Origin of the sequence: Segatella cerevisiae (genome assembly GCF_024054555.1) — a bacterium.
Lineage (GTDB): Bacteria > Bacteroidota > Bacteroidia > Bacteroidales > Bacteroidaceae > Prevotella > Prevotella cerevisiae.
Window position 1 is genome coordinate 1 of sequence record NZ_JAMXLY010000003.1, and the last position, 57,671, is coordinate 57,671.

The following is a 57,671-nucleotide window of genomic DNA, read 5'->3' on the forward strand; positions in this document are numbered from 1 at the left end:
CAATGCAAAGCTAAAGAGTTTTAGGACTACTTTCAGGGGAGTGGAAGATGTGAAGTTCTTCTTATACAGAGTTGCACAATTATATGCATAGGCAAATTGTTAAATCCCCAAGATTAATAACTGTGCCCTCTCCTCTTACAAACTATCGTGAGACCGTTTGTAAACGGATCCACCTATTTTAATTGGGATGTAAAAGCTAACACTACAAGTACAGAGTTAGGCTGCTCCTTCCCTCTCCCTCTCATTCTATGATCGGAAAAACGGAAAGAACAGCCTGATTTTCGTAAAGCGGATATACCTTACATCAATTTATTCAGAGCCTGGCGATAATTCTGCCAATAAGTGATCTTGTCCTGAACCTTTTGCTTGTCAATAAAGCGATTGAGACGGGAATCAGAGAGTTGAGTACTCAGCAGGAAGATGTAATGGTCCACCAGATTTGCCTTTTCCTGAACGGTTTTCTTCTTAGGATAGCCCCGCTTAGCAGTTTCCTGTTCCCAAACTTCAGCATTCTCATTGATTTTCTGGCCCGTAGCCTGCAAATCAGCGACAAATTTATCCCGATAGGCTTTCTCCTCAGGGGTCATACCTGCTGCGGATTCCAATTCTGATGCACTGACAGTAGCGGTGGAAGAATCGGTAGTTGCCTGTTGTTGGGTATTGATGTTCTCATAAGTTGACTGTGCAAAGGCGCTCATAGGGAGCACTGCCAGTCCAAGTAAAACTAACTTGATTTTATTGTTCATAACTTTCTCCTTTATTTATAATTGAATATAAACGATGCGGTTCTCCAGGCCTAAAGCCTCTGACCGCTGATTATTTTTTCTTATGCAGGAAGAACATCGAATCTCTTCCTTTCGACAAGTCCAGAGCTTCCGGATGTTCCTTGATATAACTGTTGATATGCCTTACCCGCTTCTCCTGCAGAATCTCATTGACGGCGATAAGGATTCCCGTTTCTTCCACCTCTCCAAATTCATGGTTGATGGCTGTTCCGAAGACTTTCATCGTCGGACTCAACCCCATATAAGCATTGACCAAAGGTGGAATATTGTACCCCAACTCACGCACGGTATGATTGAGATTACGATAATCGTCCTTGAAGTTATCGGCTGTCAGTACAGACTTCAACTCACTTTCCGAGGTAACGCTTTTCAAAGGTGTATAGGGAACGATCAACTTATCCTTGTCTTCAAAATGCTTTTTCAGAAAATAGAGTATCAGGTCACGCCCTTTCTTGCTGAAAGACGGATACATCGTCATCTTTCCGAAGAAATACTTCAGATCAGGAATAATGACAGTCAGTGCGCCAAGACCATCCCAGAGGTTGTCGAGGGCAAAAATGCTCTTCGTATTCTTCCGGATATTCTGATAATCCAAGGAGACAAATGAACGTCCCAGTTCTACCGTACACGGCATGTATTCATCCAGGAACTTCTGAGAGAAATGGAACATATGGCTCGTTGCCAATTTAGGCTGTCCCTTGTCATCCAACTTCCAGTTTTTCCCTGCCAGGTAACGATAGCCTCCTATTATTTCATTAGATTTCGGATTCCAGACAATCAGTTGCTTATAGCAATTATCTCCTAGATCATATTCATCGATATCCATTGACTTCCCCGTTCCACCACCAGCAGTACGAAAAGCAATTTCCCTCAGTCTTCCGATTTCTTGCATGACATGAGGAGAGTCATTCGCCGTGATAATATAGATATCATTATGGCTTTTATTTGTCGTACGAAGTTTTTTCTCCGGCGTCAGTTCACTCTTAAGTACTTCTCTACTGATCGGTTGAATAATCTGTTCTTCCATTATTGGTTATGATTTAAAGATTTCCCGGAGCTCAAGGATTGTAAGCCTTTGTGACGGTACTATTATACTTCCACTGAAGAAATGGGCCTCAGAGTCGATAGACGATATCTTCCACATACTTGGCCCACTGTTTAGGAGTCTTGCTCTTATCAAACGTCTGCCACGGTATCGGCTTCCCTATTGATATTCGAAAAGTCTTACCCACATTTTTATACATCTCATCTACCAAAAACAACATGGCGAAATTAAACTTCAAATGCAGAAAACTGCATACTTCTGCTATCCGGTAGAATTTCTCCGAATTCTGCCCGCTGAAGTGAACAGGCACTACGTCACGATGGTATTCCACACTCTTTGAAATAAATGTTTTTTTCCACGGGATATCATGAACGACACCCTTGATCTTTCTAGAACAAAGTCCTGCCGGGAACATCAACATATGATAATTGCTCTGAAATCCTTTCTCCACCATAGCCGGGAAACTTCTCCCTTGAGATCCGGTCTTGTTGATACCGATACAGACGGGTCTCAAACCTGGCAGAAACAAAAGCAGGTCATTGACCAAATAGCGGAAAGCTCCGTCATAATGGTCGCCGATAATTGAGCCCAGAGCTACACCATCAGCGCCTCCCAAAGGGTGATTGGACACGAAAGTATAGACTTTGCCGTCATTCTTGTCAGGGAGATTCTCTTCGCCTCGTATTTCCAAGGTCATCCCCAAATAACGGACACAGGCCTTCAACCAAGGTGTCCCTGTCTTGTCCCGGCTCTCCCAGAGAAACCGATTCACTTCATCCAAATGAACAATATGCTTGAGCCACGATACGACGAACCGGGGAACATATTTAGATTTTCTCCCCATCTTCTGCTTGATGATCTTATCTAAGTCTATCGTTTTCTCAACCGCCTCACTCATATTTCTTTATACACTAATACTGTGCAAAAGTAGCACATGTTTTTTAAATACGTAACTTTTTACTTTAAAAAAGTGCTAAAATAATCATCTTTATCGGAAAGATTTCGCTTTGTTCAGGGCAAAAGGCTGGAAATAATAAAAGAGGTAACTTCCTGAAGGCTCGTTCAGAAACCTGTTGAAGACTTCGCAATACTGTTTTTAAGTTGTAAGGCCAAATATACCTTTAACCCAATCGTGCATGAAGGTCAAGTGTGTGTCCCCCTAGGTTTCCATAGGCAGTGAGACGCCTGATGGGCATTTCAAGTCCTGCACTTCTCTACCTATTCTATCCTTTTAGGGATGACTTGGGGAAACTCTGATACCTAGTCTTAATCATTTATATTAAGTTTTATAAAATTTGTGGTGGAAAGTGGAGGATTGTGGGGAAAATTATGTAACTTTGAACCCTGATATCATATAAAGAGGTAAGGATGAGGTTTTTAGGTCATCTTGAAGCAAAGACCGACAAGAAAGGACGGGTCTTTCTGCCTGCCGTTTTTCGTAGAGAAATGCAGACAGCAGGAGAGGAACGTCTGGTATTGCGCAAGGATATCTTTCAGCCTTGTCTGGTGCTCTACCCTGAATCAGTGTGGAACAATCAGTTGGATGCACTTCGCAGCAAACTTAACCGCTGGAACAAAAAGCACCAACAGATTTTCCGGATGTTTGTTTCTGATGTCGAACTCATCACTCTTGACGGAAACGGAAGATTCCTCATTCCCAAACGCTATCTGAAAATGGCAAACATTCAGGAGGAGGTACGCTTTATCGGTATGGATGATACCATTGAGATCTGGTGCCATTCTAAAGAGGATTCTCCATTCATGGACACCGGGGAATTTGTCAAAGACTTGCAGGACATTATGTCCACAGACACTTCTCATGAAGAAAACATGGGAAATGGGACAAAGATAGATGAAGAAGGAGAACCGTCTGCTCTCCCACAGAATAAGGATGACCAGCCCCTTTCAAAATAGAACGCTATAGTTCGTGAAAGTTTAAAACATGCAAGAATCAACTCCGTATCATATACCTGTCCTTCTGGAAGAAAGCGTAGATGGTCTCAATATCCATAGAGACGGTATCTATGTGGATGCCACCTTCGGCGGCGGCGGCCATAGTAGAAAGATACTCTCAAAGCTTGAAGGCAAGGGACATCTCTATAGCTTTGATCAGGATGAGGATGCTGAAGCCAATATCCACGGAGACTGCACTGTCGACGGGGACAAAGAAACCGAACATTTCACCTTCATCCACTCGAATTTTAGATACTTGAAGAACTGGATGCGCTACTATCATGTAGAGGCCATTGACGGACTTTTAGCTGATCTGGGTGTCTCCAGTCACCTTTTCGACGATCAAAGCAGAGGTTTTTCCTTCCGCTTCAACGGGCCTTTGGACATGAGAATGAATACGAAGTCGGAGACGACTGCCGCAGACATCATCAATAATTATGATGAGGAACGGTTGTCGGATGTTCTCTACCTCTATGGAGAACTGAAGAATGCGCGCCGGATCGCCTCCGTTCTGGTCAAGGCTCGTGCACAGAAACGAATTGTCACGACCCAAGACTTGCTCGACAAAGTAGAGCCGCTCTTTAAAAAAGACCGAGAAAAGAAAGACATGGCAAAACTCTTCCAGGCTCTTCGGATAGAAGTCAACCACGAGATGGCAGCCTTGACTGAACTGTTGCTCTCTGCCGAAAAACTACTCCGGCCCGGAGGGCGGTTGGTGGTCATCACCTACCAGTCTCTCGAAGACCGGATCGTCAAAGACATTATGAAATCCGGCAATATCAAAGGTAAAATTACTTCTGATTTCTACGGACAGATCAATACGCCCTTCAAACTGATAAACAATAAAGTGATCACTCCAGACAAAGAGGAACTGGAAAGAAACCCCAGAAGCCGAAGTGCAAAACTCAGAATTGCAGAAAAGAAATGAAAGGAATTTCAAACAGCAATCAGAACAAAGATAAGGATGAAGGCCTGAAAAAGACAACACCCTTAGATGCCACAGCTCAACCGAAAACTGCGAAGAAGGAGGCTGAAGCCCAATCGGCTGCAAAGGGGCAGGAAACTGCCTCAACTGATTTGAATGATGGAAAGACATTTCAGGAAACTATCGCTCAGGAAGCAACAGAATATGAAGCCCCGCACTCCTCCAATTTCACGCTGAAGAAAATTCTCGGTGGAGATATTCTCAATGCCACATTCATCCGCAACCAAATGGGATTGATCTTGCTGATCGTCGCTTTCACCATCATCTATATCTCTAACCGCTACGGCATTCAGAAAGACCTCATCGAAATCAACAACCTGCAGACAGAATTGCAGAACGCTAAATACCAAGCTCTGTCCAGCAGTAGCCAACTGACTGAAAGAAGCCGCGAAAGCCAGGTTCTGAATCTTTTGAAAAATAATAAGGACAGCGATCTGCATATCGCTAACCAACCTCCTTATATCATCAACGTTCCTGATAAAGATGAATAATTTCGAATCCAAGAAAGTTATGCCCCGTTACAGGGCCATTGCTATTCTATTGGCACTGACAGCCCTTGTCATCTTAGGCAAGACCATCTATATCATGACCGCAAAACATGATTACTGGATGAAGGTGGCAGACCGAGTCAAACGCGACTCTGTCTGTGTCAGGCCAAATCGAGGGAATATCCTCAGTTGCGACGGCCAACTGCTCGCAAGCAGTCTGCCGGAATTCAAGATATATATGGACTTCGTCGCCTTGCACCAAGCACATAATGATTCGCTTTGGAATGCAAAAGAAGATGCAATCTGCAGGGACCTCCATAAAGTGTTCCCTGAAAAAGGCGTGGGTTACTTCAAACTCCATCTCGAAGAAGGACGGGCCAAAAAAAGCAGGCACTGGCCGATCTGGGGAAAACGGATAGACTATACGACCTTTACCCATATCGCAAGTTTCCCGGTCTTCCGTCTGTCACCTGACAAGAGCGGATTCCATTGGGAAGAGTTTGACGCCAGGAAACGATCTTACGGTTCTCTTGCCAGTCGTACGATCGGGGCAATGTTCGGAGCAAAAGACACAGCTAGATTCGGTCTGGAACTGTCCTACGACTCTATCTTGAGAGGACAAAATGGAATCGTACATCGCCGGAAGATCAGGAATAAGTTCCTGAACATTACTGACACGCCTCCTATAGATGGGGCTGACATTGTCACTACACTAGATGTCAATATGCAGGACATTGCGGAAAGAGCTGTTGTCAACGAACTGAAACAGGTCAACGGGAACGTCGGTGTAGCCATCGTCATGGAAGTCAAGACCGGAGACATCAAAGCCATCGTCAATATGGAGAAATGCTTTGACGGAAAATATAGAGAGCTCAGGAATCATGCCGTGAGCGACTTGCTCGAACCTGGGTCTGTATTCAAACCTGCCAGTATTATGGTCGCTTTGGATGACGGTGTCGTCGACACCACTTATCGCGTCAATACCGGTAACGGCGTCTGGAATATGTACGGAAGACAGATGAAGGACTTTAACTGGAGACGTGGCGGATTCGGCGTTCTGACTCTTCCCCAAACACTATGGTACAGTTCCAATGTGGGAGTCAGCCGGATTATCGATGACCATTACCGGAATGACCCTGAGAAATATGTCAGAGGTATTTACAGGACCGGTATTGCAGACAATTTGGGAATCCCGCTTATCGGTGCTACACCGGCCCGGATACGTATGCCGCACAAGAATCACCACGGGCAATATGACAACTGGAGTCGTACGGCACTGCCTTGGATGAGTATCGGTTACGAATCTCAAGTGCCGCCGATCTCGACCCTGACCTTTTACAATACTATCGCCAATAATGGTGTCATGATGCGTCCGAGATTTGTACAACGTGTTGTCAAGGATGGTAAAACCATTATGGAATTTCCACCGGAAGTCATGAGACAACATATCTGCAAGGAGAGCACACTTCGCAAGATTCAGACCATCTTAAGACAGGTCGTCAGCGTAGGCCTCGGAAAGAAAGCGGGATCCAAATCCTTCGAAGTTTCAGGCAAGACCGGTACGGCCCAGATATCCAAAGGTTCAGGAGGTTATAAAGTGGGAGGTATCAACTACCTGTTGAGTTTTGCAGGCTATTTTCCTTCCAATGATCCGAAATACAGTTGTATCGTCTGCATCCAGAAAACCGGTTTACCGGCATCAGGAGGCGGAATGAGCGGAGTCATCTTCCACGACATCGCAGAGGGTATCATGGCACAGAACCTGAAACTGGATGTGAGCGCAGCACGGGATTCCTCGTCTGTCCTCATACCGGACGTAAAGGCAGGCAATATTCTGTCTGCAGACTATGTCCTCTCCCATCTCGGCATCGCTGTCAACTCTGACTGGAGCGGAAGTTATGCTGACGGGAATCCGGTCTGGGGGAAGACCAAGAACATCAACAACCACAAACTTGCCCTCTACAAGACCCCACTTTACAGTAAGTCACAGATTCCGGATGTTCTCAATATGGGCGCCCGGGATGCCGTCTACCTGATCGAGAGCAGAGGTGTAAAGGTTCGCCTGCACGGCACCGGAAAAGTAGTACGGCAGAGTCTGCCTGCAGGACACAAGATTCGCAAAGGCGAGAGTTGTGACTTGACATTGGAGAACAAATAAGACTTATCACAATAATCAGGAAAATAATACAGCATCATAATTATGAAATTATCAGAATTATTAAAGAACATCAAACCGATTCAAATTATCGGTGATGCAAACATTGAAATCAAAGGTGTCCAGATAGATTCCAGGAAGGTGCAGAATGGATTCTTGTTTATCGCAGAAAGAGGCACCCAGGTAGATGGTCATCTTTTCATCTCTAAGGCCATTGCCTCCGGAGCCACAGCAGTACTCTGCATTGATCTGCCGAAGCAACTCCCTACCGGCGTCACATTCGTACAAGTCGCAGATACAGAAGATGCAGTAGGCAAGGTGACCACCTTATTTTATGGTGACCCTTCCAGACACCTCACCCTCGTAGGGGTTACAGGTACGAATGGAAAAACGACCATTGCCACCTTATTATATCATTTGTTCCGTAAATTCGGTTACAAATGCGGACTGATGTCAACCGTCATCAATTATGTAGACGACACGCCCTATCCGGCTGACCACACGACACCAGATCCCATAGAACTCAATCAACTCCTCGCGAAAATGGTTGAGGCTGGGTGCCAGTATGCCTTCATGGAATGCTCTTCGCACGCTATCCATCAGAAAAGGATCGGCGGCCTGAAATTCAAAGGCGCACTCTTCACCAACCTTACCCGTGACCATCTGGACTACCATAAAACTTTCGAGAACTACCGTAATGCCAAGAAGGCGTTCTTCGACGGACTGACCAAGGATGCTTTTGCCATCACCAATGCTGATGACAAGAACGGTATGATCATGGTTCAGAACACGAAGGCTACGATCAAGACCTATTCCATCAACAAGATGGCAGATTTCCGGGCTCGGATACTGGAGTTTCATTTTGAAGGAATGCTTCTCGAAATCAATGGAAAGGAAGTAGCCGTACAGTTCATAGGCAAGTTTAATGTCAGCAACCTTCTTGCCGTTTACGGTGCAGCAGTCATGCTGGGCAAGAAACCGGAAGACGTTCTCGTGGCCATGAGCACGCTCCACAGTGTCCGCGGGCGTCTCGAACCTGTCCATTCACCGGAAGGGTATACAGCCATCGTCGATTATGCTCATACGCCTGATGCCATCGAAAATGTTCTGAATGCCATCCATGAAGTGCTGAACGGAAAGGGAAGGATCATTACCGTTTGCGGCGCAGGAGGCAACCGGGATAAGGGCAAGCGTCCGCTGATGGCCCAAGAGGCTGTCAGACAGAGTGATCAGGTCATTATCACTACAGACAATCCCCGATTTGAAGAGCCGCAAGCTATCATCAATGATATGATGGTAGGACTGAATGACCAGCAAAAGAAGAAGGTCATCACCATCGTCGACCGCAAAGAAGCAATCAAAGCGGCCTGTGCGATGGCCAAAAAGGGAGATGTTGTCCTCGTCGCAGGAAAAGGTCATGAGACCTACCAGGATGTCAAGGGTGTCAAGCATCACTTCGATGACCGGGAAGTACTGAGAAACATCTTTGGTATTCCTAATAAATAATTCCTAACAAAGAAAACATGTTATATTATCTATTCAGATTCCTGGACCAATTTGGAATTTCCGGCTCACGCCTGTGGGGCTACATCTCATTCAGAGCCTTACTGGCACTGATCTTGTCATTGGTCATCTCAGCGTGGTTCGGAGAGAAATTCATCAAATTTCTGAAACGCAAGCAGATCACAGAGACTCAGCGTGACGCCAGCATTGACCCATTCGGTGTCAAGAAGGTCGGTGTCCCGTCTATGGGAGGAATCATTATCATCGTCGCTGTCCTGATACCTGTTTTGCTTTTAGGGCGTTTACGGAACACCTATCTGCTACTGATGATCATCACAACAATATGGCTGGGATTTCTGGGTGGCATGGATGATTTCATCAAGATCTTCAGGAAGAATAAGGAAGGTCTGAAAGGAAAATATAAAATCTTCGGGCAGTTCAGTATCGGACTGATTGTAGGACTGGTGCTCTGGGCCTCTCCTGATGTCAAAATCAACGAGAACCTTGCCGTCGAAAAGCAAAACGGACAGGAAGTCGTCATCAAGCACCGGATGCAGGCGCGGAAATCACTGAAGACAACCATCCCATTTGTCAAAGGCCATAACCTCGACTATTCCAGGGTCATGAGTTTTTGCGGCAAACATAAGGTTGCAGCAGGTTGGATACTCTTTGTCGCCGTCACGATCTTTATCGTCACAGCCGTTTCCAATGGAGCCAACCTGAATGACGGCATGGACGGGATGTGTGCCGGCAACTCGGCCATCATCGGCGTGACACTCGGCATCCTCGCTTATGTCAGTTCGCACATCAACTTGGCAGCATACCTCAATATCATGTATATCCCGGGGGCGCAAGAACTGGTCGTGTTCTTCTGCGCGTTCGTCGGTGCCCTTATCGGATTCTTATGGTATAATGCCTATCCGGCACAGATATTCATGGGAGATACGGGGTCTCTGACGATCGGAGGTATCATCGGTGTCGGCGCCGTCCTCATCAAGAAGGAACTCTTACTCCCTATCCTATGTGGTATCTTCCTCGTAGAAAGTCTGAGCGTCATCGTGCAGGTCTACTATGCCAAAGCAGGTACCCGCAAAGGTATCAAGCAAAGGATTCTGAAACGTGCCCCACTCCACGATCATTACAGGACACAACTCAATCAACTCGATGCCAACACGCACTATCTGATTAAAAATCCGAAGACGGTGTATCACGAGTCTAAAATTACGGTCAGATTCTGGATTATCTCCATTATTCTCGCCGCATTGACAATCATCACCCTTAAAATAAGGTAAGGAATCTATAAGATAGTTCTAGACCGGAACCAATGAAGGGAGAATCCCCCGATCAGGACACTCACAAAACTTATCCTGGCATTCCAAATTCCGGTCTGTCGATTTTATTATAAAGTATAAACTTTGCAGTTATGAGTAGAATTGTTATATTAGGTGCAGGAGAAAGCGGCAGTGGCGCTGCTGTCCTGGCCAAGAAAGAAGGTTTTGACACGTTCGTCTCAGACAGTGGAAAAATCAAAGACAAATATAAGAAACTCATGAATGACCACGGCATCGTCTGGGAAGAAGGGCAGAACTCGGAAGACAAGGTCCTCAATGCCGATGAAGTCATCAAGAGTCCGGGTATTCCGAAGGAAGCCCCAATCGTGCAGAAACTGATGAAACAAGGTACACATATCATCAGCGAAATCGAATTTGCCGGCAGATACACCCACTCCAAGATGATTTGCATCACCGGGAGCAACGGCAAGACCACAACGACCTCTCTGATCTACCATATCTTCAAGAAAGCGGGATATGATGCAGGGCTGGCAGGCAATATCGGAAGGAGCCTTGCCTTGCAAGTCGCTGAGGATCCGCATGAATACTATATCATCGAACTCAGCAGTTTCCAGTTGGACAACATGTATGATTTCCATGCCAACATAGCCATCCTCCTGAATATTACGCCAGACCACCTCGACCGGTATGACTATAAATTCGAGAACTATGCCGCAGCCAAGATGCGCATCACCCAGAATCAGACCAAGGACGATCATTTCATTTATTGGAATGATGATCCTGTCATTGCAAGGGAACTGAAGAAATATGACATCAAAGCCATCCAATGCCCATTCTCAGAGTTGAAGGAGAAAGGCTCCATCGGTTATATCGAAGACGGACAATACCATTTGGAATATCCTACTCCATTCAATATGGAACAGGAAGAACTGAGTTTGACAGGCAAGCATAACATCTACAACAGTCTGGCTGCCGGACTCGCCTCTAATATTACAGGGATAAAGAAAGAGGTCATCCGCAAGAGCCTGAGTGATTTCCCGGGAGTCCCGCATCGCTTGGAAAAAGTGTGCAAGGTAGGCGGAGTAGAATACATCAACGACTCAAAAGCTACGAATGTGGATGCCTGTTGGTATGCACTGGAGAGCATGAAGACACCTACCATCCTCATCCTCGGCGGGAAGGACAAAGGCAATGACTACGGCCATATCATGGAGCTGGTCAAACAGAAATGTGTAGGACTGGTCTACCTGGGGAAAGACAATACGAAACTGCACAAGAATTTCGACTCACTGGGACTGCCTGTCCGTGACACTCATAGCATGAAAGACTGTGTGCAAGCTTGTTATGAAATGGCTAAGCCCGGAGAGACTGTTCTGCTGAGTCCCTGCTGCGCCAGTTTTGACCTTTTTACGTGTATGGAAGACCGCGGAGACCAATTCAAGGCTCTAGTCAGAAATCTGTAAAGGTTAGCCCCTTCCCTCTGCCGGTATAGGTTAAAGGGGAAACGGGGCAAAGTGAAAAATATTTCAATCCACATGACAACCAACACAAAAAACATAAGAAAGGATATAAACAATATCTTCAAAGGCGATAAGGTAATCTGGATGGTATTCTTCTTCATCTGCCTCATCAGTATAACCGAAGTCTATTCGGCTTCGAGTTCCCTGAGTTATAAAGGAGGAAACTACTGGAGCCCTGTCTTGAAACATGTTGGAACACTCATCATAGGATTGTTCTTTATGGTGGTCACACTCAATATCCCGTGTAAATACTTTAAGATTTTCACGCCCTTCCTGCTCATCATTTCTTTCCTCACACTGATATGGGTGCTCTTTACCGGACAATCGACCAACGGGGCACAGCGCTGGATGAATTTCATAGGAATCGAATTCCAACCCTCCGAAGTTGCGAAGGGGACTATGGTGCTGGCTGTCGCGCAAATTCTCAGCGCCATGCAGACAGACAAGGGGGCAGACCGAAGGGCTTTAAGGTATATACTGATTGTCAGTTTGTTCATCATCCTGCCCATCATGATGGAGAACCTGTCTACGGCAGTACTCCTGTCAGCCACGATTTTCTGTATGATGTTCATCGGTCGCATCCCCGGTTATCAGTTAGGAAAGTTAATCGGTGTCGTCATGCTGGTCTTCTTTATACTTTTCAGTTCTATCATGATTCTGGGGAACGACAAGACTCCGCCAAAGAACAAGACCTTGACGGAAGCAGTATCCAAGAAGCAAGAGAAACCAGGGTTCTTCGGAAAAGTTTTCCACCGTGCTGACACTTGGAAATCGCGTATCAACGGTTTCTTCAACAGCAAGGAAGTGCCCCCTGAGAAAGTTGATCTAGACAAAGACGGGCAGAAGGCACATGCCAATATTGCCATTGCGTCCTCCAACGTTATCGGAAAAGGACCGGGAAACTCTGTGGAAAGGGACTTCCTGTCACAAGCCTTCTCCGACTTCATCTTTGCGATTATCATCGAGGAAATGGGCATAGAAGGAGCCGTATTCGTCGTACTCCTCTACCTGATACTGCTCTTCAGGACTGCGAAGATCGCTAACCGTTGCGAACACAACTTCCCCGCATTTCTGGCTATGGGACTGGCCTTGCTCCTCGTCATACAAGCCATATTCAACATGCTCGTAGCCGTAGGACTGGCACCTGTTACCGGGCAACCTCTGCCCCTCATCAGTAAAGGCGGTACATCAACGGTGATCAACTGCGTCTATGTGGGAGTCATCCTGAGTGTCAGCAGGTTTGCAAAGAAAAAGAAAGAGACTCTCGAGGAAGGGAATCTGAATCTCCAGAAAGGAATGAACACAAACCTGTCTGCATCGCATGTTTAAGTAGCCAAGGTACAAGAAATCAGATTAGAAGATACAAAATATACCATTACAGGGAATTCCGGCAATCGGTTAAGTCAAAGAAATACACTCGAAACAGGGTTGTCCGAAAAGTAAGGAAGGGGAGGACAAAAACTCTCTATCACCTGCAAGGGACTGAAATAAATGCACAAAAATTACCAAAACAATTTTTTTTTGCTTAATTTTGCGAAATAAACAACACGAAACAATGGACAAAGAACTCAGGATTATCATCAGCGGTGGCGGAACGGGAGGTCATATTTTCCCGGCCATTTCTATTGCTAATGCAATAAAATCCAAACGCCCCGATGCAAAGATACTCTTCGTGGGCGCTCAGGGACGGATGGAAATGCAACGTGTCCCCGCAGCCGGATATGAGATCAAGGGACTTCCGATCTGCGGGTTTGACCGCAAACATTTGTTAAAGAACATTATTGTTCTTTTCAAGATCTTCAGAAGCGAGCAAATGGCCAAGCGCATCATCAGGAAATTCAAACCTATGGTGGCTGTAGGTGTTGGTGGCTATGCCAGCGGTCCTACGTTGAACGTATGTGCTGAAAAGGGTATTCCTTGCCTAATTCAGGAGCAAAACTCCTACGCAGGAGTGACCAACAAACTCCTCGCCAAGAAAGCAACTAGAATATGTGTAGCTTATGAGGGAATGGAACGCTTCTTCCCTAAAGACAAAATTATAATGACAGGAAACCCTGTCCGGCAAAATGTCATCAATACTGACCTGACTCAGGCAGAAGCACGCAAGGAATTCAAATTGGATCCGAATAAAAAGACCATTCTGCTGGTAGGGGGAAGTTTGGGCGCAAGAACCATCAATGAGAGTGTGAGCCAACACCTGGACATGGTGAAGAATGCCAATGCACAACTCATCTGGCAGACCGGGAAATATTATTTCAAAGATATGCAGGCTACCGTAAAGGCATTTGGGCAACCGGACAACTTGTTCGTAAGTGATTTCATCAGCGATATGGGTGCAGCATACAAGGCTGCAGATCTGATCATCAGTCGTGCCGGAGCCAGCAGTATCAGTGAATTCTGTCTGATCGGTAAACCGGTTATCCTCGTCCCCAGTCCGAACGTTGCAGAAGACCACCAGACGAAGAATGCCATGGCACTTGTCAATAAAGACGCTGCCGTCTATGTCAAGGATGCCGAAGCACCTGAGGTATTACTGAAGGAAGCGCTCGAACTGGTCCAGAATGACGAGAAACTCCACTCCCTAAGTGAGAACATCAAAAAACTGGGACTGAAAGACTCTGCAAATGTCATTGCCGATCATGTCATTCAACTGGCATTGGGGAAATAACCTGTCACTTTCAGAGAACTAAGAGAAATAACGAAGAATAAGTAAAATATTTATAAGAACATGGAGCTGAAAGATATTAAAGCTGTATATTTCATAGGTGCTGGCGGCATCGGGATGAGTGCCATTGCACGATTCTTCATTTACAGAGGTTTGGTCGTTGCCGGGTATGACCGGACACCATCCATCCTCACCCGCCAGTTGGAAAAGGAAGGTATGCTCATCCACTATGAGGTCAATACAGAAGACATTCCACATGCTTGCAGGGATCCGAAATCTACACTCGTGGTCTATACGCCGGCTATCCCTGCTACGCAGGCAGAGCTGGTCTATTTCCGGGAGAATCATTTCGAAGTACAGAAGCGTGCCCAAGTCCTTGGCATACTCACAAGGTCCCATAAGGGATTATGTGTTGCAGGGACTCACGGGAAGACGACGACCTCAACGATGTGTGCCCATATCATGCACCAAAGTCATATCGATTGTAATGCTTTTCTCGGGGGTATTTCCAAGAATTACGGCACCAATTATATCCTTTCAGATAAGAGTGATTTCGTGGTCATCGAAGCTGATGAATTCGATCGCTCTTTCCACTGGCTTCGTCCCTGGATGAGCGTCATCACCGCAACTGACCCAGATCATCTAGATATCTATGGCACGAAAGAAGCCTATCTGGAGAGTTTCCGCCACTATACAGAACTCATCCAACCGGGAGGTGCACTGATCATCCATACCGGTTTGGAACTTAAGCCCCATGTGCAGACAGGCGTGACAACTTACACCTACAGCCGCGACGAAGGTGATTTCCATGCTGAAAACATCGAAATAGAAAACGGGAATATTTCCTTTGACTTCGTTTCTCCTGTCGAGAATGTCCCCAATATCGTCTTGGGACAACCCGTGCCCATCAACATCGAGAACAGTGTCGCAGCTATGGCTATGGCACAACTCAACGGGTGTACGCCTGACGAACTCCGTTATGGTATGAAGACCTATAGCGGTGTTGAGCGGCGCTTTGATTTCAAGATCAAGAACGATCACCTCGTTTTCCTATCTGACTACGGTCATCATCCCAAAGAAATACTGCAGTGTGCAAAAAGCCTTAGGGAACTGTTCAAGGGGCGCAAGATATCAGTGATCTTCCAGCCTCATCTGTACACACGTACCCAGGATTTCTACAAAGACTTTGCGGACTCCCTGAGTCATTTCGACGAAGTAATCCTCACCGAAATCTATCCGGCACGTGAGAAACCCATTCCGGGCGTAACCAGCCAACTCATCTATGACAACCTGAAAGCAGGCATAGAGAAAACGATGATCAAGAAGGAAGACGTACTGGATTTTGTCAAGAACCATCAGTTTGATGTACTGGTCGTTCTGGGCGCTGGAGATCTGGACAATTATTGCCCACAGATTAAGAAAATCCTTGAAGAAAGATAATGCGACGCATCAATTGGAAGAAAACAATTATTGTCGTACTGGATGTCATACTGGGTGTATATCTTCTGTTCGCTTTCGCAGACTTTCATCTGTCTGATGAGACCAACAGAATATGCACGAAAGTTCAAATCAACATTCAGGATGAGATGACCAACGGCTTCCTGGATGCGAAAGAGATCAAGAAACGTCTGGTAGACCATCAGTTGTATCCCTTGGGGAAACCGATGCAGATCGTCAATACCAGACAGATAGAGGACATGCTGAAGAAAAGTGCGTTCGTCAAGACCGCACAATGCTATAAGACCGTAGAAGGTGAACTGTACATCAACATCACCCAACGCATGCCCCTCATCAGAATAAAGAGTGACAATGGAGATGATTACTATCTGGATGACAATAATGCGGTCATGCCGAACACGAAATATGTCAGCAACCTCATCATTGTGACAGGTCATATCTCCAAATGGTTTGCCGAAAGATACCTCTCCATCCTGGGCAAGACGATCATGTCAGATGATTTGTGGAAGAATCAGATCGAACAGATCAACGTGCTCCCCGGGAAAGGCATAGAACTGGTACCGCGAGTGGGTGACCATATTGTTTATATCGGCAATCTCCCTGAAAGCAACAACCCTGCCGAACGACAGGAAATGGTAGCCGCCTACGTGCAAAAGAACCTGAAGCGCTTGAAGGAGTTCTATATGTATGGGCTCTCACAGGCAGGATGGAACAAATATTCCTACATCAATCTGGAATTTGACAATCAGATCATCTGCAAGAAGCGCAAGGACAAAGGCGAGAGTGAGAGTATATAGGCCATCCGTTACAGATGGATAATACCAGCCAAGAAGAGAGGTAAACAGTCGAAGAAGCCTGACCATTCCGGCTTGCCATAAAAATTATAAATCAACGTAGATACATATGCCAAAAGAATTTATCGTAGCCATTGAATTGGGCTCATCAAAGATGACCGGTATAGCGGGACAAAAGAATCTCGACGGCAGCATTACGGTGCTCTCTGTTGTCGAGGAGAAGTCCGAGTCCTGCATTCGTAAAGGTGTGGTCTATAATATGGAGAAAACCGGTCAAGCCCTGACTAATATCATCAAGAGCCTAAGGTCTAATCTCAAACAGGAAATTACACATGTCTATGTCGGTGTAGGTGGACAATCCATCCACAGTGAAAAGAATGTCATCATCAAAGAATTGCCTGACAACACTCAGGTGACTCAGGAGATGATCAATGAGAAAATGGACGAGAACAGGAACATGTCCTATACTGAACAGGATATCCTGGATGCGGTCACTCAGGAATATAAGGTCGATAACCAATATCAACTTGACCCTGTCGGCATCCAGTGCAATCGTCTGGAAGGCAATTTCCTCAATATCCTTTGGCGGAAGAAATTCTACAACAGTCTGAATACTTGTTTCGACAATGCCGGCATTGCCATAGCAGAAATGTACCTCGCCCCTCTCGCTCTGGCCGACAATGTGCTGACAGAAACCGAGAGACGTTCCGGTTGTCTGCTTGTTGATCTCGGGGCTGAGACGACAACGGTGTCGATCTATTACAAAGGCCTGCTCCGCTTTCTCACCGTCATCCCTCTTGGCAGCAACAATATCACCAAAGACCTCACCTCACTTCAGATCGAGGAATCAGTGGCTGAAAGGTTGAAATTGAAATATGCCAGCGCTTATACTGACAATAAAGATATTAAGGACGGGATATCCTACCAGATCGATAAAGACCGGAAAGTAGACTGTCGTAAATTCATTGAGATCGTGGAGGCACGGGTAGAGGAAATCATCGAAAATGTATGGTTCCAGATTCCAAATGAATACACAGACAAACTCCTAGGCGGCATCATTCTGACCGGCGGCGGAAGCAACATGCCGAATATTGACACGGCATTCCGTCAATACACTCATATTGAGAAGATCCGCATTGCCAAATTTGTCATACCGACCATTCACTCCAACGATCCCAAGATCAATGTCCATGACGGTACGATGAATACCATCCTCAGTCTGTTGGCAAAAGGTGACATGAATTGTGCCGGCGAGGAAATCAGAAACGACCTCTTCAAGAATGCAGCTGCCGCAGAAGGCAGACCGGGAACAGTGGCTGATCGCCGTCAGAAAATCCGGGATCCGAAAGTCACGACAGGTTCCGGCATCGTACTCACTGCAGCAGAAAAACAGGAACTGGAGGATGCACGCAAGAAAAGGGAAGCAGAAGAGGAAGAGGCCCGTATAGCAGCAGAAGAACTGGAAAGGAAAAAGGCTGAAGAGAAAAAGGAAAACAGTTGGGGACATAAATTCCTCAACAAACTAAAGAAATTCGGTCAGAACATCATTTCCGAAGACGAATAACTTTCCGACATATCAACCAGATTCTATTGTAGACCATAATATAACTCGACGAACATGGCAGATACAGACACAAAAACAAATATACTAGATTTCGACGAACCCGAGCCACATAAGAGCATTATCAAGGTGATCGGTGTAGGTGGCGGGGGCGGAAACGCCGTCAACCACATGTATCGTGAAGGCATCCATGATGTTAACTTCGTGGTATGCAACACTGATAATCAGGCGTTGAATGATTCTCCTGTGCCCGTCCATCTTCAATTAGGCAAGGAGGGACTTGGCGCAGGCAACAAACCTGCAAAGGCTCACCAGGCTGCCGAAGACTCCATCAAAGACATCAAGGATATGCTCAGTGATGGTACCAGAATGGCTTTCATTACTGCCGGTATGGGTGGAGGTACGGGAACAGGTGCTGCTCCTGTCATCGCGCAGGTCAGCAAAGAACTGGGAATCCTGACTGTAGGAATCGTCACGATCCCCTTCAGTTTTGAGGGCGACCGGAAGATAGATCAGGCTCTCGACGGCGTCGAAGAAATGTCCAAACATGTAGATGCTTTGTTGGTCATCAACAATGAGCGCCTGAGAGAGATCTATCCGGAACTCACTGTCCTCGATGCTTTCGGGAAAGCCGATGACACCCTGAGTGTTGCAGCCAAAAGCATTGCAGAGATCATCACGACTCACGGTGTCATCAACCTAGACTTCAACGACGTCAAGACCGTTTTGAAAGACGGTGGTGTGGCTATCATGAGCACAGGTTACGGTGAAGGCGAAGGCCGGGTGAAGAAGGCTATCGACGATGCCCTGAATTCACCCCTGCTTAATGACAATGATATCTTCCATTCCAAGAAGATCTTGCTGAGCATCAATTTCTGTGATGAGAAGAACAGTAAGTCAGGCCTGAAGATGGAAGAGATGAATGATGTCAATGACTTCATGCATCAGTTTAAAGCCAACTTCGAAATCAAGTGGGGACTGGCTATCGATCCGGATTTAGGCAATAAGGTAAAGGTGACCATCCTGGCTACGGGGTTCGGTATCGAAGACGTAGACGGCATGAACAACCATCTGGACAAAAAGCACAACCAGGAAGAAGTTTCCAAAATGGCAGAGCAAAAAGAGAAGGAAGCTGAACGCCAAGACCGCAGAAACCGGTATTATGGAAAAGACGGGAAAAGCAGTATGTACAAGCGTCGGCCCCATATTTTCCATTTCAGACCGGAGGACCTCGACAATGAGGATATCATCCTCGCCGTCGAGAATACGCCTACCTACAAACGTACAACCCGTATGTTGGAGAATATCCGCAACCAGTCTTCAGATACACCTCAGGAAAGTGACAAGAAAGAAGACAAACAAGACGTGCAGGGCACCATCACTTTCGAATAGTTCATAGCAAATATTAAAATTCTTAGCATCATGACATTATTTGATCAAATCAGCTTAGATATCCAAAAGGCAATGAAAGCCAAGGATAAAGTTCGTTTGGAGACATTGCGTAACATCAAGAAGGAATTTCTGGAAGCCAAGACTGCTCCGGGTTCTGATGGTACACTCTCTGATGAGAAAGGCCTTAAAATCATCCAGAAGCTGGTCAAGCAAGGCAAGGATGACGCCCAACTCTTCAAGACCAACAATCGACAGGCCCTTGCTGATGAGTCAATGGCTCAAGTAGAGGTCATGGAGGAATATCTGCCAAAGCAAATGTCTGAAGCAGACATCGAAGCTAAAGTAAAGGAAATCATTGCTTCCCTCGGGGCATCTTCCATGAAAGATATGGGAAAGGTCATGAAAGAAGCCAATAAGGAAATGGCAGGACGTGCAGAAGGAAGAGTGATCTCCGGTATTGTCAGGAAACTCCTGGCATAACGTCACACGCCCAGTGTATATTTATCAAACTGACTGAAAAAACAGTCTGCGGAAGAAATCATATCAACCTCCACAGACTGTTTTTTTATGCCTATTGCCGAACTCACCGGAAAGTGTCTCTAGGAGCAAATGCCCGAATAGGATCGTCTTCATTACAAGTCGAAAAATTAAAGGAATAACTTGCCAACCAGCCACATTCATCAGTTTAACGAATTCACTTCAGAATTTACCAGTTGATAACCGCAAATTTTCAGTATAAAGCTATGCCGAATTTTATTCGGGAGAAAGGATTTCTTCAATCAAAGGGGAAGGATCAAATACATTCATAAAAATTCACAATGCGAACGACATTGTAAGTATCAGGAAATGAGAGACTTATCAGATCTAAAAAAGGAGCGTCGTAGTTTCGAGAAACATCAACCGCTCTCTCGAGAAACATAAGCGGCACTTTCGAGAAACATAGCGCCAACATTCTCGAGACTAAGAAATGTCCATTTTTACAGAACCCGAAAGAGACCATCCACCCGTCTGCAACAGTTTACCCGTTGATAATTTAGGGAAAGCAGAAGACCGGAGTTAAAGTTTTCCACTAATGTCTCATCTATTTGTACAGAGATAATAGAGCCTGATCCCTCATAAGAAACGATTGAGCCTTTGTCCATGACACCACCTTGCCGAAGATATCCATGTCAGGTGTTAGAGATGTAAAGCGACGGCAATAGTCGGAGGTGAATACACCCCAACCATGCCATTCAGGAATACAGTTGCTTTAAGATCTCAAAGGATTTAAGTTCAGGGAAATCCGGAACATGAAGACGGTAATAATGCAGGATCATTTCTGTCGCCTGATTCCTTTCATCATGAGAGAAGGTCAGGTTCCCCATAGAAGAATAATCAGTCTGGAGAATTCTACTGAGTACCTGCGCCTCTTGAGGACGGAGATAATCCGGATAGAGAGGGGGGAAAGTGACGAATTGCCCTTCACGGAGATCAAAAAAAGAATGGTCTACTTGGCTCTCGATATTGGGATAAAAACCGATAAAGCGCGTCAGATGCAGCATGAACACCAAATGGAAATTGGCAAAGGAATCGGGTTTATCATCCAGCCATTCCATACTCTTCTCTATGAAATCAAATAAGGCGACATTCCGCTGCTCGTTTCTGATCGCATAATACAAGAAATCAGAAATGAATAGCGCCAGAGAGAGTTTATCAGGATCAAAAGGGATACTGGTATAAGGCCGGGACATACGGATATTACGGATATGCTGCAAACGGCTGTTCGGTCTGTAGTCATATTCCAGATCCAGCAGAGTCAGCGGCTGAAAAAAAGGTTTCTTGATTTGCCCTCTACCCGACTTTGAAAGACGGCTGATATAGGATTGCCGGCCCTGTTCTTCGGTGAAGAAATCGCTGACCAACTGATGATCTCCGTACTTCAAAGAATGAAGGAGGATTGCCTTTGTCTTCATATTCATTTATTGCAAAAATACTAAAAAACAAGTGTCAAAAGAAAAAAATACGACTAAAATTTGCAGACATCAAGAAAAAGCGGTAACTTTGCACACGCAAAACAGCAATGGTCCCGTCGTCTATAGGTTAGGACGAGAGATTTTCATTCTCTAAAGAGCAGTTCGATTCTGCTCGGGACTACAAAAATAAAGCACAGAAAAAGATGGCAAATCACAAATCTAACATCAAAAGAATCCGCCAAAGCAAGGTCAGGACTCTTCACAACAAGTACTACGCAAAAACAATGCGTAATGCAGTTCGCAAATTGCGTGCTGAAACAAACAAGGATGAAGCTCTGAAATTGTATCCTACAGTACAGAAGCTTTTGGACAAGTTGGTGAACAAGAATATTATTCACAAGAATAAAGCTGCCAACTTGAAGTCGAGTATCAGTATCCACATTGCCAAATTAGGATAATTATCCTGTTTGGTATAGTCATATCAAGCTGCTATTCCGGATGAATCGCAGCTTTTTTTTGTGATAATCCGTCACATTGTCTTTTAGTCAGATACCCGAAAACCGCTTTCTCAGACCTTTTTCCAGAGATAAGCAGGCAACCGCCGGAAAGGGCATGTCTTTTAACTTTTCACCCTCACTTTAATGCGGTAAGTCTTTTGTGTATATCACATAATTTTAGTATCTTTGCAAATACATATTACTATACTAACAAATGGCAGAAAATCAAGATCCTGAGGAGAATTACTCAGGAAAAAATATTCAGGTTCTAGAAGGGCTCGAAGCTGTTCGCAAGCGTCCTGCTATGTACATTGGTGATATTTCCGTAAAAGGTCTTCACCATCTGATCAACGAGACCGTTGATAACTCTATCGATGAGGCTATGGCCGGTTTCTGTACAGAAATAGAAGTCACCCTCAATGCTGATGGTTCTGTTACCGTACAAGACAACGGTCGAGGCATCCCGGTAGATGAGCAGCCCAAGCTGCATAAATCAGCATTGGAAGTTGTAATGACCGTCCTGCATGCAGGTGGCAAATTCAACAAATCTTCCTACAAGGTTTCCGGAGGTCTCCATGGCGTGGGTGTAAGTTGTGTCAATGCCTTGTCTTCGCACATGAAGTCACAGGTATTCCGCGACGGGAACATCTACCAGCAAGAATATGAAAAGGGCAAAGCCCTTTATCCTGTCAAAGTAGTAGGTAAGACGGACCTGCGCGGCACACGCCAGCAGTTCTGGCCTGACGCCTCCATATTCACCACGGTTGTCTTTCAGTGGGACATGGTTGCCAGTCGTATGCGCGAACTGGCCTATCTGAATGCGGGATTGAAAATCACGCTGACAGACCTGCGCAAGAACGAAGACGGCAAGACGCGGCAGGAAGTCTTTCATGCCAAGGACGGTCTGAAAGAATTTGTGCGTTACATCGACCGCCATCGCACGCATCTTTTCGATGACGTCGTCTATCTGAAGACTGAGAAGGAAGGTGTCCCTGTAGAAGTGGCCATCATGTACAACACGGACTACAGTGAGAACATCCATTCCTACGTCAACAACATCAATACCGTTGAAGGTGGAACCCATCTGCAGGGCTTCAGGACGGCATTGACACGGACACTGAAGAACTATGCAGACCATGACCCCACGATTTCCAAGCAGATCGAAAAAGCCAAGATCGAAATTCAAGGCGAAGACTTCCGCGAAGGTCTGACTGCTGTCATCTCTGTCAAAGTGGCCGAACCACAGTTTGAAGGTCAGACAAAGACCAAACTGGGCAACAGTGAAGTGGCAGGAGCCGTTCAACAGGCTGTAGGCGAAGCATTGACCAATTATCTGGAAGAGCATCCTGATGAAGCCCACAAGATCTGCGAAAAAGTCATTCTCGCTGCCACGGCACGTATCGCCGCACGCAAGGCTCGTGAAACCGTACAACGTAAGAACGTGATGAGCGGAGGCGGACTGCCCGGTAAACTCGCAGACTGCTCCAATAAAGATCCTAAAGACTGTGAGATCTTCCTCGTCGAGGGTGATTCCGCAGGTGGTTCCGCAAAGCAAGGTCGGGACAGATACACCCAGGCGATCCTGCCTTTGAGGGGTAAGATCCTGAATGTAGAGAAAGTGCCTTGGCACCGTGTCTTCGAAGCTGAGTCTGTCATGAACATCATCCAGAGTATCGGCGTCCGCTTCGGCGTCAACGGAGAAGACGACAGGGAAGCCAATATCGACAAACTCCGGTATGACAAGATCATCATCATGACCGATGCCGATGTCGATGGTTCTCATATCGACACACTGATCATGACCCTTTTCTTCAGATTCATGCCGAAGGTCATCGAAGAAGGACATCTCTATATCGCCACACCGCCACTCTATAAATGTACTTACAAGAATAAAGTGAGCGAATATTGCTATACTGACCAGCAACGCCAGGTCTTCCTGGATAAGTACGGTCATGGCGAGGAGGGTCCGGGCATTCATACCCAACGGTACAAAGGATTGGGTGAGATGAATCCTGAACAACTCTGGGAGACCACTATGGACCCGGGGAGACGATTGCTCAAACAGGTCACCATCAATGATGCGGCGGATGCCGATGAGACGTTCTCCATGCTGATGGGCGATGACGTTACCCCTCGCCGTGAATTTATCGAAGAAAATGCAAAATATGCCAATATTGATGCATAACAAACTCAAATAAAACAAGGGCGGATCAATAGGATTCGCCTTTGTTTTTATGTTAATATCTGTCAGAGGACCTGAAGGCCATATCAGAAAACTCATCATAGAATGAAAACACACCAACTGCTGCTGACTCTATTTTCAACTCTCATGACTCTCCCAGTGCATGCGCGCCGGGTCTCTACCTTTCCGATGTGTCTCTGGTACAGTGAACCTGCGAGGGCGTTCGAGGAGGCTCTCCCTATAGGGAATGGAAAACTCGGGGCTCTGATTTATGGCAATGCGAACAGGGATACGGTCTACCTCAACGATTTGTCCTTATGGACCGGTGCCCCCGTCGATTCAGCAGAAGGCGGGGATGCCTACAAGTGGATCCCGGTGATCAGAAAAGCGCTCTTCAGGGAAGATTACAAGGCGGCTGACTCCTTACAACTCCATGTGCAAGGACACAACTCATCTTATTACCAACCTTTAGGCCTCCTCCAGATCGAAGACAGAGACAAATCTCCACTCTCCGGTTATAAACGGACCTTGAGTCTGGACAGTGCCATTGCCACAGTCCGCTATACGCGCCAAGGCATCCATTATACCCGGGAATATTTTGCTTCCCATCCTGACAAGACCATCGCCATCAGGCTGACAGCCTCAAAAGACGGATCCATCAACTGCAACTTGTCTCTCACTTCACTGATCCCGCACAATGCGAGAGCTTCGGAGAAACAGATTACCATGACCGGACATGTGATAGGCGATGTCTCGAAAAGCATCCATTTCTGCACTCTTCTGTCGGTCAGGAATCATGGGGGAACAGTTGTAGCCTCCGACTCCACCTTACGTCTTCAAAGTGTCGATACCGCCGAAATCTATATCGTCAATGAGACCAGCTACAATGGGTTCGACAAAGATCCCGTCAAAGAAGGGGCACCCTATCTGGAAACGTCTGAAGACGAAGCTTGGCACCTCGTCAATTTTACCTATCAAGAACTCCGCCAAAGGCATCTGCAGGACTATATGCCTCTGTTTCGAAGAGTCCGCTTCCAACTCGGGAAACCTGAGTTTGATCAGACACGAAGCACCCGGCAACAACTCATGGATTACAGTGATCGTCAAGAGCAGAATCCATACCTGGTTTCACTCTATTTCCAGTTTGGCAGGTATCTCCTGATCAGTAGTTCCAGAACGCCCGGACTACCGCCTAATCTCCAAGGTCTGTGGGCCCCTGAAAAGTACTCTCCATGGAGAGGCAACTATACGATCAACATCAATCTTGAAGAAAATTACTGGCCGGCAGAGGTCACGAATCTGCCCGAACTCATTATGCCTCTGACAGGACTGCTCCAGGCCATGTCAGTGACTGGCAGTTATACGGCAAAACATTACTATGGCATCGACGAAGGCTGGTGTGCCGGACACAACGTGGATGCATGGGCCATGACCAACCCTGTAGGAGAGAAGAGAGAAAGTCCGAAATGGAGCAATTGGAATATGGGGGGAGCCTGGTTGGTGGAAACACTCTGGGATCATTATGACTACACCAGAGACTCGAATTTCCTCCGCCATACAGCTTATCCACTCATGAAAGGGGCTGCAGAGTTCATGCACAAGTGGCTGATCCCTAATCCTAAAAAACCGGAAGAGTTGATTACAGCTCCGAGTACCTCTCCTGAAGCCGAATACATTACGGATAAAGGTTATCAAGGGTGCACACTCTATGGGGGCACGACAGACATGGTCATCATCCGCGAACTTTTCGAGAATACGATACGGGCAGCAAGAATACTTCACACGGATGAAACTTTTGCAGCCGAACTCGAATCAGACCTCAAGCGATTGGCTCCTTTTAAAATAGGGAAACGCGGCAACCTGCAAGAATGGTATGAGGACTGGGCTGACCAGGACTGGCATCACCGCCATCAGTCTCATCTCCTCTCACTATACCCTTTTTTCCAGATCACGCTAAGCAAAACGCCCCAACTGGCAGCTGCCGCCGCAAAGACTCTCGAAATCAAAGGCGACCAGACGACAGGCTGGAGTGCAGGTTGGCGCATCAGTTTGTGGGCACGTCTCCACAGACCTGACAAAGCTTACCTGATGCTCCGCAAATTGCTCACCTATGTTCCGCCATCCAACTACAACGATCCTAAGCATCGGCCTGCAGGCGGGACTTATCCTAATCTCTTCGATGCTCACCCACCCTTCCAGATCGACGGCAACTTCTCAGGGACAACAGGTATATGTGAAATGCTGATGAACTGCGATGGTGAGACGATGGAACTACTTCCGGCTTTGCCTGAGACATGGACATCAGGAGAGATTAGCGGTCTGAAGGCTCGTGGAAATTATACGGTAGACTTGAAATGGAACCATCACCGACTCGTCAAGGCTGCTATTACGGCAAATACGCCCGGGACACTTACTGTCAGATACGGCAACAAACACCAAACTTTGAATTTCAAAGCAGCACAAACCATAAATGTGAAATGAAACTGATCCGAATATTAGAAATAATTCTCGTCTTCTTCTGTCTTTTCCTCAGTGGAGGACACCTCTCCGCACAGGAATTCGGTACGCATTGGATCTCTTATCCCAATGCAGACAACAGTTCTGAAATCTGGTTTCGTAAAACTTATATCACGTACCAAAAACCGAGTCAGGCAAAGATTACTATCGCGGCGACCGGACATTACCAGATCTTCGTCAATGAGCGCAATATCAGTCGGGAAGTTCTCCTTCCCGGTCCCTCTGACAATGCCGGCACGATACAGGAGATGACCTTTGATATCAGCAACATCCTCCGCGAGGATTCCAATACAATCGCGATATGGTATGCGCCTGATCCACAATTACACACGGACAAACAGATCTCGCTGTCGTATTACGGTACTTCCAAATACGGACAACCGTTCTACTACCAGACGGGCGAAGACTGGTCCTGCAAGAAAGCCTGCGGATATGTCACTGCCAATCAGGAATATCTGGACAATCGCTCCTATGACCCGTCTTGGAAAGCTTGCACGACTGAAGTCACAAACTGGACATCAGCCGTTCGCTCAACCGACGTCCGCCAATATCCTCTGCGCGATAATTCCTATTACCATCAGGGATACAAGGTCACCAAAATCCTTCACCCCGAAATGGTCTTCTGCGATACGAACAGCATCACCTACCGCTTTCCAAGACAATTCACCGGATGGGTCAGATTGACTATCCGCAACGCTCATTCAGGAGAAACCATACACCTCAACAACTATACTTATATCTGTAATGGGCGTATTGACGAACAGGCTTGCCGCCGATTTACAACTGACTCACAACATGACTTGGTCGTAGAAGGAGACCAGTATTTCCAAACTGACCAGATCCAAAATATCGAAGGTTTGGTCATCCAACCGGACCAAAACTGGGCCTTCGAATAAGGGCAGAATACTGCCAACCCTAAAGACACAGAACTAACATTCTCCTATTTTTCTTGTTTTTTTTATGGAATTTGGAGAATAATGACTATCTTTGTTCCAAAATACGTAAACATGATCAATACAGACATGAAGGAAGTTACTATTTCCGAAGCAAAGACAATCTACAAAACAGATGATTATATCGAGGATGACTTGATTCTCTTCGATAGTGTATCCGACATTCCTATCCCGAGTGAGCCCAGAAGGATGAATTGCCTCCTGATCGCTCTTTGCACCAATGGCAAGGCTCAGTATACCGTGGATACAACGGAAAGGAACGTAACATCTGGTGACATCATCATTATCAGTGAAGGACAGGTCACCAACAACTTTATGCTGAGCCGGGACTGCAACGGCATAGCGATCATGCTGAGTTATAACTTCTTCCACGAGATCATTGCAGGTAGCCATGAGCAATCTGCATTGTTCCTTTTTTCGAAAAGCCACCCCGTATTCTCTCTCAATACAGAAGAAGAGGCAAACTTGTTCAATTATGTCAAACTCATTAAGAAAAAGGTCGAGGAAAAGGAACACCATTTCCGGAAAGAGACGGTCAAACTGCTTATCGCAGCGATGATCAGTGATGTCAGCAACATCATCTATAAGATACAGAACGACAATAATACCAAGCAAACACGTGCAGAAAGCATCTTCAATAATTTTATCCAATTAGTAGAACAGAACTATAAGAAAGTACGACGGGTAAGTTGGTACGGACACCAACTCTGTATCACGCCGAAGTATCTCTCCGAGACCGTCAAGGCTGTCAGTCACCGCACACCTAATGAATGGATAGACAACTATGTATCATTGGAAATCCGGGTACAACTGAAGAACTCCACCAAGAGTATCAAGGAAATCGCTGAAGAACTCCATTTCCCCAATCAGAGTTTTATGGGAAAATATTTCAAGGAACAAGTCGGCATGTCGCCTTCCGAATACCGGAAAAAATAGACTCACAGGCGGACTGTATCCCAAGATGTTCTGATTTTCCTTGCGTCATATCCATCATGCGGACACGCCTCAGAAAAATTGCTTAATGGCGATCATTTATGTCCCGATAATAGTTTTAACTGTTCTGTTTTTCCTCTACTTTAACATAGATAAGAAAAAAACACTACCTTTGTAAAACAACCCATGAAGCATGAACATTCAAGAGATCACGGAAATCAACATCCCCTTAGCGAAAAGCCTCAGTCAGAGCAAAGCCTGCCTGGATGACGACCTGATCCTATTTGACAGGATTTCAGATATACCGCTACCGGATAAACCATGCCGGCTACAATGCCTGCTGATTGCCCTTTGCACAAAAGGCTCCTTGAAATATTCCCTGAACACTAGAGAACTTCAGGCTTTCACCGGTGACATCATCATCATCGGCAGAGGACAGGTCATCAATCACATCCAACAGAGCCGGGACTGTATCGGCATCGCTTTCATGATCAGTTATCCTTTTTTCCATCAGATATTCACCGGAATACACAACTTGTCTACCCTCTTCCTCTTCTCCCGACAGCATCCGGTATTGAAACTTGAGCCCAGTGAAGAAGAAGATATCATGAACTATTTTTATCTCATCAGAGCTAAGATCAGGGAGAAAGTACACCGGTTCCGCAAAGATACGATCAGACTCCTTCTGAACACGATGAGTTGCGATGTCTGCAACATCATTTATCAAATCCAAAGTGGCGATGACAGACAATCTTCCAGAGCTGAAGCGATTTTCACTGAGTTTATGAAACTCGTCAAGGAGAACTACAAGACGGCACACCGAGTGAAGTGGTATAGCGACCACCTCTGTATGACCTCAAAGTACTTGTCGGAAACGGTAAAGACGGTAAGCCACCATACGCCTAACGAATGGCTCAACTCCTATATCGCTGCAGAAATAAAAATACAACTAAAGGATTCGTCCAAAAGCATCAAGCAGATTGCCATGGACCTCCACTTTCCTAATCAGGGACTTATGGGAAAATACTTCAAGGGACAAACCGGAATGTCTCCTACCAGTTATCGTCTCAGTCAAAAGTTGGAATAACGCTTGCTGATTTTCAATCCTAGAAAATTCTAAAAACCGAAAACCGCTAGTGCCGTCTTAACTTTCCGAATACGCTCTGCCATTCCGACAATAGTCCAACTTTTAAGGTTTGGCTATAGGAGGTATCAATTTCCTCAATGCCAGTTGTACTGCCATCACACAAAGTTGGTCATACCAGTCACGTCCGAAGCGGCTGATAAGCGGATCCTTCAAAAACTGATAAAGCGGAAGGTTCTGCTTCTTCCCTTTTTCCAAAGCACCTTTGCAGACATCCCACCACTTATAAGTCAGACCGAAAGTTCCATTATGGAAATCCTTTTCCCTCAGGGGGTAAAGAGCACAGGAGATAGGTTTTTTAAAACTTGTTTTTCCCGTCCGGTAAGCCTTTTCCAATGCACAAAGGCAGATGCCCTCTTGATCATAAAAAGTAAAGACACAGTCCTTACAACCCACGATACTTAAATCCAAGTCATGGTCTGCATCGACGTACCAGATTCCCTGTTGCTTGATGACCTCCGTCGCAGCTGGGGACAAGTCATCAGCCACGGCAACCATACAATTCTCTATATGTTCGACTTCCGCAGGACTGACAGGAGGGCCTGCCTGACCTTCAACACAGCACTGTCCTTTGCAGACAGACAGGTCACAGCAAAATCGCACGATAAAGATATCAGGATCGACAAGGACATTGCCGACCTGGAAAATTGGGAGTTTTTTACGATAATTCATCGTCTTCTAAGTCCTGAATGTCAATCAGGTATCAATCTACCAACGGACAGGACTGATACCATGCTGTTCCAAATAGGTATTACAACGCGAGAACTGATGATTGCCGAACCATCCGCCCCTATTTGCCGAGAGAGGTGAAGGGTGGACAGATTCCAGAATCAGATGCTTGTTACGGTCTATAAAGGCAGCTTTGGAACGCGCATAGCCCCCCCATAACATAAAGACCAAGTTTTCCCGTTCAGCATTCAAAGCCTTGATGGCAGCATCTGTAAAGCGATCCCAACCAAGTTTCTGGTGACTGTTAGCCATATGAGCCCGCACCGTCAGCGTAGCGTTCAGCAACAGAACCCCTTGCTTGGCCCATCGTGTCAGGTCTCCATTATCAGGCATCGGTGTTCCAAGATCCATCTGAATCTCTTTGAAGATATTGATCAGAGACGGCGGCATCATGATCCCTTGGGGAACCGAAAAACTCAGTCCCATCGCCTGCCCCGGCTCGTGATAAGGATCCTGCCCGATAATGACGACTTTGACATCATCGAAAGGACAGAGATTGAAGGCATTGAAAATAAGATTTCCCGGTGGATAACAGGTATGGTGCATGTACTCCTGACGCACATAATTCGTCAGATCGATGAAATACTGCTGATCAAACTCTGACCCCAGTCGCTTTTTCCAACTCGCTTCAATCTTGACATCCATAATTATACGACTTAAATGATCACACTTCTATGACGCAGACCTGATCCGTCTCTCAACGATCAGTGATCAGGTTTTCACCCGTCATATCTGCCGGTTGTTCCAAGCCCATGATATGCAGGATACTTGGAGCAACATCTGCCAGACGTCCGTCTTTGACGGTAGCGGAATTATTATCCGTCACATAGATGAACGGCACAGGATTCAGAGAATGGGCAGTATTCGGAGTCCCGTCAGGGTTGATGGCATTGTCAGCATTGCCATGATCGGCAATGATCAGTGCCTCATAACCGTTGGCTTTCGCCGTCTCTATGACATCATGCACACAATGGTCAACGGCGACCACAGCTTTGGCTATGGCATGATAGATGCCTGTATGCCCGACCATATCGCCATTAGCGAAATTGACCACGACGAAATCATACTGTTGGGTCCGGATTGCACCGACCAACTTATCCTTCACTTCAAAGGCACTCATCTCGGGTTTCAAATCGTATGTGGCGACCTTCGGTGAATGGACCAGAATACGGTCTTCACCCGGGAACGGCGCTTCACGGCCACCATTGAAGAAGAACGTCACATGAGCATATTTCTCTGTCTCGGCAGTATGCAACTGGCGGAGACCTTTCTTGCTCAGGTATTCTGCAAGCGTATCCTGAACATTGTCTTTCGGGAAAAGGACATGTACGCCCTTGAAACCGGCGTCATAAGGTGTCATACAATAGTATTGGAGATCCTTCAGAGTGTGCATTCCCTCCTCCGGCATATCTGCCTGTGTCAGGACCTGTGTCAACTCACGTGCACGGTCATTGCGGAAATTGAGGAAGATAACAACATCCCCATCACCAATGGTGCCGTCTGCCGCTGAGTTGTGAATGGGTTTGATAAACTCATCTGTCACACCTTCATCGTAACTCTGCTGCATGGCCTGAACCATATCCGAAGCTTGTTTTCCTTTGCCTTCGACGAGCAGGTCATAAGCCTCCTTGACACGATTCCACCGCTTGTCACGATCCATAGCGTAAAAACGGCCTATGATATCGGCTATATGAGCACCGTTGGCATCACAGACTTTCTGTACATCTGCAATAAAACCTTTACCGCTCTTCGGATCTGTATCACGGCCATCCATAAAGCAATGGACGAAAACATTCTTCAACTGATACGCCTTTCCGATCTCGATGAACTTCTTCAGATGTGCCAAAGATGCGTGTACGCCACCAGTAGAAGTCAGTCCCATGATATGTAACTTCTTCCCTGTTTTCCGGGCATAACTGAAGGCATTCACAACGCCCTCATTCTTCAATATCTCTCCGCTTTCGCAAGCCTTATTGATCTTGACAAGATCCTGATAGACGATACGGCCGGCTCCGATGTTCAAATGCCCCACTTCAGAATTTCCCATCTGACCTTCAGGCAGGCCAACATCTTCGCCACAGGCCATCAACTGAGAATGAGCTGATACAGCATTCAGATAATCTAAATAAGGAGTCGGAGTGTTGAATATCACATCACCTTTTCCATGCTTGCCGAGTCCCCATCCATCGAGGATCATCAATAAAGCTTTCTTTGCCATAATGTTTTCTTGATTATAATTAGTAATTTTGCCTGCAAAGGTACGGCTTTTCTGTGGATATACATAGCAATCTTCTCCTTTTTAGAAACATGAAACTCAATCGTCAGAAATGATGATGGATCAGATTCCGTTGATAAGAGGTCGAGAGCATTTCCTTGGGCGCATTGATGCCTATGGCATGTGCTCTACTTCTGCCAGCCACATGGTCAATGCGCCGTTTCCACAGCCCAAATCAATGACTGTATCCCCCGCACGGATATCCAAAAGTTTCAATACGTCCTCACCATAGTGGTAAACAAAAGGAAAACATCGGAGTATTCTTGTGCATCCCAAGTTATGTTCATAACTTTTCCTTATTTAGAAAAATCATAACAATTCAATCCTAAAGTTGGATTGTAGGTACGCTCTATATCCTCCCCAAAATCTTCCACGACAAACTCTCCAGCACCGTTTAACACAGCGGATAGCAGGTGTCCGGCACGGGATGAATAATCTGCCCTTCCTACAGTGATATGTATATGCAGGTAAGGTTTTCCATTCATGGTAGAAATATTTCCGGTCAGATTAGATATTTCCATCTGTTCCCGGAAAGTCTTGTCTATGTACTTTTTGGTTTCCGGATTAAAGAAACGAAGAGTCACCTCGTTGATGGCGCCCAATCCCGTTATATTCCCGGATTTTATTTTCCTCTCTTCACAAAACAGATTTAGGGCTTTTACTATTTCCTCACCGGTGCTGACACTGATGATATATTTATTGCCTATCTGTTTATAGGTATACATTTTACTTGTTTCTTGTGCATTGGTTTCCAATGCCATTAAGTTAAACAATAAGATTATAACGCATAATAACCGATTCATGATATACTTCTTTTAAATTACTAATCCGTTAAAAAAACAATTGAGCTTTCAGTTCTGGTCGCTGATCCTGATGCCAATAAGGATAAGGTTTAGGTTGCCTACTTGCTTCTTCCAGACGTTTAATCTGTTCTTCAGACAAGTTCCAACCAACAGCTCCCAAGTTCTGTTTCAGGTGCTCTTCCGTGCGTGCACCTATAACCAGACTGCATACGGTGGGACGTTGCAGCAGCCAGTTGAGCGCCACTTGTGCAACTGTCTTTCCGGTTTCGGCAGCAATCTCATCCAATACGTCCACGATGTTGTATAACAGTTCATAGGATACGACATCATCACGTACAGGTACACCTCCGTTAGCTACACGTCCATCTGCCGGTATAGGAGTATTCCGGCGATATTTTCCTCCCAAACGACCTGCCGCAAGAGGACTCCAAATGAATGTTCCCACATGTTGGTCTACACCCAACGGCATCAGTTCCCATTCGAAATCCCGGTTCAGGAGCGAGTAATACACTTGATGTGCCACGTATTTATGCCAGCCATACTTTTCAGAAACTGCCAATGACTTCATCAAATGCCAGCCGGAAAAGTTGGAACAGCCTATGTAACCGACTTTACCGCTACTCACCAGGTCATCCAAGGCGCGTAGTGTCTCCTCAACTGGTGTATTGGCATCGAAACCGTGTATATAATAAAGGTCGATATGGTCCGTACCAAGTCGTTTCAGACTGGCTTCGCAAGCCCGGATAATATGATACCTCGAAGCTCCGGAGGCATTCCTGTCATTGTCACTCATAGGAAAAGTTCCTTTTGTAGCCAACAGCAGCCGATTGCGTTTTCCGGCGATGGCCTTTCCCAGTATTTCTTCTGCCAACCCACGAGAGTACATATCTGCCGTATCGAACATATTCAGACCGGCATCCAGACACATATCCACCATACGTGTAGCCTCAGACACATCTGTGTGTCCCCATCCTTCAAATCCATGTGTACCACCGAAAGTGGCAGTTCCCAAAGTCAATGCCGGAACAAAAAGTCCGGTTCCATTCAAATTCCTATATTCCATTGTGTATAAAATTAAAGATAATTATTTAAACTAATAATAGCAATACCGGCAAGCAGCTGACCGCAGTTGTGAAATAACGGAATCCGATTTTAGACATACCGATAAGCAGGACAGACAAAAACAATATTCCCCAGTCGGAAGGCGACTGTATTCACATTGAAAAGTCCATTATCTTAATCATAAATCAAGTACCTTTTTGAGTTCGTTACGCATGACTTCGGCCTCCACATCCACACCTGTCCAGTATTTCACGGCTATTACAGCCTGATTGACAAGCATATTCATGCCCGGAAGTACATGGTGACATCCACGCGCTATTGCATCCTTGACGAAATGGGTGTATGCAGGGTTAGGGATGCAGTCAGCCACGACCATGTGAGGCTGAAAAGTGTCGGAATCCATGTTCAGACGCTGATCCACATTTGGATAAAGCCCTACGGGAGTGGCATTGATCACAATGTCCGTGTCGGGCGGAATCTGGTAAGAATGATTCCATAAGACAAAGTCCGCCTTGGCGGGCGTCTTGTCGTTTAACAAATCGGCCAGTTCCTGCCCTGTATCATGAACATTCAAAATAGTAATGGATGCAGCTCCAGCCAAAGCCATTTCTACACTGATGGCACGTGCAGCACCACCAGCTCCGAACAGTACCACCTTCTTGCCCGGAATGGAGGTCACTTCCGAAATGGCTTTCACAAAACCTTTCCCATCCGTATTTTCACCTCTGGTTCTTTTGTCTTTTCCAATGATGACCGTGTTGACAGCCCCGATAATTTTAGCAGAGTCTCCCAATTCGTCCAGATATTGTATAACCTTGATCTTGTTGGGTATGGAACAGTTGAATCCTCTCCAGCCCATGGCCTTAGCTCCGTTTACGGCAGCTTCCAGATTTTCCGGTCCCACCTCACAGTTGATATATCTGTAGTGCATACCGTGATGCTTGAAAGCGGCTTCCATGATAGCCACAGTAGGGTTTTCGGACGCGGGTTTTGCAAATGAACCGACCAATCCCGGCAAAAAATCGGGAGCCGGAGTGTAATTTTTCAAATCATTGATACTCATAATCGGATAATTATATTGTTTACTAGATTCTACAATTTCAGGAAGACGGGATAGCTGTTTATAGCAGAACCTCGGAAATCGTAAACTGCTATTTTCAGAAATCTGTCATCAGTGACATTCATCAAATCCGGTACGATATCACACTTACCATAATAGGTATATGCCTGCTTTACAAAATCCGGATGACAATCCTCTATATATACCTTGTTTTTGCCGCATAAAACAGGATACGCTCCCTCTATTCCCCTAACTTCACGTATAACCTCACGGGCTTTTTCTATGAGAACATCCACTATTGGCAGTTCTTGAGAATTGAAAAGGACATAAGTTCTATTTTCTGCTATAAATATGACTTTATCTTTGATGAGGGTGAAAAGTTTCAGTAAGTTGTAATATTGTCGGTCGCTTGCAGCAGCAAACATTATATCTTCACTACTTAAATCTTCAAACGCAGTAAAAAACTCCGGATTCAGTATTCCCTTTAAATCCAAGAGCGTACCGTTCATATCGGATGCTATCAGTGTTATGGGTTTATTATTCATACCTCCAAATATCAATCTTTTGACACTGTAAAGGTAGGGCATATTTTTAACATATAATTCTATTATATTTGCTAAATACTTTCTTATATTTGCAGAAATGAAAAAAGAAGAAATATGGGCATACTGGAACGTAAAATTATCCATGAACGGACAACATTGTGTAGTCACATTCCTTATCCTCAATTCGTATTGCCCCGCCATAAGCACATCGAATACGAGATTATGCTGTTTACACGAGGAAGTGGAAAAGAGTTTGTCGGGGAAGGGGTTCTTGACTATCAGCAAGGTGACATTGCATTAATCGGCAGTAATGTACCACATTTGCATCTTTGCAATGCTAAACTGAATCCTACGATGGACTTTGAATTAAGTGCCGGAGAAGCTTTGCAGTTCCATCCAATAATATTTCCTTCTAATTTGGGGGATATTCCAGATTATCAGTATATTTATCAGTTGCTTCAAAAGAGCCAATATGGGATACGTTTTTATGATAAAGAGTTATTCGAGGAATTAAGGCAACGATTCCAAGAAATTGATCATTATGAATATACCCTTCGGATAATCGCTCTCTTTCAAATTTTGGAGCGGTTGTCTGCATGTAAACATACAAAATTTTTGTCCAGTACGGCATACAGCAGTACGAATTCTACCGTAGAAGCTAATGAACCTGTCAGTAAAGTATATACCTATTTATACAACCATTATAAGGAGAAAATCACATTGCGAGAAATCGCCGATTACGTCAAGCAAAATCCATCAGCATTATGTCGATATTTTCACCAGCGGACAGATAAAAGTATTTTCCAATGTCTTGCGGAAATTAGGGTGGATCACGCTTGTAAGTTACTATCATGTTCCAATTTGAACGTTTCTCAAATAGCCTACGAATCAGGGTATAGTAATGTCCCATATTTTATCAAACAATTTGAGAGCATCACTCAACGCACCCCGAAAGAATATCGTACTCAAATAGAAAAATTATAAAAATACTTGAGAATAAAAAAGGAAGAAACGAGTATGATCTATCGGTCTTATGTCGGAGAGATGCAAAAGGGTTATGCCAAAACCGGAGTTTGACATAACCCTTTATTCACAAGCCCTTAAAAACGGGCCTCTTAGAACTTTTTCAAGAATTCTTCAGTTTTTATGACCGGACAGAACCCGGCATTGATTGCCGACATAAATGCGGTCTGTACATCCTCAGCCTTGGCTACTTTACCATCATATTCCAGATCTCTCGTAGCACAGGCATCACTGATGAGTTCTACCTCAAAACCATTGTCCACAGCGGCACGTGTCGTCGTGTCAATACAGATATGCGTCATCATCCCCAGAATGGTCAGATGTGTTATACCCTCTTCTTTCAGATAAGGCAGCAAACCTGTCTCCCGAAAACTGTTGGGATAATGCTTGATGAAGACCTTGTCTCCCTCCTTCGGTTGTATCTCGGAACGAATCTCGATACCCTTTGTGCCGGGAATAAAGAAAGTCGCATCTTTCTCCTGAGCGATATGCCGCATGTAAAGCACAGGAAGACCTTTTGCCCTGAATGCATCTGCTATTTTAATGGCATTGGCACATGCGGCCTCAGGATGCACCAATTCCATATTTCCACCCTTGAAATAGTCGTTTTGAATGTCTACGATTAATAATGCTCTTTTCATTTCATATAAAAATTTAATAATCCCATAAGTTTAATAGTCATTTCACTCACATGGACAATCCACTCACATGGACAATCGTCCAATATCTTTAGAATCGGAAATTCCTCTCACTATACTGCATGACAGAAGAGACAAAGCAGTGACGTCTCTGCCAACGCTATCGGCATCCCCGAAAAGAGCTGGCAACCCATCCCTGCAGACTCTACCGACTGCCGCACGCTCCGAACTGACGGAATAGGCAAGTCCATTTAGGACAAGGTGTCGGAAAAGCCACAACAACAGTGACTGTTTCTATAAAAATATTTTTAGAATTCCCAAGAACAATCTTTTACTTATCTTCTCTCTTCGTGCTGTTCCACGCCGAACAAGCCACCTTCTATCTCTCGCCAACAAGATACGTTTCGATCAAAGTCCGTCGCTATTACGAGAAAGTCAACTGCACCATACACAAATCCTTTTCTGAAGAAAAATGGCAGTAAAAACCAGTTTTACCACCATTTAATTGACACCGACTCCTCAACTGTTGACAAGGCTGTATCACTATTCACAGAATAACCGCCAAGCGGTTGACGAGATACATCCTGCAACACGAATATCGGTTTTGATTTACAAGACAGATTGCTCCAATGGCCCTGCCTGCTGATATTTCCTCTCACCGAGTTCTTTATCCAGCATATAAAGTCCAAAGCCATTCTCCTTGATCATATCAAGTTTGTCAATAATGTCCCTGGCTTCATCCTCTTCTTCTACCTGTTCGTCAATGAACCACTGAAGCATGCTCTCTGTAGCATAATCATTGTTCTTCTTGGTCAAAGTGACGAGGGTATTGATTTTCTCAGTGACCTCACGCTCATGTCCCAAAGTATTCACGAACACTTCACGAACGGATTTCCACTCTTTTGGAACAGCCTCAACAGCCTCCAGAAGAACCCTGCCATTACGGCGTACGATATAATTGAACAGAATCTTAGCATGATCCTGCTCTTCCTTAAACTGGACTTCAAACCAGCGAGCCATACCTGTCTGACGGATAGAATGGCAATAGGCTGCCATAGACAGATAAAGATAAGCTGACCACATTTCCACGTTGATCTGCTCATTCAGAGCTTTTTCAATTTCTTTTTTCAACATAAATTCCTCCTGCTTTTAATAATTTCAGAAAACCTCAAATTTTAATTCCTTAGACGATCGACCTTCTCCCAGGCTGATCGCAATCCAAAGATAGATATAATAATCAAGAATGAGAAATGCAGCAATTGGAAACATCGGGCTATTAAGTATTTTTAACCCTTTCAGAAATTCTATGTTCTTAAGCACAAAAAAAATCACCTTTCTCTATCCTGAGATAGGAAAAGGTGATTTATTTTGCTGATAACGACTAAGTTTTCTAATGAAATTCAGCCATCTGAACAATCGATGTTATATAAGGAATGTCTACAGAGAAGAGACTCAAATGCAGCGTTAATCTCCTGCATTTTCAGGTGCCTCATCGTCAGATCCTGAATTGGAATTCTCTTCATCTCCAGGTTGGGGTAACGGTTTCTTATGTTTAGCCATCGAATTCCCGAAATTCCAAGTAAGCGTAAAATTGATTTTTCTGCCTCTCCGCTGATTGAATTGATAGCGGCTGAATGTATCAGAACTCGTATAAGATTCGAATTTACGGCTATTGAGTAGATCACGGCAACTCACAGACAAGACAAGTGCCTTGTTCAAGAAACTCTTTCTCAAGCCGAAGTCCATCGAGAAATTCGGTTTACGATAACCTTGAGCAATGCTCTGACGACTGCGATAGCGCGCAGATGTCTGGATAGAGATGTCATAAGGTAAGATCACACTTGCCATCATCCTGGCATTCCACGTAAAATTGTTCTCACCTGCCCCATAGATCGTCTGTCCATCCATATCATAGTTGAAACCATTCAACTTATAATAATATGCATTTACATTCGTCGTCAGGTCCAGGATCCGGAACAGTTTGTCTTGAAGGGTAGCCTCTATACCAGTACTCTGACTCTTGGCCACATTGAGGTTGGTCTGGTACATCAGACCGTCAGTGCTACTCTGGTAGTTAATACGCTGGATCACATCAGAGGTAGGACGGTAATAAGCACTGACCAGAAGAGAATGTTCTATCCATGTATGAAGGTAATTGAAAGACAGGGAATGAGAATATTCCGGGGTCAGCAGTGGATTACCAAATGAGATGATGGAGGCATCACTGGTGTTCTTAAAAGAATTGAGTTGTCCCCCTCTTGGCCGTTTCAATCTTCTGGTATAATTGAGTTGGAGTTGGTCGTTTTTAGCGATCTGGTAACTCAGGAAAACACTCGGGAAGAGTTGGAAATTGTTTTTCTTGAACTCCGGATCACGTTTAGAAGAATCATGTTCCTGATCCCAATCATAACTGTTCGTCTTCACATTCCAGTATTCACCTCTCAATCCGCCCATAATTCCGATTTTACCCAACTGGTATTGGACAGTGAGGTAAAGCGCATGAATATTCATGTCATAGATAAAACGGTTGTAGTAAGTTTTATCCTCTGCCTGATTTCTGCCATCCCAGTAAGTACTATCCATGTATGACTCTTGGGGCGTATTCTCTTGAGAGAAATTTCCCTGATACCCTGCCTGAAGCTTCAAGTCCTTGGTCAACTGATTCTCGTAATCCAGTTTGACCTCTTGAGAGTGGTTGCGGATATGCTGCGGCCGATACTGATAATCATAGATGGTAGGTTTGTCATCTTCCATATAGGCGGTAGAGTCCTGATAATAATTATCATTGTCCGATTTCCATGTATTGAAATCTACCGTAAGATCCAGGAAATGCTTATCCGTGAAATTATGCCTATAATTGAACTCCCCATAGAGCATATTCATCTTCCCAATGCTATGCGTATAGCGCGTCATCAGATAGGAATCTGTCGCAGCGCCCGTCATGCCATAATGATAAGGTGTGGTGCTCCAGTCCTTCATTTGACCATGCATCATCATCCCGCTCAAAGAGAGATCGTCGTGAGATGTAGCGTGCCAGGTGATGCCAGCTCTGGAGAACAAATGGTTCCCCATTTTATCATCACTGGTATTATAGTTCTGGTATTCTCCCGTTTTCAGGAAATTCTGATCGCTTTTCTCACGGCCCTTATTGTCCATGTGTCGGTAACCGACATTGAAGTAGGCATCTATACTCTTGTTGTTATAATTGAAATTAAAACTGGTATTTGCACCCCCACGCGTATCACCACCGCTCTGTACAGAACCGTAATAACCGGCTTTGCGGTCTTTCTTCAAGACAATGTTAATGATACCTGCAGAACCTTCTGCAGAGAATTTAGCAGAAGGATTGTCTATGACCTCAATATGATCAATGCTCTCTGCAGGGAGTTGCTGAAGGATCTGGGCCCTGTTGTCAGAAGTCAGTCCACTCGCCTTGCCGTTGATCCATACCTCTACACTCTCGTCTCCTCGAAGAGAAATATTGCCATCGTTGTCCACCTCTACTGAAGGGACATTCTCCAAGACGTCAGTAGCCGCCTGACCGGAATTAGAAATCATCTGACCTACATCAAAAGATTTACGGTCAACTTCCAATTTCATCGGTGATTTCTGGCCAGTAACTGTAACTTCTTTAAGCATTTTCGAATCCTCTATCAGATAGAGCGGTTGAAAATGGAAAGACTTGTTCTTATCAGTAACAGTAAAGTCTCGCTTCAGATCACGGTAACCCACATAGGTTACATACAGAGTGTAACTACCTTTTGGCAAGCCACTGACAGTGAAATTCCCGTTCACGTCAGTCACTCCTCCCTTTACAAGATCGGTGCTGTCCCGATGGGAAACCCGAACAGTAACAAACCCCACAGGCTCATTACTTTTCTTATCCAAAACTTTGCCTTTAACTAATCCCTGAGCTGATGCTGTCATTGCACAACAGATCAGCATAAAAAAAATAATAAATCGAGTCATACTACCCCTTAGATGAAAATCCATCTAAAAAGTTTAATTACTTAACAAAAAAATAAGATTTGTTTCGATTAAAAGGCAAAAAAGGTTACGTCAAAGCTATTTTTGGCGTAACCTTCTTTAGAAAATATGACTCTCCTATATTTTAGAAAGCATAGGAGAAAGTAACTCCGAAGTTACGAGGATCCGTAGGAGTCAGGAAAGCCTGAGGATAGTAGGCATTATAGCCCTTTGAATTGGTCAGGTTATTGAGAACGACCCGTACTGTATAATGGGTCCAAGTATAGGCGAGTTGCATATTTACTGTCGTATATGCAGACAGATTAAACGGCTTCACACCCGGAGTAACCTTTTGGATTTCACTCCCGCCAGCTACGACATTGACAGCCGTAGATTTCGAGTAGTCGTCCACCGGTCTCTTCCCTACATAATAGGCACCACCACCAATGGAGAGGCCTTTCAGGAAACCTCTATTGAACATATAGTTGATCCAGCCATTGGCCAGGTTCTTTGCCGTACCCATAGGTTCTGAACCGTCGACATAAGATTTCACACCCTCGTATTTAGCATGAAGATGAGTATATCCCAGCAAAACTTCCAAGTTGCTCAGGACATGACCGACCACCTCTGTTTCGATACCGTTTCGTTTCAAACTTCCACTTTGATCGTAATAGACATTACCGGTTGTCTGATCAGTAACCTGATAAGAATAATCATTGTTATTCATTATAAAATAGGTGAAGTTGAAGCGGAGACGATGATTGAAGAAATCAGACTTCACACCCATCTCATATTGGTGAGTGACCGTATTGCCAAGTTTATTTCCATTCTTGTCAATGTATTCAGCAGTAGCGATATCAGATACCGTCGTATAAGAACCGAAGAAATGGATATTCTCCAGAGGAGAAAGGAACACCCCGAATATCGGGTCTACACCATGTCCGGCAGTATAGGTATTTGTCTTCCGGTCAACACTTTCAGTGTGACTGTAACGCAAACCGAGCAAACCTTTTACGTACCTGTTGACGGTGATCATATCCTGTCCATAAGCTCCATACGTACTGTAATAGCGGTTATAATACCGTCCCTTGTTTTCAGTATAAGTCAGATTCTGATTACTGAGCGTATTGGTAAAGGGTTTGTAGACATCGATGGTATCAATGTTATTAGAATTAAAGGCCTGGGAGAACCATTCATTGTGCCGGTAGTCAACACCAGTTTGGAAAGTATGGTGTATTCCCCAAGTATCCAAGTCATGCCCGACCAATGCAATGCTGACCACTGAACTCTTGTCATTTTCCGTGACATGGTTCATATACCGATAACGGACATTTCCTACGCCAGTTGCTTTGAAAGCATCTGCATCAAGGCCTGCGACAGCAGAATTGAAATCCTGTTTGAATCTAGAACCGTAATAACTGAGTTTCAAATCCAGTTTGTCTGTAAGTGATCTGATGAGGCGCAATCCCCAGAACTGCGCATCCGTCGTATTATGATCAGAAGTGAAACCGAGGAATTTATTATTAGGAATATCCCAAAGTCCGTTGACACTGTCAGCAGCCAAGTTGACCGTTCCACGATCAGGAGTTCTGGAATCATGCTGGAAATGGAATTCACCGATGATTCTCGTCTTGTCATCAGGTTTCCATGCGAAAGACGGGTTGATGGCGAAGCGTTGATTGGTCGTATGCTCACGATAGCCGTCCCCGGCTTCCACAGCCCCGGCAAGACGAACAGAAAAGCGTTTATTCAACAGTCTTTCCACATCATACGTCGCACGTACATTATTCCAACTCCCATAGCGGAGACTGACATTCCCTGCATTCATGAAGTTAGGTGTCTTGGTGACTGCATTGACGATTCCGCCCACAGCACCCAGAGAATTACTCAAACCTTGGGAGATCGCATAAGAACCCTTCAAGACCTGGATGTTGTCAATGGTTGCCATATCCGGCATGATGCCATGTCCACGGAAATCATTATCCAGTTGAATACCGTTCATCAATGTCGTAATACCCCGAATACCCCTGATCGTATAAGAATTACCGATACCGCCGAAATTAGAAAACAAGATCACTCCTGTTACGTTCCGCAAGGCATCGCTGATATCCTGGTTATCCTGCTCCTGGATCAATCTGCTGGAGATCGTAGAAACACTCTGGATCTGCTCATTCGCACCCAAAGGCATTCCTGTGATTGCATCCAATTTATCCGGTTGCTTACGGGTATGTCCGAAAACTTCCACTGTACTCAACACCGTATCATAAGGCTGAAGGGTGAAAGAACCAGCATGCTCCCCAGTATGCAAAGTCACCTTTTTAGTTTTATACCCCACATTGGAAATGACCACCGTATATGTTCCCGGAGAAGGGAGAGTGATGGAAAATTTCCCGTTTACATCTGTCTGTGTGGTGATATTCTGCCCTACTACCCTTACGGATGCGCCTGATAGCGGTTGTCCGCCAAGAGCCATGATCTCTCCCTGTGCGGAAGACTCATTCTGGGCTTGTACCATGACTGTCTGAAACAACAGCGTGAGTACAAACAATAACAATTTAAATCTTTTCATTTTACATTAAATTAGATCAATCTTTTTAATACAACTTACCCTAAAAAACTGGCGACAAAATTACACTTCTTTTAACTCTCCCACAATCCTTTAAAATTATGATTTTTTAAGACCGAATTGTAAGTTGATACCTACTTATGAGTATGGTACATCGTGATGCTACCAGCCCATCCGTCTCAAATACCATTAGCCAATACGGTGATTTTCCCACTTTACACCCGATATATTTGGATAATTGCCAAATAATTGATAGATTTGCAAAAGATTATATTCAGGACATATTAAAATTATTTTATCAATTATGGCAACAACAATAGCTTTTTTCGATGCAAAATCGTATGATATAAAATCCTTCGATGGTCTTAATAAGGATTATGGTTTCAATATAGAATATTTTAAGGAGCACCTCTCCCTCAAGACACTGCCTTTGGCAAAGGGAGCCGATGTCGTCTGCATTTTCGTCAATGCAGAGTGTGACAAAAAGGTGATAGACGGTTTGGTAGCTAATGGTGTCAAACTGATAGCGCTGCGCTGTGCAGGTTTCAATAATGTCGATCTAAAGGCAGCCAAAGGCAAGATCAAGGTGGTCCGCGTACCAGCCTACTCCCCTCACGCTGTAGCAGAATATGCCGTCACCCTGATGTTGAGTTTGAATCGAAAAGTTTATCGTGCCGTCAACCGGACACGCGACGGGAATTTCAAACTCTCCGGACTTTTAGGATTTGACATGTATGGCAAGACTGTAGGTGTAATAGGTATGGGACGAGTAGCCAAGGTCCTCATCGAAATTCTGAGAGGATTCGGAATGAATGTTCTAGCCTACGATCTCTATCCCGACAAGAAATTCGCCGAGGAGCATCAGGTGAAGATCGTAGGATTGGATGAACTCTACCGCAACAGTGACATCATCTCCCTCCATTGCCCGCTGACCCCTGATACGAAATTCATGATCAATAAAGATAGCATTGCCAAGATGAAACCGGGCATCATGATCATCAATACGGGGCGTGGAAAACTCATCCATACCGAAGATCTCATCGAAGGTCTGCGGACCAAGAAAGTAGGTTCAGCAGGACTGGATGTCTACGAAGAGGAACAAAATTATTTTTATGAAGACCTTAGTGAGAAGATGATTGACGACGATGTTCTGGCACGTCTGCTGATGATGCCTAACGTCATCCTGACATCTCATCAGGCATTCTTCACTAAGGAAGCTTTACACAATATAGGTAAGACAACATTGGACAGTGTCAAAGCCTTTTCAGAAGGACAACCATTGGTGAATGAGATAAAGGCTTAATGCCTTTGCAGGTAGACAGTCTGGAAAACAAATAAGGGAACAGACTTGGTGATCAGAAGGATTCAACTTCCAGCAATCCCTGGACACCACCTGTACTCCCGACAATCATCGTGTCTTTATCCTTAAAGCACAGGCCTTCAGGTTCAGAAGGCACGATCTTGCCGTCGGCGCCATAGGTGACAGGTGTCAATTTGTTTACAATCGTATAAGTGTGGTCAGCATTCAACTGTATCTTCAGGAGATGAGGCTCTTTGAAACCGGTGCACAGATAAATATAACCGTTCCGATAGCAACATCCTTGATACACCCCGGTCTCTTCACCGGTATAGGTATCCAGAACCTTTAATGTACCATTGTATTCATGATCTGATTTTCCTTTGAGGAATGTTCCCCAGGCAGTCGTGTCATTTTGGTTTTTAGAATGGTCCGAGAAATCTGCAACGCCGACACCCAACAGACATCTGAAGATCTTTCTCGGTGCGTTCTGACCAGTCAACAAATAGATTATCCGAGGATTACCTCCCCATGTACAGATCAGACCACTGCCGCCTATTTCCTTTTTGTCTGTAGCCAATAGAATGGATACGACGTCTCTGTCATGAATGTCCAGTTGTGTGCCCGCAGCAACCTTAGCCGCAAAATGAGTGACCAGATCCAGTCTGGGTTTTACCGTAGTCCTCCAAGTCCCGTTTCCGACTGCCAGCACATCAGTTGTAGCATTGTAATCGACAGTTGCAGCATGACCCAAATTGTGTTTCATTGGACGTAACGGTTGATAATCCAAATTCCATCGTAATATTTCAGCAAAAGAAGAATGGTCATCTTCCGAAGCCTTAAAATGCAGAATTGTCTTTCCTACGATTGTCAATCCCTGATTGGCACAATCACGTGTTTTACGGACAAAGGGAATATTGCCTAAAGCTACCTCCCGATTTGAAGAAACATCAGGTCTGTTCTGAGCCTTCGACTGTAAACCCATTCCCATAATCATCATAAGGGAAAGTGTTATTCTAAGAATTTGCTTCATGTTAAATGTCTATCATACCGTCCATTCATGGTTTTAAATAAATACGGACAAGAGACAGGAAATAGTATACTATCCGGTCATACGTTAACACATTATAACCTCTATTCTGTTGTATCTACAAATCCACTCTGGCACGCAACAAAGCTACGGAATGATAATGGCTGGTGATATGGAAGAACTGTAAGTCAGGTTGGATCGTAAGGTGCGGAATGACAGGCAGACTGTAAGTCAGTTCCATGCAATTTTCATTTTCACAACCATTATAGAGCGAACGGTTAAAAGATAAACCCATCGCATCATCTTGTCTGATCAGATGCTCACACACAAGTCCGGCTGCCATATATAAATAGGTGTCATTCTTGCGTTTCGGCGCATATCCCCCTTCAAGGAGCAGTCCTAAGGGGCAGCGCCCGGAGATCAAAGGTTGTTCTATCAGTCCGAAACAGGACCAGTTGAAGCATTTTTTACGATAACTCTCCCCCGTATTTTCGTCCATTCTGGTTCTTGGGGTCGAATTACACTCGGCTCCAAAATGATATTCTCCTGTAACACTCCCGGGATGTTCAGTGGCGGAATAACCGACTTCAAAGGCATCCGCCCATCCATCTTTTGAAGGGCGGAAACGGAACGCCTCATCCCAATGGTGGGAAGCCCGGCCATTATAAAGAGAATTTTTAATGGTGAGATGATTCCCCGGTGTCCATACCAAATGGAGACACAACGCAGCTTCCGGATAATTGGCAAGGCTGCAGTTATCAGCCAACGTTGGAAAAATCCCATAAGAACTGTTGATGAACAAACTCGTAAGGGGTGTGGTGAAATAATCGACATTCATATTCCTCACACCTACGAAGGCTGTAAGATGGTCTGAAATCTTTTGAGTGATTCCAACTACGGCAGGAGAAAGGGGAATCTGCTCGTCGGTTTGGATATTGGAAAAGGACTGAGGGTCATCGAGAACCGTCCAGCATTTACCTTTACCCAGACGTGTATTTTGGTTGGCAAGAACCCCAGCCTCTCCCACTGCTCCTTTCCAAAGAGGAACCTGAGCATCCATATTCAGGTAGTTCTCCCAATTGACCTTCCCTTCAGCCATATTCCAAGAGCCTTCAGTGGTAAACGTGACTGCAATTCCTATTTCATGGTTTTCATCCGCATACGATGTAGTTACTAGGGGTACAATGAAAAAAAAGAGGCTCAATCTATAAAAACTGTTCATTCTGTCTTCCTCATAATGTTCTAATTGGTTCTCTGCCTGACATCTCTCATTCATTCTCATGAACATCTAACAGGCATTATCAGGTCTAACTCATTTCTAAAATGCAAAAGTATCTTAATTTGTTAAAATAGGCAATACTTACAACTCGGTATTTTTTAATTCTATTTATAATAAAATAATCAGCATCAATACCTATAATTGATGATTTTCCTCTTCTTTCAATCATGAGATAACCATTTCATGAAATCAAGAGCATGCTTAACCTACACTTAAGAGAAAAAACAACGAGACACGAAAAACGTATGTTCTAACAAAAGAATTACACAAACATATCAATTTTATATTCAACAAATAGTTTTCTGTCCTACCTCTTTCCGATCTTTCATCAACAAAAAACGAAAGAAGAAAGGAATTAATCCGTTGAATGCAATGGAAACACAATTTTATATAATATTATAAAAATTTCATATTGCTTATTGGTACTCAAGTTCTATTCAATAAAGTGCAATTTCTCTCCCGACAATGCAGATTTTGCTATTTCATAGAGGGTAATTTAAAATTATTATTTACCTTTGTAGTTATTGATCCAAAATAACTGTATTACAGATGAAAAACAAAACAATTCCACTCGCTCTTTTGGCGATTTTTTTATCAACAACGACTATGGCACAAAAAATCCCCCAATTAAATGCGAAAAACATTGATCAGGTGATCAGTGCGATGACCTTAACAGAAAAAGCCCAACTCCTCGTCGGGGGCGGAAACAGTGGCTTTGTAGGGAGCGGTGCAATGCTCGGGCACCAAGAAAAACTTGTAGCCGGGGCAGCAGGCATCACAGTTGCGATACCTCGTCTAGGCATCCCGGCGACAGTCCTCACAGACGGTCCTGCAGGCGTGCATATTAATCCTACCAGGGAAGGCACTTCACAAACTTTTTATGCTACGGGGTTCCCTGTAGGGACTTGCCTTGCTTCTACATGGAACACCAATCTTGTAGAAAAGGTTGGAAAAGCTATTGGAAACGAGGTCCTCGAATACGGATGTGACGTGATCCTGGGCCCGGGAATGTGCCTGCAGCGCAATCCGCTGGGGGGACGAAATTTCGAATACTATTCTGAAGATCCCATTGTCACTGGAATTATCGGCACAGCTATGGTAAACGGCATCCAGAGTCAAGGTGTCGGCACCAGTCCCAAGCATTTTGCTGTCAACTCACAGGAGGGAGATCGGACACGTGTAGATGAGCAGGTCAGCCAGCGGGCTTTACGAGAACTCTATCTGAGAGGATTCGAAATCATGACCCGCAACAGCCATCCATGGACTGTCATGTCTGCCTACAACAAAGTCAACGGCACTTACTGCCAAGGCAACAAAGACCTGTTGACGAATGTCCTGAGAAAAGACTGGGGATTCAATGGTATTGTGATGACTGACTGGATCGGAGAACGCGAAGATCTGCCGGTATCACAAGAAGTGGCAGCCGGCAATGACCTGCTGATGCCCGGCTATCCTGTACAGGTAGAAGACATTGAGAAAGCTGTAAAAGAGGGCAAACTGTCTATGGCGGATGTGGACAGGAATGTCAGGAACATGCTGGAATACATCGTCAAGACCCCTCGCTTCAGAAATTACAAGTTTACCAACAAACCTGACATGAAGGCACACGCTACTGTCACCCGACAGGCCGCGACTGAAGGGATGGTGCTCCTGAAAAATGACGAACAGACTTTGCCGATCAGGAATCTGAAAACAGTAGCCCTTTTCGGTGTCAACTCCTATGACTTCTTCAGTGGGGGCTTGGGCTCCGGCTGTGTCAATGTCCCTTATGTCGTGAACATGGTACAAGGACTGAAGAACGCCAATATCTCTACGACCCCTCAACTGACAGAAATCTATACCGACTACATCAAATATGCCAAGGCTAAACTCCAAGCCGATAAAAATCCGGAGATGTGGTTTCTGGATCAAGGGCAGCCCAAACTGGATGAGATTTCCGTCACCAAGCGTTGCATTGAGCATGAACAGCCGCAGGCAGACGCTGCAATCATCACCATCGGCAGACAGGCAGGCGAAGGTATGGACAGGTCCATTGACGGAGATTTCAATTTAAGTCAACAGGAACAGGACCTGATCTCCAACGTCAGTGACATCTTCCATGCCGCCGGAAAGAAAGTCATCGTGATCATCAATTCCGGTTCCTCGATAGAAACTGCCAGTTGGCGTGACCGTGTCGATGCTATTCTGGTCGCTTGGCAGCCGGGAGAAGAGGGCGGAAACAGTGTTGCCGATGTCCTGACAGGAAAGGCAAACCCATCCGGAAAACTGACCCAGACCTGGCCGATTTCTGTAAATGACGTTCCATCAACGAAGAACTTCCCACAACAGCCGGATTACTATAACCTGACGGAAAAACTCGCTTATAAGGTTGTCCCCGGAATTAATTTCACTAAACACAATGAGGACATCTATATCGGTTACCGCTATTTCGATACCTTCCGTAAGAAAGTTGCTTACCCCTTTGGCTACGGACTGAGTTATACGACTTTTGCTTATGGCAAACCTACCGTCAAGGCTCATGGTGATCAGATCGAAATAAGAGTGACCGTCAAGAACACCGGAAAGACGGCTGGAAAAGAGGTTGCAGAATGCTATGTGACAGCTCCCAAAGGTGCCTACGAAAAACCGGCTAAGGAGTTGAAGGCTTTCGCCAAAACCCAGTTACTCTCTCCCGGACAAAGCGAGACGCTGAAGATGACCGTTGCCAAGAGAGACCTTGCCAGTTTCGATGAAGCCGGCAGCCAATGGAAGGCCGATGCCGGGACATACATCTTCGGAGTAGGTTCCAATGTAGAGGACATCAAGGGCACCGCTTCTCTCCAGGTGAGTGAATATACGGAAAAGGTCACCAACTCACTCGCCCCGAAAGCCCCATTACAACTGCTCCGGCAAAAATAATAGAGGTACTTTCAATACTGACCGGATATAAAGTCCGGTTGTCATCTTTTGGAAAATAGAAGAAAGAAGTTTGAAACATCCCGTTTTCAAACTTCTTTCTCTTTTTTATATCATCAGATCAATAGCCACCTAATCGATGCCTAACTTAGAAGCTATTAAATACCATGTCATACAAGAAATCGTGTTTTTAAGAAAAATAATGTACCTTTGCAATATTTTGATTACTGACACAAGCAATCTTTTTAAAGGGAAACCATTTAAAGGTTATCCCTCATAAAAGAGGAAAGAGTTCTCTGCGTCCGAAAACTATCATCTCTATTCTGCAAAGATACAGGGAAGCAACAGACACAGGACCCGTTAGATCCAGACACATTCATTTCATTTGGAGCAAATACGCAAGTTTATGGAAAAGCATCTTTATAACCTACAGGAATTTTCCCTGAAATATCAGCTAAAGACAGTTTGGGGGGCAGAGGTAGCCTGTCTGAACTTTTTCGCCCGGTCTTTCACACAGAAAAAGTCGACGTCCTTTTGCTTGAACTTCTATAGCATCTCCCTTATCAAAAAGGGAAACATTACGATCAAGATCAACAATACCCCACTCACCTTAAAAGTCGGCCAACTCCTCTATCTCTCGCCTTTCCAATTCCTGACGATACTCGAAACCTCACCGGACATCGAAGTAGAAAGCATACTCGCCACTCCCGAATATTACGAGCGAGCCTTGAGTTCAGCCCATGATTTCACCTTGGGACTCATAGACATCTTCAGCGTCTATACCCTCGATAAAAGTCAGCAAGACGAATGTCACCTTGCCTATAATGAACTCCGCCATTTCATCAACAGAGAACATATTTACCAAGGGGAAATCATACAGAATATTATCCACATCATTCAATTTCTTCTTTCCGAACTGACTTTGCAAGGGACTCCACAGCCCCATGATGCGAGTCATAAAGAAGAAATTTACCGCATATTCGTCTATCTTGCCTCCAAATATTTCCGCAAAGAACGTCAATTGAAATTCTATGCAGACCACTTGAATATTACCCCCACCTATCTGAGTCGTACCGTTCGGGAGATTTCAGGCCATACCGTTTATGAATACCTGATGAGTTTGACCTATAATGAAGCCTGCTCTCTATTGAAGACCACCAGCAAGACTATCGGAGAAATCGCAGACATCCTGTCCTTTCACGACCAGGCAGCCTTTTCCAATTTCTTCAAGCAACGCGCCGGAATGTGCCCGAACTCATTCAGAAAATAAGACTACAGTCTCGGTGTGCCTTAGCCTTGCCGGCAATCCCCCTCTCGAGAAACATCCAAACCATTATGCAGCATATTGGTATACCATTATGGTGCATTTTGGTACACCATTATGCTGCATTTTGGTTACACCTGATTTCGGAAGTGACTTGTCCTGATTATGGCAGGCGCTTTCTACCACTATCATAAGAACCCTGCAAGGACACATCCTATAAGAGTCATACCGGATAAACGGCTGACTGACTAATTATGAGACTTTACTCAACGGTTTGCTGAATGAGACAACAGATGATGAGCTATAGATATCAGAAGGGATATAACAGCCATACCTGTGCCCGCGATGCATACACCGGTCCAACCAGCCCATTTCCATCCCAAGCCAGCCAGAAATGTACCCAAACTTCCACCAATAAAATAAGTTGTCATAAAGACCGTATTCACCCGGTTACTGGCTTCAGGTATTTCTTGGATACATCCGCTCTGATTGCTCAGTTGAAGGCATTGGAGTCCTACATCTATCATGATAATAGAAACGATCAACCCGATATAGGTATCACCGAAGAAAAAGGCAATAGCCCAAGCCACGATCTGAAGAATAGCACCGACAAAAGAGAAATGCCCTATTCCATAACGGGGAATATACTTCCCTATTCCTGAAGCCGCCACTGCTCCGCCAATGCCGCAAGCCCCCAGCATGCCAACCTTTTCACTCCCCGCATAGAAAGGTGCCTGGGCTAAATGGAAGGAGAGGCATGACCAGATGGACAGCATAGACCCGAAGCTGAAAGCAGCCCGGACTGAGTTCATCCTGACGCGGGGATGATTTCTCACGATCTTCAAGATGGAATGCATCAGTGAAAGATAATTTCCACGGAAATTAGGTTGTATATCCGGCATCAACCGGACAGAAATCACACAACTGATGACCATGATAACCGAAGCGATGAAAAACATGGACCGCCATCCCAGCCAGTCCCCTATATAACCGCTTATCACTCTCGCAGCCAAGATGCCGGTCAATAGTCCGGACAACACATAACCTATATTTCTGGCTTTATTTTCAGGACTCGAGAATTGACCGGCTATAGGGATAAACAACTGTGGTATCACTGAGCAAACCCCGAGGAAGTAGGAGGCGACCCATACCAGAACGATATAGGGTGCAAAACCGATGACTGCAGACAATACGGCTGCAGACAACATACAAACTAAGATGATCTTGCGGCGGGAATACAGGTCTCCCATAGGAATAACCAAAAACAATCCGGTAGCATAACCGACTTGGGTAATGACGGAAATCAGATTCGCCTCCACTTCTGTAACAGACAAATCTTTACGGATCAATTCCAACAGAGGCTGATTATAATACAAGTTGGCTACTGACAAACCTGCCAGTACAGCCATCATTAGGATAAGAGACCGGGAGATCCCCTTATTTTCTTCTAGTTTTAACATAAAAACAATCTTATTCTCTTTTCATTGCACAAAGATACAACATTTAAAGAGAATGCGCAAATGATAACCCTGAAATAGCGAGAAGTGTCACTTTGCTCTATTATATGACCATTTAAAGAATATACGTAATACCATGCCCTTGCATATCCTTTATTTCAAGTCATACAACATTGCATTATGTCACAATACAGTTTCGTATTTTACAAAATTAACTCAGCTTTACGCAACAACATTCTCAGAAAGTAGGGTTATCTTTGCCCGCGAAATAAAAAAATAGTATGTATGATGACTACCTTGATATTATTTGAATTCCTTATCGTACTGCTCTTCATATTTATTGGAGCAAGGACAGGCAGTATAGGTCTCGGAATTTATGGTATGGTCGGAACATTTATCCTCGTTTTTGTATTCGGCCTCAAACCCGGAACACCTCCTATAGATGTCATGCTGATTATCGTCAGTGTCATCTGTGCAGCTGCGTCACTGCAAGCTACCGGAGGTATTGAATACTTGGTAGGATTAGCGGCAAAATTTCTCAGGAACCATCCCAGTCATATCACCTTTTACGGTCCCCTTTGCACTTGGCTCATGTGTCTGGTCTGTGGCACTGCCCACACCTCCTATTCTCTTCTGCCGATTATATCAGAGATCGCCACGAATGAGAAGATACGTCCGGAGCGTCCTCTCAGTGTCGCTACCATAGCTGCTTCATTGGGGATCACAGGAAGCCCGGTATCCGCTGCAACAGCAGCCCTACTGAGTTCAGAACTATTGGGAAGCAGGGGTATCCAACTCAAGGATATCATGCTGATCTGCCTTCCTGCATCTTTCATCGCCATTCTCATTGCAGCCTTCGTGGAAAATTTTGTAGGAAAAGACCTGGAAGATGATCCCGAATACCAACGGCGCATAAAAGAAGGTCTCATCAACCCCGAGGAAGACAAGAAAAAGATGGAGAAGATAAAGTTCAACCCCAATCCACGTGCAAAGTGGGCTACACTAGTATTTTTTGTAGGTGTCTTTTTGGTAGTATTATTTGGATTAGTCCCCTCTCTGAGACCGCATTTTATGATCAACGGAGTTTCAACTCCTGTGGAGATGTCTCAAACCATCGAAATGGTCATGATGTCCATCTCTGCACTCATCCTCATTGTCAGTAAGGCTAAACCACAAAAGGCCGTTCAAGGAAACATATTCGCCGCAGGTATGAACGCAATGGTTTCCATTTTTGGTGTAGCATGGATGGGAGACACCTTTTTCAATGGCAATATCGGATTCTTCAAAACTCATATCGCAAGTATAGCAACACAATACCCCTTCCTATTTGCCATAGCCCTGTTTATCATGTCTATCATGCTTTTCTCTCAAGCAGCGACAGTCCGCACACTCTATCCACTTGGACTGGCACTGGGAATCAGTCCTTTGGCATTAGTAGCCATGTTCCCGGCCGTCAACGGCTATTTCTTCTTCCCTAATTATCCGACTGAGGTCGCAGCCATCAATTTTGACCGTACGGGTACGACACATATCGGGAAATGGGTCATCAACCATTCTTTCCAGTTGCCCGGATTCATCACAACGGTTGTGGCCATCGGAATAGGGTTGCTGGTCATACACCTCTTCTATTAGAGATGAGATCGGGAGAACCACAACTGGAAAAATAATAATAGTCACAGAAATTCAACATTCAAATATAAAAAAATCATTATGAAAGAAATACGCAGTATCATTTTACTTTGCATCCTATTAGTGAGTGCAACACTTTATGCCAAACCAAAGATCCGCATCATTGCTACCGGGGGTACGATAGCTGGTGTATCGACCTCTTCTGCCTCCTCAGCATATACTGCCGGACAAGTGGGCATCCAGACTCTCATCGATGCCGTACCACAGATCAAAGACCTGGCAGACGTCAGCGGTGAACAACTGGTCAACATCGGGTCACAAGACATGAACGATCAGGTGTGGCTCAAACTCGCCAACCGCATCAACCAACTCTTGAATCAGGAAGGTTATGACGGTGTCCTTGTCACACACGGTACAGATACCATGGAAGAGACCGCATATTTCCTTGCCCTGACCGTACATTCAGACAAGCCTGTCATCCTGGCTGGCTCCATGAGACCTTCCACAGCTATCAGTGCCGACGGTCCTGCCAACATTTACAATGCTGTCGCAGCGATCTGCACTCCCGAGTCTCATAATCGTGGTGTCATGGTCTGCATGAACAACCAACTCTTCGACGCCAAATCAGTTCTCAAGACCCACACGACTGACTGCGCGACATTCAAAGGCGGCATTGCCGGAGAAGAAGGCTATGTCTATAACGGCAAAGCCTATTATCTCTACAAACCTGAATTCAAACAAGGCACTGCTTCCGAATTCAGTGTAGAGGGAATGAAAGAACTTCCTAAAGTAGGTATCGTCTACGGTTATGCCAACTGTTCCCCTCTGCCAATACAGGCATTCGTCAATGCCAAATTTGACGGTATCATCGTGGCAGGTGTCGGTGACGGCAATTTCTACAAGGATGTTTTCGATGTTGCTGTAAAAGCCCAGGGCAATGGCATTCAGATCGTCCGCTCAAGCCGCGTGCCGACAGGTCCTACTAATCTGAATGGTGAAGTGGATGATGCAAAATACCATTTTGTAGCTTCGCTCAACCTGAACCCTCAAAAAGCCAGAGTCCTTCTGATGCTGGCCCTCACCAAAACTCATGACTGGCAGCAAATACAAAAATATTTCCAGGAATACTAAATCTTATATACAATGAAGAAACAAATTCTTTTATTCTGTCTGGGACTTACACTCAGCTCCACTACCCTTTATGCACAAGGCGACAATACCGGGTATGGCGGCAACGAGAACGGCGACTATGAATCATTAGCTCATCGGGTCCTCAATTTGGAAAAAAAGAATGACATGTTCAATGTCTACTTCAACTACTCCTACAGTTTTCAGGAAGAGCGCGATGCCGACAAGCAATGGGGTTCCCATTTTGCCGACAAACAACTCCGACTGGAGATTAAGGGTAACCTGACCGACCATCTGTACTACCGTTTCCGCCACCGGCTGAACAAATCGACTGATGCACAAAGTCAGGATAATTTCGCAAAGGCTACAGATATCATGATGGCCGGCTATCGCTTCAATCCTAAAATAAGTGTAGAAGCAGGAAAGATGTGTCAGATATGGGGTGGATTCGAATTTGATGAGAATCCGATGTACATCTATCAGTACTCTGACATGGTAGACAATATGGACAACTTCATGGCCGGTGTTGTCGTCAACTACAACCCGCTGCCTTCTCAAACCTTTTCTGCTGAAATCAGCAATGCCTATAATGGCAAGTTTGCTGACGAATATGGCACAGAGGCAAAGAGTGTAGGCAGATCGTTGGATGATGTCTCTCCTCTGACCAAAGCCAAGAATCCACTGACTTACATCGTCAATTGGAACGGAAATTTCTTCGGAGACAAACTCCAGACGAAATGGTCATGGGGTATCCAAACGCAAGCGCAACATAAATACAGCCGTATGCTCGTTCTCGGTCAGAAGTTGAATCTCCCGACCGTACAATGGTATGTGGACTATATGGGAGCCTTCGACGGACTCGACCGTTTGAAAATAGCCTCAACTGATTTGGCAAGTTCTCTGAAACCTGGCACTTACTTCAGTGATGTCCACTATAATTCCTTCATATCAAAGGTCAATTGGCAATTCACTCCTCGATGGAACTTTATGGCTGAAGGTACTTACGAAACCGCAAGTGTACAGCATATCGAGAAATTGAAGAACTACAAAAAGAGTATCGGTTACATCGGTTCCATCGAGTACTATCCCCTCAAGAAGCAGGACCTCAGGGTTTTCCTGGCCTATGTCGGGCACAACAATGATTTCAGTCATAAATGTGACTTGCATAGTTACAGTACGAGTCGCATAGAACTGGGATTCATGTACAGAATCAAAGCCTTCTAAAGACTTCATTATTAAATATAAATACAA

Annotated in this window: 44 protein-coding genes and 1 pseudogene; 27 read left to right on the top strand and 18 right to left on the bottom strand. The window is 45.0% G+C overall.

Annotation, left to right across the window (positions count from 1 at the left end; genetic code table 11):
- Positions 1-299: 299 nt before the first annotated feature.
- From NG821_RS01320 to NG821_RS01330, 3 genes are all read right to left on the bottom strand, one after another.
- Positions 300-746 carry a hypothetical protein gene (locus NG821_RS01320; protein WP_252759859.1) on the bottom strand — a complete coding sequence of 149 codons (447 nt, stop codon included), beginning with the start codon at positions 744-746 and terminating at the stop codon, positions 300-302.
- 70 nt (positions 747-816) lie between these two features.
- A complete protein-coding gene (locus NG821_RS01325; RefSeq protein WP_252759860.1) occupies positions 817-1,812 on the bottom strand; it encodes a GNAT family N-acetyltransferase in 996 nt (331 codons plus the stop codon).
- A gap of 88 nt (positions 1,813-1,900) precedes the next feature.
- Complete coding sequence (locus tag NG821_RS01330; protein WP_252759861.1) at positions 1,901-2,728, bottom strand: glycerol acyltransferase; 828 nt, start codon at positions 2,726-2,728, stop codon at positions 1,901-1,903.
- Positions 2,729-3,198: 470 nt separating this feature from the next.
- Between NG821_RS01330 and mraZ the strand changes: the two are divergent.
- The 14 genes and pseudogenes from mraZ to NG821_RS01400 all read left to right on the top strand — a co-directional run.
- A pseudogene (gene mraZ, locus NG821_RS01335) lies at positions 3,199-3,654 on the top strand (division/cell wall cluster transcriptional repressor MraZ); the annotation flags it as partial.
- A 118-nt stretch (positions 3,655-3,772) separates the two neighbouring features.
- Positions 3,773-4,711 (top strand): 16S rRNA (cytosine(1402)-N(4))-methyltransferase RsmH, encoded by a 939-nt coding sequence (gene rsmH / locus NG821_RS01340; RefSeq protein WP_252759863.1) that lies wholly within the window; start codon positions 3,773-3,775, stop codon positions 4,709-4,711.
- Positions 4,708-5,259, top strand: a complete 552-nt coding sequence (locus NG821_RS01345; protein ID WP_252759864.1) for an FtsL-like putative cell division protein — start codon at positions 4,708-4,710, stop codon at positions 5,257-5,259. Before rsmH ends, NG821_RS01345 begins: the two co-directional genes overlap by 4 nt.
- A complete protein-coding gene (locus tag NG821_RS01350; protein ID WP_252759865.1) occupies positions 5,252-7,414 on the top strand; it encodes a penicillin-binding protein in 2,163 nt (720 codons plus the stop codon). Before NG821_RS01345 ends, NG821_RS01350 begins: the two co-directional genes overlap by 8 nt.
- Positions 7,415-7,456: 42 nt before the next feature.
- Positions 7,457-8,917 (top strand): UDP-N-acetylmuramoyl-L-alanyl-D-glutamate--2,6-diaminopimelate ligase, encoded by a 1,461-nt coding sequence (locus tag NG821_RS01355; RefSeq protein ID WP_252759866.1) that lies wholly within the window; start codon positions 7,457-7,459, stop codon positions 8,915-8,917.
- A gap of 17 nt (positions 8,918-8,934) precedes the next feature.
- Complete coding sequence (gene mraY, locus NG821_RS01360; protein ID WP_252759867.1) at positions 8,935-10,206, top strand: phospho-N-acetylmuramoyl-pentapeptide-transferase; 1,272 nt, start codon at positions 8,935-8,937, stop codon at positions 10,204-10,206.
- 131 nt (positions 10,207-10,337) lie between these two features.
- Complete coding sequence (gene murD, locus NG821_RS01365) at positions 10,338-11,669, top strand: UDP-N-acetylmuramoyl-L-alanine--D-glutamate ligase (RefSeq protein ID WP_252759868.1); 1,332 nt, start codon at positions 10,338-10,340, stop codon at positions 11,667-11,669.
- A gap of 72 nt (positions 11,670-11,741) precedes the next feature.
- Positions 11,742-13,055 carry an FtsW/RodA/SpoVE family cell cycle protein gene (locus tag NG821_RS01370; RefSeq protein ID WP_252759869.1) on the top strand — a complete coding sequence of 438 codons (1,314 nt, stop codon included), beginning with the start codon at positions 11,742-11,744 and terminating at the stop codon, positions 13,053-13,055.
- A gap of 226 nt (positions 13,056-13,281) precedes the next feature.
- Positions 13,282-14,394, top strand: coding sequence for an undecaprenyldiphospho-muramoylpentapeptide beta-N-acetylglucosaminyltransferase (gene murG / locus NG821_RS01375; protein ID WP_252759870.1), 1,113 nt, complete (start codon positions 13,282-13,284; stop codon positions 14,392-14,394).
- A 60-nt stretch (positions 14,395-14,454) separates the two neighbouring features.
- A complete protein-coding gene (murC, locus tag NG821_RS01380; RefSeq protein ID WP_252759871.1) occupies positions 14,455-15,831 on the top strand; it encodes a UDP-N-acetylmuramate--L-alanine ligase in 1,377 nt (458 codons plus the stop codon).
- Positions 15,831-16,646 carry a cell division protein FtsQ gene (locus tag NG821_RS01385; protein ID WP_252759872.1) on the top strand — a complete coding sequence of 272 codons (816 nt, stop codon included), beginning with the start codon at positions 15,831-15,833 and terminating at the stop codon, positions 16,644-16,646. The genes murC and NG821_RS01385 overlap by 1 nt, the downstream gene beginning before the upstream one ends.
- Before the next feature lie 106 nt (positions 16,647-16,752).
- Positions 16,753-18,207, top strand: coding sequence for a cell division protein FtsA (gene ftsA / locus NG821_RS01390; protein WP_252759873.1), 1,455 nt, complete (start codon positions 16,753-16,755; stop codon positions 18,205-18,207).
- Between the two features lie 54 nt (positions 18,208-18,261).
- Positions 18,262-19,596 (top strand): cell division protein FtsZ, encoded by a 1,335-nt coding sequence (gene ftsZ / locus NG821_RS01395; RefSeq protein WP_252759874.1) that lies wholly within the window; start codon positions 18,262-18,264, stop codon positions 19,594-19,596.
- Positions 19,597-19,626: 30 nt separating this feature from the next.
- Positions 19,627-20,076, top strand: coding sequence for a GatB/YqeY domain-containing protein (locus NG821_RS01400; RefSeq protein ID WP_252759875.1), 450 nt, complete (start codon positions 19,627-19,629; stop codon positions 20,074-20,076).
- A 752-nt stretch (positions 20,077-20,828) separates the two neighbouring features.
- Here NG821_RS01400 and recO read toward each other — a convergent pair.
- Complete coding sequence (gene recO, locus NG821_RS01405; protein ID WP_317233068.1) at positions 20,829-21,548, bottom strand: DNA repair protein RecO; 720 nt, start codon at positions 21,546-21,548, stop codon at positions 20,829-20,831.
- Positions 21,549-21,751: 203 nt separating this feature from the next.
- Here recO and rpsT point away from each other — a divergent pair, with 203 nt between their 5' ends.
- The 6 genes from rpsT to NG821_RS01435 all read left to right on the top strand — a co-directional run bounded on the left by rpsT (position 21,752) and on the right by NG821_RS01435 (position 29,717).
- Positions 21,752-22,006 (top strand): 30S ribosomal protein S20, encoded by a 255-nt coding sequence (gene rpsT, locus NG821_RS01410; RefSeq protein WP_252759877.1) that lies wholly within the window; start codon positions 21,752-21,754, stop codon positions 22,004-22,006.
- 253 nt (positions 22,007-22,259) lie between these two features.
- Positions 22,260-24,230, top strand: a complete 1,971-nt coding sequence (gene gyrB / locus NG821_RS01415) for a DNA topoisomerase (ATP-hydrolyzing) subunit B (protein WP_252759878.1) — start codon at positions 22,260-22,262, stop codon at positions 24,228-24,230.
- 102 nt (positions 24,231-24,332) lie between these two features.
- Complete coding sequence (locus NG821_RS01420) at positions 24,333-26,708, top strand: glycoside hydrolase family 95 protein (protein WP_252759879.1); 2,376 nt, start codon at positions 24,333-24,335, stop codon at positions 26,706-26,708.
- The gene (locus tag NG821_RS01425; protein ID WP_252759880.1) at positions 26,705-27,640 is read left to right on the top strand and encodes an alpha-L-rhamnosidase N-terminal domain-containing protein; all 936 of its coding nucleotides are present in this window, start codon (positions 26,705-26,707) and stop codon (positions 27,638-27,640) included. Before NG821_RS01420 ends, NG821_RS01425 begins: the two co-directional genes overlap by 4 nt.
- 111 nt (positions 27,641-27,751) lie before the next feature.
- Positions 27,752-28,633, top strand: coding sequence for a helix-turn-helix domain-containing protein (locus tag NG821_RS01430; protein WP_252759881.1), 882 nt, complete (start codon positions 27,752-27,754; stop codon positions 28,631-28,633).
- 190 nt (positions 28,634-28,823) lie between these two features.
- On the top strand, positions 28,824-29,717 hold the full coding sequence (locus NG821_RS01435) for an AraC family transcriptional regulator (RefSeq protein ID WP_252759882.1): 894 nt from the start codon (positions 28,824-28,826) through the stop codon (positions 29,715-29,717).
- A 102-nt stretch (positions 29,718-29,819) separates the two neighbouring features.
- Here the strand turns inward: NG821_RS01435 and NG821_RS01440 are convergent, their stop codons facing one another.
- From NG821_RS01440 to NG821_RS01470, 7 genes are all read right to left on the bottom strand, one after another.
- Entirely contained in the window at positions 29,820-30,446 is a 627-nt protein-coding gene (locus NG821_RS01440) for a DUF3109 family protein (protein ID WP_252759883.1), read from the bottom strand.
- 36 nt (positions 30,447-30,482) lie between these two features.
- The gene (ung, locus tag NG821_RS01445; RefSeq protein ID WP_252759884.1) at positions 30,483-31,148 is read right to left on the bottom strand and encodes a uracil-DNA glycosylase; all 666 of its coding nucleotides are present in this window, start codon (positions 31,146-31,148) and stop codon (positions 30,483-30,485) included.
- A 52-nt stretch (positions 31,149-31,200) separates the two neighbouring features.
- Entirely contained in the window at positions 31,201-32,721 is a 1,521-nt protein-coding gene (gene gpmI, locus NG821_RS01450; RefSeq protein ID WP_252759885.1) for a 2,3-bisphosphoglycerate-independent phosphoglycerate mutase, read from the bottom strand.
- A 353-nt stretch (positions 32,722-33,074) separates the two neighbouring features.
- Positions 33,075-33,503 carry a PPC domain-containing DNA-binding protein gene (locus tag NG821_RS01455; RefSeq protein ID WP_252759886.1) on the bottom strand — a complete coding sequence of 143 codons (429 nt, stop codon included), beginning with the start codon at positions 33,501-33,503 and terminating at the stop codon, positions 33,075-33,077.
- Between the two features lie 106 nt (positions 33,504-33,609).
- Positions 33,610-34,644, bottom strand: a complete 1,035-nt coding sequence (locus NG821_RS01460; RefSeq protein ID WP_252759887.1) for an aldo/keto reductase — start codon at positions 34,642-34,644, stop codon at positions 33,610-33,612.
- A gap of 177 nt (positions 34,645-34,821) precedes the next feature.
- A complete protein-coding gene (locus NG821_RS01465; RefSeq protein ID WP_252759888.1) occupies positions 34,822-35,706 on the bottom strand; it encodes a shikimate dehydrogenase family protein in 885 nt (294 codons plus the stop codon).
- 29 nt (positions 35,707-35,735) lie between these two features.
- On the bottom strand, positions 35,736-36,392 hold the full coding sequence (locus NG821_RS01470) for an HAD hydrolase family protein (protein WP_252759889.1): 657 nt from the start codon (positions 36,390-36,392) through the stop codon (positions 35,736-35,738).
- Between NG821_RS01470 and NG821_RS01475 the strand changes: the two genes are divergently transcribed.
- Positions 36,363-37,232, top strand: coding sequence for an AraC family transcriptional regulator (locus NG821_RS01475; protein ID WP_252759890.1), 870 nt, complete (start codon positions 36,363-36,365; stop codon positions 37,230-37,232). The two genes, NG821_RS01470 and NG821_RS01475, sit on opposite strands and share 30 nt — an antisense overlap.
- Positions 37,233-37,363: 131 nt before the next feature.
- Here the strand turns inward: NG821_RS01475 and NG821_RS01480 are convergent, their stop codons facing one another.
- From NG821_RS01480 to NG821_RS01495, 4 genes are all read right to left on the bottom strand, one after another.
- The gene (locus NG821_RS01480) at positions 37,364-37,912 is read right to left on the bottom strand and encodes a cysteine hydrolase family protein (RefSeq protein ID WP_252759891.1); all 549 of its coding nucleotides are present in this window, start codon (positions 37,910-37,912) and stop codon (positions 37,364-37,366) included.
- A 606-nt stretch (positions 37,913-38,518) separates the two neighbouring features.
- Positions 38,519-39,043 (bottom strand): ferritin, encoded by a 525-nt coding sequence (locus NG821_RS01485; RefSeq protein ID WP_252759892.1) that lies wholly within the window; start codon positions 39,041-39,043, stop codon positions 38,519-38,521.
- Between the two features lie 330 nt (positions 39,044-39,373).
- Positions 39,374-41,836 carry an outer membrane beta-barrel family protein gene (locus NG821_RS01490; protein WP_252759893.1) on the bottom strand — a complete coding sequence of 821 codons (2,463 nt, stop codon included), beginning with the start codon at positions 41,834-41,836 and terminating at the stop codon, positions 39,374-39,376.
- Between the two features lie 184 nt (positions 41,837-42,020).
- Positions 42,021-44,444 carry a TonB-dependent receptor domain-containing protein gene (locus tag NG821_RS01495; RefSeq protein WP_252759894.1) on the bottom strand — a complete coding sequence of 808 codons (2,424 nt, stop codon included), beginning with the start codon at positions 44,442-44,444 and terminating at the stop codon, positions 42,021-42,023.
- Between the two features lie 301 nt (positions 44,445-44,745).
- Between NG821_RS01495 and NG821_RS01500 the strand changes: the two genes are divergently transcribed.
- Positions 44,746-45,744, top strand: coding sequence for a 2-hydroxyacid dehydrogenase (locus NG821_RS01500; RefSeq protein ID WP_252759895.1), 999 nt, complete (start codon positions 44,746-44,748; stop codon positions 45,742-45,744).
- A 52-nt stretch (positions 45,745-45,796) separates the two neighbouring features.
- On the opposite strand, the gene NG821_RS01505 is transcribed toward NG821_RS01500, so the two are convergent.
- Positions 45,797-46,738 (bottom strand): hypothetical protein, encoded by a 942-nt coding sequence (locus NG821_RS01505; RefSeq protein ID WP_252759896.1) that lies wholly within the window; start codon positions 46,736-46,738, stop codon positions 45,797-45,799.
- A 148-nt stretch (positions 46,739-46,886) separates the two neighbouring features.
- Positions 46,887-48,044, bottom strand: a complete 1,158-nt coding sequence (locus NG821_RS01510) for a carbohydrate porin (protein ID WP_252759897.1) — start codon at positions 48,042-48,044, stop codon at positions 46,887-46,889.
- Between the two features lie 552 nt (positions 48,045-48,596).
- Between NG821_RS01510 and NG821_RS01515 the strand changes: the two genes are divergently transcribed.
- Positions 48,597-50,945, top strand: a complete 2,349-nt coding sequence (locus NG821_RS01515) for a glycoside hydrolase family 3 C-terminal domain-containing protein (protein ID WP_252759898.1) — start codon at positions 48,597-48,599, stop codon at positions 50,943-50,945.
- 403 nt (positions 50,946-51,348) lie between these two features.
- Positions 51,349-52,212 (top strand): helix-turn-helix domain-containing protein, encoded by an 864-nt coding sequence (locus NG821_RS01520; RefSeq protein ID WP_252759899.1) that lies wholly within the window; start codon positions 51,349-51,351, stop codon positions 52,210-52,212.
- A 260-nt stretch (positions 52,213-52,472) separates the two neighbouring features.
- Here the strand turns inward: NG821_RS01520 and NG821_RS01525 are convergent, their stop codons facing one another.
- On the bottom strand, positions 52,473-53,666 hold the full coding sequence (locus NG821_RS01525) for an MFS transporter (RefSeq protein ID WP_252759900.1): 1,194 nt from the start codon (positions 53,664-53,666) through the stop codon (positions 52,473-52,475).
- A gap of 282 nt (positions 53,667-53,948) precedes the next feature.
- Here NG821_RS01525 and NG821_RS01530 point away from each other — a divergent pair, with 282 nt between their 5' ends.
- The 3 genes from NG821_RS01530 to NG821_RS01540 all read left to right on the top strand — a co-directional run bounded on the left by NG821_RS01530 (position 53,949) and on the right by NG821_RS01540 (position 57,644).
- Positions 53,949-55,295, top strand: coding sequence for an anaerobic C4-dicarboxylate transporter family protein (locus tag NG821_RS01530; RefSeq protein WP_252759901.1), 1,347 nt, complete (start codon positions 53,949-53,951; stop codon positions 55,293-55,295).
- A gap of 78 nt (positions 55,296-55,373) precedes the next feature.
- Positions 55,374-56,423 (top strand): L-asparaginase 2, encoded by a 1,050-nt coding sequence (ansB, locus tag NG821_RS01535; protein WP_252759902.1) that lies wholly within the window; start codon positions 55,374-55,376, stop codon positions 56,421-56,423.
- 12 nt (positions 56,424-56,435) lie between these two features.
- A complete protein-coding gene (locus NG821_RS01540) occupies positions 56,436-57,644 on the top strand; it encodes a porin (RefSeq protein ID WP_252759903.1) in 1,209 nt (402 codons plus the stop codon).
- Positions 57,645-57,671: the final 27 nt, after the last annotated feature.

Excerpts from the sequence above, each read along its gene's own strand:
- ung (WP_252759884.1), bottom strand. The coding sequence starts at position 31,148 with ATGGATGTCAAGATTGAAGCGAGTTGGAAAAAGCGACTGGGGTCAGAG.
- murG (WP_252759870.1), top strand. The coding sequence starts at position 13,282 with ATGGACAAAGAACTCAGGATTATCATCAGCGGTGGCGGAACGGGAGGT.
- NG821_RS01400 (WP_252759875.1), top strand. The coding sequence starts at position 19,627 with ATGACATTATTTGATCAAATCAGCTTAGATATCCAAAAGGCAATGAAA.
- NG821_RS01440 (WP_252759883.1), bottom strand. The coding sequence starts at position 30,446 with ATGAATTATCGTAAAAAACTCCCAATTTTCCAGGTCGGCAATGTCCTT.
- NG821_RS01350 (WP_252759865.1), top strand. The coding sequence starts at position 5,252 with ATGAATAATTTCGAATCCAAGAAAGTTATGCCCCGTTACAGGGCCATT.
- NG821_RS01520 (WP_252759899.1), top strand. The coding sequence starts at position 51,349 with ATGGAAAAGCATCTTTATAACCTACAGGAATTTTCCCTGAAATATCAG.
- NG821_RS01435 (WP_252759882.1), top strand. The coding sequence starts at position 28,824 with ATGAACATTCAAGAGATCACGGAAATCAACATCCCCTTAGCGAAAAGC.
- NG821_RS01385 (WP_252759872.1), top strand. The coding sequence starts at position 15,831 with ATGCGACGCATCAATTGGAAGAAAACAATTATTGTCGTACTGGATGTC.
- gyrB (WP_252759878.1), top strand. The coding sequence starts at position 22,260 with ATGGCAGAAAATCAAGATCCTGAGGAGAATTACTCAGGAAAAAATATT.
- NG821_RS01320 (WP_252759859.1), bottom strand. The coding sequence starts at position 746 with ATGAACAATAAAATCAAGTTAGTTTTACTTGGACTGGCAGTGCTCCCT.
- NG821_RS01370 (WP_252759869.1), top strand. The coding sequence starts at position 11,742 with ATGACAACCAACACAAAAAACATAAGAAAGGATATAAACAATATCTTC.
- NG821_RS01355 (WP_252759866.1), top strand. The coding sequence starts at position 7,457 with ATGAAATTATCAGAATTATTAAAGAACATCAAACCGATTCAAATTATC.
- NG821_RS01345 (WP_252759864.1), top strand. The coding sequence starts at position 4,708 with ATGAAAGGAATTTCAAACAGCAATCAGAACAAAGATAAGGATGAAGGC.
- NG821_RS01325 (WP_252759860.1), bottom strand. The coding sequence starts at position 1,812 with ATGGAAGAACAGATTATTCAACCGATCAGTAGAGAAGTACTTAAGAGT.
- NG821_RS01420 (WP_252759879.1), top strand. The coding sequence starts at position 24,333 with ATGAAAACACACCAACTGCTGCTGACTCTATTTTCAACTCTCATGACT.
- NG821_RS01490 (WP_252759893.1), bottom strand. The coding sequence starts at position 41,836 with ATGACAGCATCAGCTCAGGGATTAGTTAAAGGCAAAGTTTTGGATAAG.
- NG821_RS01475 (WP_252759890.1), top strand. The coding sequence starts at position 36,363 with ATGGGCATACTGGAACGTAAAATTATCCATGAACGGACAACATTGTGT.
- NG821_RS01495 (WP_252759894.1), bottom strand. The coding sequence starts at position 44,444 with ATGAAAAGATTTAAATTGTTATTGTTTGTACTCACGCTGTTGTTTCAG.
- NG821_RS01515 (WP_252759898.1), top strand. The coding sequence starts at position 48,597 with ATGAAAAACAAAACAATTCCACTCGCTCTTTTGGCGATTTTTTTATCA.
- gpmI (WP_252759885.1), bottom strand. The coding sequence starts at position 32,721 with ATGGCAAAGAAAGCTTTATTGATGATCCTCGATGGATGGGGACTCGGC.
- murC (WP_252759871.1), top strand. The coding sequence starts at position 14,455 with ATGGAGCTGAAAGATATTAAAGCTGTATATTTCATAGGTGCTGGCGGC.
- mraY (WP_252759867.1), top strand. The coding sequence starts at position 8,935 with ATGTTATATTATCTATTCAGATTCCTGGACCAATTTGGAATTTCCGGC.
- NG821_RS01530 (WP_252759901.1), top strand. The coding sequence starts at position 53,949 with ATGATGACTACCTTGATATTATTTGAATTCCTTATCGTACTGCTCTTC.
- NG821_RS01500 (WP_252759895.1), top strand. The coding sequence starts at position 44,746 with ATGGCAACAACAATAGCTTTTTTCGATGCAAAATCGTATGATATAAAA.
- ftsA (WP_252759873.1), top strand. The coding sequence starts at position 16,753 with ATGCCAAAAGAATTTATCGTAGCCATTGAATTGGGCTCATCAAAGATG.
- ftsZ (WP_252759874.1), top strand. The coding sequence starts at position 18,262 with ATGGCAGATACAGACACAAAAACAAATATACTAGATTTCGACGAACCC.
- NG821_RS01455 (WP_252759886.1), bottom strand. The coding sequence starts at position 33,503 with ATGTATACCTATAAACAGATAGGCAATAAATATATCATCAGTGTCAGC.
- NG821_RS01330 (WP_252759861.1), bottom strand. The coding sequence starts at position 2,728 with ATGAGTGAGGCGGTTGAGAAAACGATAGACTTAGATAAGATCATCAAG.
- NG821_RS01470 (WP_252759889.1), bottom strand. The coding sequence starts at position 36,392 with ATGGATAATTTTACGTTCCAGTATGCCCATATTTCTTCTTTTTTCATT.
- NG821_RS01540 (WP_252759903.1), top strand. The coding sequence starts at position 56,436 with ATGAAGAAACAAATTCTTTTATTCTGTCTGGGACTTACACTCAGCTCC.
- rpsT (WP_252759877.1), top strand. The coding sequence starts at position 21,752 with ATGGCAAATCACAAATCTAACATCAAAAGAATCCGCCAAAGCAAGGTC.
- rsmH (WP_252759863.1), top strand. The coding sequence starts at position 3,773 with ATGCAAGAATCAACTCCGTATCATATACCTGTCCTTCTGGAAGAAAGC.
- NG821_RS01425 (WP_252759880.1), top strand. The coding sequence starts at position 26,705 with ATGAAACTGATCCGAATATTAGAAATAATTCTCGTCTTCTTCTGTCTT.
- murD (WP_252759868.1), top strand. The coding sequence starts at position 10,338 with ATGAGTAGAATTGTTATATTAGGTGCAGGAGAAAGCGGCAGTGGCGCT.
- NG821_RS01525 (WP_252759900.1), bottom strand. The coding sequence starts at position 53,666 with ATGTTAAAACTAGAAGAAAATAAGGGGATCTCCCGGTCTCTTATCCTA.
- NG821_RS01430 (WP_252759881.1), top strand. The coding sequence starts at position 27,752 with ATGATCAATACAGACATGAAGGAAGTTACTATTTCCGAAGCAAAGACA.
- NG821_RS01485 (WP_252759892.1), bottom strand. The coding sequence starts at position 39,043 with ATGTTGAAAAAAGAAATTGAAAAAGCTCTGAATGAGCAGATCAACGTG.
- NG821_RS01460 (WP_252759887.1), bottom strand. The coding sequence starts at position 34,644 with ATGGAATATAGGAATTTGAATGGAACCGGACTTTTTGTTCCGGCATTG.
- recO (WP_317233068.1), bottom strand. The coding sequence starts at position 21,548 with ATGAAGACAAAGGCAATCCTCCTTCATTCTTTGAAGTACGGAGATCAT.
- ansB (WP_252759902.1), top strand. The coding sequence starts at position 55,374 with ATGAAAGAAATACGCAGTATCATTTTACTTTGCATCCTATTAGTGAGT.
- NG821_RS01510 (WP_252759897.1), bottom strand. The coding sequence starts at position 48,044 with ATGAATGAGAGATGTCAGGCAGAGAACCAATTAGAACATTATGAGGAA.
- NG821_RS01480 (WP_252759891.1), bottom strand. The coding sequence starts at position 37,912 with ATGAAAAGAGCATTATTAATCGTAGACATTCAAAACGACTATTTCAAG.
- NG821_RS01505 (WP_252759896.1), bottom strand. The coding sequence starts at position 46,738 with ATGATGATTATGGGAATGGGTTTACAGTCGAAGGCTCAGAACAGACCT.
- NG821_RS01465 (WP_252759888.1), bottom strand. The coding sequence starts at position 35,706 with ATGAGTATCAATGATTTGAAAAATTACACTCCGGCTCCCGATTTTTTG.